Genomic DNA, 57,671 nt, shown 5'->3' on the forward strand with positions numbered 1-57,671 from the left:
CAGCTTTTGTCCGCGCTTACGTGGCGGCATCCGGTAAATGGGATACTGGAACTCACCCTGACGGGTGTAACGTGCCTCAACGACTGGCGTGTAGTACCCGGTGAACTGCACGTTGCCGTAATTGTCTGTGCCTTCCATCTGAAACGCGTCCAGACCAAACTGGCGCAGCTGGCGCGTATCGCCGCCGGCTATCAGCCAGTTTTCTACCGCACTGTAAGTACTGTTGTTACGGAGAAACAGGCCAGAGGAGGCAGACTGAATCTGCCTGACCTGTTCACCAAAGTCCCGGCCGTTAACCGGGCGGCCTTTAGCATTAGGTTGATTGACCAGCGCAAGGGGCTGATCCAGTTTGCCGTCTTTATATTGCTGACCCCGATCGGTTGGCTTACCGCTACAGCCAGCCAGCAGCGCTAAAAATGCGCCAGTAAGTGCGTACTTCGCCCAACGTCCTTTCATCTTCATCTCTTTTTATAACTGTTCGCCACGCGACGATAGCAAAGCCGTCATCAGAATGAAATCCATCCTGTTTCGTCATAACGGATATCGGCGCAATAAATCACCAAATGGAGGAATCCTTCATCAATTAACAGCAAATTTAGCCTTTTAGGGCAAAAAGGGGTTGCAACAATCATCGTGCGGAGTATAGTGCGCATCCACGGACGCGGGGTGGAGCAGCCTGGTAGCTCGTCGGGCTCATAACCCGAAGGTCGTCGGTTCAAATCCGGCCCCCGCAACCAATTCTTCTGTGATTTTGCTCATACAGAAGAGACAATGTGAAAGTCGCTATGCGCAATCGGACGCGGGGTGGAGCAGCCTGGTAGCTCGTCGGGCTCATAACCCGAAGGTCGTCGGTTCAAATCCGGCCCCCGCAACCAATTCTTCTGTGATTTTGCTCATACAGAAGAGACAATGTGAAAGTCGCTATGCGCAATCGGACGCGGGGTGGAGCAGCCTGGTAGCTCGTCGGGCTCATAACCCGAAGGTCGTCGGTTCAAATCCGGCCCCCGCAACCACTTTAAACACCTGAAAGGGTGTTTTTTTGTTTCTGAAATTCGCTCAACCGCCAGTGTAGTCACCTCTCCTTCTCTTCCTCTTTTTAAGCTGTTCTCGCGTTTGCCACTCAGACAGAACCCTGTTCAGGCCGCAGCTATTGCTCTTGCCGCTATATTTCTGTTTTGATGATTCATTCGGACATCACAAGGTCTGCTATGAATAACCACAATATTGCTGCACTGACCACTCAGTTTCCGCAGGTCGCGGATTTAATTGCGCTCAATGAAACCACCTGGTTTAATCCCGCCACGACCACCGTCGCAGAAGCCTTACCCCATGTTGGCCTGACGGCTCAGGATGTTGAAGAGGCGCATGCACGCCTGAAGCGGTTTGCACCTTTTCTGGCACAGGCCTTTCCTGAAACGGCCGCCACGGGAGGAATTATTGAGTCGGAGCTCGTAGCCATACCGGCGATGCAGGCGCGGCTACAAAGGGAATACGGACAACACATTGCGGGTACGCTGCTGTTGAAGAAAGACAGCCACCTGCCAATTTCTGGCTCAATCAAAGCGCGTGGTGGGATTTATGAAGTGCTGACCCATGCCGAGAAACTGGCACTGGATGCAGGTTTACTGACCCGGGAAGAGGATTACAGCAGGCTACTCTCGCCTTCGTTCAGGCAATTTTTTAACCGGTACAGTATTGCCGTGGGCTCAACCGGCAATCTTGGCCTGTCGATTGGCATCATCAGCGCCCGCCTCGGCTTTAAAGTTACCGTGCATATGTCGGCGGACGCCCGCGAATGGAAGAAAGCCAAACTACGCAGTCACGGCGTCACGGTAATTGAGTATCAACAGGATTATGGCGTAGCGGTAGAGCAAGGACGTAAAGCGGCAGAGTCCGACCCGGACTGTTTCTTTATCGACGATGAAAACTCCCGCACCCTGTTTTTAGGTTATGCCGTTGCCGGGCAGCGCCTGAAGGCTCAGTTTGAACAGCAGGGCCGCGTGGTTGACCGCCATCATCCGTTATTTGTGTATTTACCCTGCGGCGTGGGCGGTGGCCCCGGCGGCGTCGCCTTTGGTCTGAAGCTGGCTTTTGGTGAACACGTTCACTGCCTGTTCGCCGAACCCACCCACTCTCCCTGCATGTTGCTGGGCATCTGCACGGGTTTGCACGAGGGTATTTCGGTACAGGACATCGGCATCGACAATATCACGGCAGCCGATGGACTGGCGGTCGGACGCGCTTCCGGCTTCGTTGGCCGATCCATGCAGCGCCTGCTGGACGGGCTCTATACGCTTGACGATCAAAGCCTGTACGACATGCTGAGCTGGCTGGCGCAGGAAGAAGACCTGCGGCTGGAGCCCTCGGCCCTTGCCGGTATGGCTGGCCCCCAGCGCGTCTGCAGTGCCACAGCTTACCTGCAAATGCACGGTTTTACCGCGGCGCAGTTAGGTCAGGCGACACATCTGGTCTGGGCAACGGGCGGCGGAATGGTGCCGGAAGACGAAATGGCCCGTTATCTGGCAAAGGGGCGCTGAGCACCCGGCGGCCTCTGAACAGCAGGCCAACCTGCGCGGCCTGATCCTGAAGCCGCGTGGGATCGCTTTCCGGTCCTGGTGTCTCAGCAGGCCAGGAAAATGCGCCAGCGGCCGTTTTCCTGAGGGTTACTCAGCGATGAGCCAGTGCGACACCGCTTTTAAAATAGGCTTTGATTCCTTCCAGGATCGCCTCTGCCACCTGATGCTGATAGCGCGTGGTGCGCAACTTACGCTCTTCTTCAACATTACTGATAAAGGCCGTCTCCACCAGAATAGAGGGAATATCTGGTGCCTTAAGCACGGCAAAACCGGCCTGATCCACGGTGCGTTTGTGCAGGTGATTGATGCGCCCCATGCGGTGCAGCACTTCTTTACCAAACTTCAGGCTGTCATGGATCGTCTGGCGCTGCACCATATCAAACATGGTGTGATCCAGATAGCGATCTCCACTCATGCTGACGCCGCCAATCTGATCGGCTTCGTTCTGGGTTTGCGCCAGGAAACGCGCCGCCGCAGAGGTCGCGCCGCTGGTCGACAGCGCAAACACGGAAGAACCGCGCGCGGCCCGGCTGGTAAATGCATCGGCATGAATTGAGACAAACAGGTCGGCACGTTGCTTGCGTGCTTTAGCAACCCGCACCCGCAGAGGAATAAACACATCCTCGTTGCGGGTCATGTAAGCCTTCATGTTGTGCTCTTTTTCGATCAAGGTTTTCAGCCGACGGCCAATCTTCAGCACGATATCCTTTTCACGTGTTTTATGTTTACCGTGGGCACCGGGATCTTCACCGCCATGCCCGGGATCGATCATGATGATGATCGGGCGATCGCGCCCCGCTTTACCGGGCAGAGGCGCCTGAACGGCCTCATTTTTTTCCAGATCGCCCTGATTGTAATCTTTAAGTAATGCCAGAAGCGGATCATCTTCAACGCTATCCTGGCTGGGATAGAGATCGACCACCAGTCGGTGTTTGATCGTGGACACCGGGTCAAGGCTAAAGATTTTAGGGGACACGTTGCGCTTCAGTTCCAGTACGACGCGCACGGTATTGGCATCAAACTGCCCCACTCTGGCGCTTTTAATAAAAGGATCGTCAACACGCACGTGCTGATTCACGCCCTTAAGGACTGAGTTGAGATGCAAGCCATCGATATCAATGACCAGGCGGTCAGGGTTCGTCAGGGCAAACTGCTTGTACTTAAGCGCGACGTTAGACTCCAGCGTCATACGCGAGTAAGTGGAAGAGGGCCAGATGCGGACCGCTAAAATATGGCTGGTCGCGGCCATACTCACACCGCTGACGCTGAGCAGTAACAGCGCCCCTGTACCTTTTAATAATCGTCTACGTGAAACCAGGGGATTACCTTCCGACATGCCACTCCAGGTGTTATATAGTGTTTAAAAAAACGGCAGCCAAATAAAATGGCGGCGAAAACTTTATCCAATCCTGCAGGCAATGTCACCCCGGAAACCCCAAATAATGCAGGCTGTTAGCGGCTTTGGCACCAAAAAAAACGTAAATTATCGTCAGGATTAGCGCTTGCAAAACGATGGCTAAAGGCATAAAAATACACAAAATACGAATAAACATTCACTGAGGGTTAGCCGTGAAGGAACGTAGTACCGAACTGGTTCAGGGTTTTCGCCACACCGTTCCCTATATCAATGCGCATCGGGATAAGACATTCGTCATCATGCTCGGCGGTGAAGCCATTGAGCATGAGAATTTCTCCAGTATTGTCAATGATATCGGCTTGCTGCATAGCCTCGGTATCCGTCTGGTCGTGGTGTATGGCGCGCGCCCACAGATTGATGCCAGCCTGGCGGCACATCAGCTGGAACCGGCTTACCACAAATATACCCGTGTGACCGATGCTCAGTCGCTGGAACTCGTCAAACAGGCCGCAGGCCGGCTGCAGCTGGATATCACGGCCCGGCTCTCAATGAGCCTGAACAACACACCTTTGCAGGGCGCGCACATTAACGTGGTGAGCGGTAACTTCATTATTGCTCAACCGCTCGGCGTGGATGACGGGGTGGATTACTGCCACAGTGGACGCATTCGTCGTATTGATGAAGAGGCCATTCATCGTCAGTTGGATAACGATGCCATTGTGCTGCTTGGCCCGGTGGCGGTGTCGGTGACGGGTGAAAGCTTTAACCTGACGTCTGAAGAGGTTGCCACCCAGCTCGCCATTAAGCTCAAGGCCGAAAAGATGATTGGCTTCTGTTCTGAACAAGGCGTGATCGATCGTGAAGGCAATATTGTCTCGGAGCTCTTTCCTAACGATGCGCAGGCACGTATCGATGAAATGGAAAGCGACGGTGATTTTCTTTCAGGTACCGTGCGTTTTTTACGGGGCGCGGTAAAAGCCTGTCGCAGTGGCGTGCGCCGCAGCCATCTCATCAGCTATCAGGAAGACGGTGCGCTGCTGCAGGAGTTGTTCTCGCGCGACGGCATCGGGACGCAGATTGTGATGGAGTCGGCCGAGCAGATCCGCCGTGCCACCATCAACGACATCGGCGGTATTCTGGAGCTGATTCGCCCGCTGGAGCAGCAAGGCATTCTGGTACGTCGCTCACGTGAGCAACTGGAAATGGAGATCGATAAATTCACCATCATCCAGCGCGATAACCTGACCATCGCCTGTGCCGCGCTTTATCCGTTTATGGATGAAAAGATTGGGGAAATGGCCTGCGTCGCAGTGCATCCGGACTATCGCAGTTCATCGCGTGGCGAGTTGCTGTTGCAGCGCGTCGCGCTACAGGCTCGGCAAATGGGGCTGGAAAAACTGTTCGTGCTGACTACGCGCAGTATTCACTGGTTTCAGGAGCGCGGTTTTACGCCGGTGGATATTGAGTCGCTGCCAGAAAGTAAGAAAGAGATGTACAACTATCAGCGCCGCTCAAAGGTGCTGATGGCGGATTTAACCTGACAGTTACCGGGCGGCAGCCATGCCGCCCTTGCTGTTACGCCTGCCCGGCCGCCCCTAACCTTTCCACCAGCCCGCTTCGCCGCTGCGTTTGCAGCTGTACGGCGCGGTCAAATATTGCACGATCGCTGTAAAGCGTCAGTTGACTGCGCGCACGCGTAATTGCGGTATAAACCAGCTCGCGGGTCAGCACCGGCAGAAACTGGGTCGGCATGACCAGCGCGGTATGGTCAAACTCCGATCCCTGCGACTTGTGTACCGTCATAACCCAGGCGGTTTCATGAGACGGCAAACGGCTGGGCTGAATCGCTTTCACGCTGCCGTCTGGCAACGGAAAAAAGACTCTGAGCTGGCCTTCCTCATCGCGTAGAGTAATACCGATATCGCCGTTAAACAGCCCCAGTGCGCTGTCATTACGGGTGATCATTACCGGCCTTCCCGCATACCAGCGGCTGCCCAACGCAGGACGTCTGATGCGCTGCAGCTGCATCAGGCGTTGCTCAATGCGCTGATTCAGCCCGTGCACGCCAAAGGGCCCTTCACGCAGGGCACACAACAGCTGATAACGGCTGAATGCGTTAATAACCTGCTCTGGCGTAGCCTGATGCTGAACGGCATGCAGATAATCGCTATAACCCCGCGCTACCTCGTCCAGCATAGCCTGATAAGCGTCGCCGTCGTTCAGCGGCTGAAAAGAAACATCCTGGTGTCCGGCGGCAAAAATCGCGCTCATCTGGCGCGCATCGCCCTGGTTCACCGCCCGTGCCAGCTGACCTATTCCGGACTTTTCATCAAAACGATAGCTCTGTCGCAGCAGGCAAATGCTGTCGCGAACGGCTGGCGCGGCCTCAACATCGTCGCCTGTGAGCGTGCAGCCGGTCAGGGCCGTCAGCTGTGCAGCCCGTGACGGGCTAAATCCTGTTTCGCTGCAGCGGCAAATATCCCCCAGCACGGCGCCCGCCTCCACCGAAGCCAGCTGATCGCGATCGCCCAGAAAGACCACGCGCGCATGCTGTGGCAAGGCAGAGATCAGTTTTGCCATCATGCTCAGGTCGACCATTGAGGCCTCATCGACCACCAGTACATCCAGATGCAACAGGTTGCCCGCGTGATAGCGCAGACGCTGCGTGTCCGGTTGTGCACCCAGCAGGCGGTGCAGCGTCGTCGCTTCCGCAGGGAACCGGGTGCGCTCTTCCTCGCTCACGGCCAGTCCCTGTAGAGCTTTACCCAGCGACTCCGTTAAACGGGCCGCGGCTTTGCCCGTGGGCGCCGCCAGCTGTATGCGCAGCGGCACCGTATTCAATCGGATTAGCGCAGCCAGCAGCTTTGCCACCGTGGTGGTTTTACCGGTTCCCGGACCACCTGAAATCACGGCGGTTTTTCGCGTCAGCGCCACGGCTGCGGCAATCTTTTGCCAGTCGTCAGGACGGCTGCCAAACAGGCTGGTCAGTACCTCGCTGGCCCGGTGCGCATCAAATGTTCCTTCGTCGGGCTGCAACGAAAAAAAGCGCGCAACCTGCCCTTCGCTCTGCCACAAGCGATGCAGATACAAACGCTCATGGCTCAGCACCAGCGGGGTGACGGCACTGCCATCACTGATTGCTGACCAGCCCGCCAGTGCAGCATGCACATCGTCCGGCGCGCCTGCGGCCTGCCACAGTGCCTGGGCCAGGGCCGGCTGACGCCCCGCAAAGAGTCCGGCCTCGCTCAGATTAGCCAGCGGCAGACAGACGTGACCTTCTCCGGCATCGGCACTGACGCAGGCCGCTGCCAGCAGCAGAAAAGGCTGGGCGTCGTCCGCAATCAAGCGGGCAAACTGTATATCCAGAGGTCGCAGTAAACGCTTTTCGACTGCCTGGAGCAGTAAGGCGTTTATATCACTCATAACATTTCCTCTGTATTGCCAAACAGCCTGTCCATTTCATCAATAAACGCCGGGTCGGGTCGGGTGGCGAAAATGCCGTTGTCGTCCGGGCTGCCATCGACGCCACGCAGAAACAGGTAAAAGACGCCGCCGAAATGCTGTTGGTAGTCATAGCCTGCCAGACGGTGCTGGAGATAACGGTGCAGCGCCAGGGTATACAGCTGGTATTGCAGATCGTAGCGGTGGTCGATCATCGCCTGCTCCATCGCCTCGGGCGTGTATGCGGCACGACTTTCCCCCAGCCAGTTCGATTTATAATCCAGCAGATAGTATTTTCCCTGCCAGCGGAACACCAAATCAATGAACCCTTTCAACATGCCTTTCACCTGGCGGAAATCCAGTGCCGGACCGCGCTGCGACAGCGGATCGTACCGGCGTACCAGCGCATCCAGATCGGTCGCGGTCAGCAGGTTATTGATCGGGAGATAAAATTCCATTTCAATCAGCCGGTCGCGGCTGTTAATACTGGACAGCGTTACGCCTTCCTTGTTAAGCGGCGTTGTCAGGACGCGCGCAATCCACTGCTGAATGACCGGGAGCCAACTGAGTGAATATCCGTTTTGCTGGAGCTGATCTTCCAGCCACAGCGCCTCTGGCGGTTCGGTGAAATCGATTGATTCAAACAATCCGTGGAGGAACGTCCCGGGTGCCGCACCGCGCGGAAAATGGTGCGGCGTCAACAGGGTATCCTCTTCGTCTGCCGTTTCGCCTGCGGCGTCGATATCAAATTTAGGCAAGGCGTCTAGCAGCGTTGAGCTACCGTGCTGCTGCAAACCCGAATAACTGGTGACGCGCCAGCTGTCGGCCAGCGCTCGCGTCATTTCCCGACTGCTCAGCGCATCGTTGCTGCCCTGGCCTTCATGCCAGATCGCCCCGGGCTGGAGCGCGCTGCTGATAACCTCAATTCCCGCGCCCTCAAGCGCCTGCAGATGCTTACTGAGCTGCGCGGCATCGGCGATTTCGCCGCGCTGCACCAGGAAACCGAGCGCGCTTTTGTGCAAGTCGCTTTCACCCGCTTTTTTACGCGCGCCCTTAATCAGCGGTGCAATGCCTACGCTGCAGTGGTGAACCGAACGGGTCAGTGCCACGTAGAGCAGGCGTAAATCCTCTGCCAGGCGCTCCTCTTCTGCCAGCGTCAGGCTGTACTCATCCCCCTGCACGTCCAGCATCGCAGCAAAGCTTTCACGATCGTGATACAGCGCACTGGCGGCCTCGCGGAATCCGGCGGCAAAGGGCAGCCAGACCAGGGGATACTGCAATCCTTTCGATTTATGAATGGTGACGATTTGCACCAGATGACGATCGCTTTCAAGACGCAGTTGCTGACTGGCGGCCTGGCTATCGGGGCGGGCAATTTGCTGTGCCAGAAAACGCACCAGCGCATGGGTGCTGTCGAGCTGAACCGCCGCTTCCTGCAGGAGTTCACCCAGGTGCATCAGATCGGTTAAGCGCCGTTCACCATTGTCTGATGCCAGCATATTTTCGGCCAGTTGCCGCGTGGTCATCACGTCGCGCAGCATGGGTAAAACGCCGCGCTGATGCCAGATTTGCTGCCAGCTGACAAACTGCTCCACCAGTGCATCCCAGTGGCGTTCGTTCTGCGCCAGCGCGTCCAGTTCGGCGGCATCAATAGCAAAGATGGACGTCGCCAGCGCGCTGCGCAGCAATCGCTCCTGTTCAGGTGACTGAACCGCCTGCAGGAGCCATAACAGTTCACGCGCTTCCGGCGTGGTGTAAACGCTGTCGCGGCTGGAAAGATAAACGGAGGGAATCGACAGGCTGTTTAGCGCATCGCGGATCAGGCTGGCCTCGTTACGGCTGCGCACCAGCACGGTAATGTCCGATGCCTTAACCGGCTGCAGGGCATCGCCTTTGCCAATCAGCGCCTGCCCCTGCTGTCCGGCTACCAGCCAGCGGCTGATATCCGCAGCACACTGCTGCGCCATAAATTGTTGGTAATCACTCACTCCCACACCTTCACCCGGCTGAAGCCAGAAGCGCAGCGCGGGCTGCGGTTGCTGCTGATAAATCAGCTTCAGGGCCTGATTAGGCGCAGCCGGACTGACCGGGAGAAAAGGAATGGAAGAGAACAGAAACGGCGAATCAACCTGTGAAAACAGCCGGTTAACGCTGTCCACCATGTCAGGCGAGGAGCGCCAGTTAGTATCTAATGTGTAGTGAGCACTAACTTCACTACGGGCGCGCAGATAGGTAAAGATATCCGCACCACGGAAGGCATAAATCGCCTGTTTGGGGTCACCAATGAGTAGCAGGGCCAGCTCTGGCTGATGGAGATATAGCGTACGAAAGATACGATACTGCTGCGGATCGGTATCCTGGAATTCATCAATCAGCGCGACCGGGAAGCGCCCGCGAATCGTTTCCGCCAGCAGTGCCCCGCCCGGCTGTTGAAGCGCCTCATCCAGACGGCTCAACAGGTCATCAAAGCCCAATAGTGCGCGCTGACGCTTTTCGCGCTGGACCGCCTCGCGGACCTCGGTCAGGGCCTGCCAGATAATGACGTCTCGCAACGTCAGCGGTTCGGCCAGAAAGCGATCTACCGCATCAAACAATGCATGCTGCGGTGCCTCGCCCTTTTTGGTCTTCTCGTGCAGCACCTGCTGTCCAAAGCGCTCCAGCTCTTTGGGCAGTTGATAATCAAGCGTTTCGCTCTGTGCCCACTGGGTGACTTTAGCCACCCAGTTAGGTAAGTGCTTACTGCTATAACTGCGCTTATCAACACCAGACGCGCTAATGAGCCCTTCCACATCGGCGCTGGCAGCCTGCCACTGCTGCTTAAGGGCGTTAATTCGCTCAAGATTGGCCGCATGGCGGGAGGCCAGCGTTTCCTCTGGGCGAGGTGGGCGCCTGAGCGTCGGTGACTCCCCCTGCAGCCAGGGCCGCAGCGTGGTCAGTAAGCTGTCCGGCCCGCTCCACTCCGCCGCAATGACTCTGGCCACATCCAGCGACAGGGGATAACACTGGCGACGCCAGAAATCGGCCGTGGCCTGTCGGAGCAGCGTTTGTTCGTTTTCAATCAGCTCCTGCTCGAACAGCATGCCCGATTCAAAAGCGTTCAGGTTAAGCATGCGCTGACAAAAGCCGTGGATGGTAAAAATTGCCGCCTCATCCATTTGTCGCTCGGCCGCCAGCAGTTGTGACGCGGCCTGGGGCAGGTCTGGGATCTGCTCCATCAGCTGTTGGTGCATGGGGTTATGGCTTTTACCACGCACGCAGGCCAGACGTAGCTGATGGATATTGTCACGGATACGACCGCGCAGTTCAGCCGTAGCGGCTTCGGTAAAGGTCACCACCAGAATCTCTTCGACGGACAGCGGCCTGCGCCAGGCGTTCTCGCCGCCCAGCCCTAATAGCAGACGTAAATAGAGCAGGCCGATCGTAAAGGTTTTACCGGTCCCCGCTGACGCCTCAATTAACCGCTCGCCGCTCAGCGGCAGCGTTAACGGGTTAAGCGACTCGGGTCTTGACTGCATCATTGGGTTTCACTCTTTACCGGCAGCGACTGCTGCAGTTTGGCGATTTCCTGCCAGGTTCTCCAGCCAGGCAGCGGGGCAAATTCGATTTTACGCTCGCCGCTTCCGGCGATCTGCGACGTCATGGCCATGCCTTTTTTCTGCATCACGGCCTGATGAAAGAAATCGGCCAGGCCGGCAGGCGTAAGCAGTTGGACCTGCTCCATCAGCTTTTGCCGGGTATCGAAGTCGTTGTTTTGGCGATCAAAATCGCGGCTGAAACGATCGGCTTCTTCGTTCAGCGTTTGTGGACGCTGTCTGAGATCGTTGAGCATCGCCTGCTGATACTGCGTAAAATCGGCCTGGCTCATCGTACGCAGACGCTGCTCAGCCTGGGGATAAAATGCCTGATAGCGCTGCATTAGATAGGCGGGCTGCTTGCTGTTACTCTGCAACAGAAAACCAATTCCCCACTGACGTCCCACCGGCATCCGGAAGGCAAAGACGGCATAGCCCAGTTGCTCTTCCGTCCGTAGCTGATTGTAAAACCATGGCTGCACGATCTGGCTGAGCATCGCGCTGTTGGCCATGCTCTGGTATTCGTCATAGCCTAAAGGAATATAGAGCGCGGCCAGCGCAGAGTCGGTACTGCTGCCGTGCTGCTCCAGATTCGCCTTTAACGGCTTTTCAACGCTGAGGTAGTTGCTGTGCCAGTAGTGAGTCCCTTTGCACTGCATCTGCTGTTTCAGATCGCGCCCCAACTGCGTGACGCTGTCGGCGCTCAGGTTGCCAACCGCCATCATCTCCGGCGTGGCATTTTTTAATAACGCATCGCGGTAAGCCACCACCTCATCCAGCGTAATGCCGCTCACCAGTTTGCGGCGTGTTTCTCGCTGAGTATAAGGCAGCTGCGACAGGAGCTGCATTGGCTGAATAGCCTGCTCAAAGGCTTTGCCTTTTTCGGCCGCGTCCAGTCGCTCCAGGTACCAGGATTTAGCCTGCTCCAGCTGCGACTCACTGGGCTGGAAGGTGCGATAACGATCCACCAGCTGTTTAAGCAAGGCGGGCAGACGTTGCGTAAAGCCACTGGCGTTAAAGACCAGACCATCGTTCTCACTGGTCGAAAAGCTGATACCGCCAATGGAGGCCTGCGAGCTCAACTCATCCAGCGCCAGGCTGGCCAGATAGTCATTCAGACCAAACAGCACCTGCTGGCGCGCATCGCTGATGGCCTGCTGGTTTCGCAACGCCACGGTAATGCTGGCTTTGGGCTCATTCGCATAGAACTGGCTTGGCATCCAGTAAATGCGCATCCCGAAATCGTTATCCAACTTTACCGGATGGCGATAGGTCTTCTCTGCGGCAGAAACCAGCGTAAAATCATCGGGAATATAGGGATTCAGCACCGGCATCGCGAGCTGAATCTCGCGCCCACGCTGCTGCCACTGCGTAAACGTCTGAGCGGTAATTTTATCTACCTGATAAGGCGCATTGACGAAATAGGCCAGCCTGTTGTGCGGCTCCTGCGGGCTGATATACCAGATGCGCGCCTTCTGCGGCGTCATCTCTTCCAGACGGGCCTGAATTGCCCCGGCATCGTAGCGGTCGGCAAGATAAGGGGCATCCAGCGTGTGCTCTACCGGTACCCGTAGCATCGTATCGGCCAGCCACTCGATATAATCCATGTTGCGGGTAATGGAGGGATAACGGAAATCCAGCGCCAGAACATGTGAAACTTCGTCGAAGTAGCGACGATCGATGCCTTTTTCGCGCAGCATGGCAATGTAGCTAAAGACGGCCGCCACGACGTCGTCGCGCTGGGCGAGGCCTTTATCGGTGAGTGAGACGCTGATCGTAAAGATGCCGCTGTTGCGCTCGGTAACCGGATCGGCTCCGGCGCTGACGCCATCGGCCAGCCCCTGTTTTTGCAGCCAGTCAGCCAGCGTATTGGGGCTACGGTTGCCAATTAAATAGCCGATGAGCGTGTCCGTTTTACTACGGAAGCGATCGCTGTTATTCGGAATGCGGAACTCAATTTTGAGCTGTTTACGGGGTTGTGCAGGCACATAATGAATAAGAATACCCTGCTGCGCCTCGGTGACAACAGGCTCATTAATCATCGGAACGCTGGCATTGTGGTTAGCCACCCGACCAAAGGTGTCTGCCGCAATGGCGGCCATCTGCGCCAGGGACTGGTTGCTGTAGATAACGGCCTTCATCAGGTTGGCAGAATAGTGGCTGTGGTAAAAGTCCAGCAGCGCCTGATGCAGGTTACTGCCGGGTTTATCTCGCAGGGTTTCAAGATTGCCCCCATAGAAGTGCGCAGCCGGATGGGCCGGATTGATCGTCTCGGCCCCCACTTGGCCCATGCGCAAAGCGTCGCGGGCGCGCGCCATTGTCAGCTCAGCATTGACCGCATGACGTTCCCGATCGGCATTGACCGGATCCAGTAACGGTGCCGCAATGGCGTCGGCCAGGCGATCGACGGCAGGCGCAAGGGCATCGTTTTCCACTTCAAGGTAAAAAGCGGTGCGGTAGGACGCCGTGCTGGCATTGTGGCTGCCACCATGCTTTTTGAGGAAGTCCGCCAGGCTGTCAGGTTCCGGATAACGCGTTGAGCCCATCAGCACCATGTGCTCAAGATAATGTGCCAGGCCAGCCTGTTGCGCAGGATCGTCCAGTGAACCAATCGGCAGGGTTAAAGCCGCCAGCGATTTAGGAGCATCCTTGTCTGACACCAGCAGCACGGTCATGCCATTATCCAGCGTAATAGCCTGATACTGACGCGGATCCTGTTCGCTTTTACCGATGGTACTGTTAACGGGCTGCCAGCCCTGGCCCGTTTCGGCCTGAACCGTAAACGCCACCAGGCTGAACAGAATGGCCAGGATCAAGCGTGCATGTGTGCGCATGTAAACCTCTTACGTTACCCAAAAGCCGCCTTGCCAGCGCATTGGCGGCTGAAAATACAACAAACGTTCGTTGGTGTTCTCATCACCTGCAAAGGTGTGACTTACCGATCGTCCTGATGGGCCTGCAGCACCGGTGAGTACCAGCACGCCGCCGCCTCGGTTATGCGCTGTAGCTGGGATTCGTCCAGTACTCTGCACAGCCGCTGCAAATAGGGATCGCTTCCCTCGCCCTCCTGCTGATACCCCCCCACCCAGGCCGCCAGCAAATTGTTGCGGGCTTTGAGCTGCGTGGCCTCATCACTGAGGAACTGATGGCTTTTCTTATCAAAACAGGTGCTGATCCAGGCGCCCCCGCTTTTAGTCAGGAGCATCAAGGGTTCGCGCATTCCTTGCAGATAACCTTGCATGTAGCGCGCTAACTGGGCCGTGGCGTCATCCGGCGCAACGGCGTGGAAGCACCAGTAGCTCTGCTGGCGGCCAAACATGCGGCTTCTGCCGTTACCGCCCAGTGCACAATAAACTAAATGTTCGAGCCACAGTAATAAACCATCATTGATATTCAGCACGCCTGGCCGCCAGCGCAGTAGCCCGTCACTCTGCACCTGAGTCAGCCAGCCGGACAGGCTGACGCCGTCCAGATCCAGATTGATTTCCCAGCTTTCCCCTTCGCTACGTTGAGAGGTGACGTCTGCCGCCACCTCCTGCATCTCTTCACGCTGAGCCTGCCAGAACAGTTCACCAAACGCGCCATAAGGTAAGTTTCCGGCAGCGCGGTGATGGGCATAAAGACGATCGGTGTCCTCGCCTGTTACCAGTGCATTCAGCAGTTGGGCATTAATCTGGTAACGCTCCAGGCTATCCAGCGCAAAGGGTTCGCTGTCGGGGAGTTCATTTTCTTCAAGCCAGAAACTCACGCCCAAGCGTTGCTGAAACCAGGCCCGCACGGGATGACGCCAGAATCGCAGGAACTGTTCAAGGGCTAATGTCTCTACGGGCGGCGTGAGCAGGGGCTGAACGAAATCGGGCTGGGGCTGACCCGTACCCCGCGCGGCGGGAAGCCATTCGCGGGCAAAACTGTGGGCTGCCGACGCGGGCTGAAAGTTCTCGGGCGCGAACGGCATCCGGCTGTGTAAGTGTTCCAGATGCGACCTGACCCGGCGCGCGCTCTCGTCCAGATCCTGGTCTTCATCGCCTGGCAGATAAAAACTTTGCCCAATATATTCCAGTAATTCTGTGACCAGCACGGACGGATAACGTTCGGTATTGTCCTGTATCGCGCGTCCGATATAGCTGATATAGAGCTGTTGCTGCGCGGAGATCAGGGCCTCCAGAAACAGGTAACGGTCGTCATCACGGCGGCTACGGTCCCCTTTACGCGACTGCTGTTGCATCAGGTCAAATCCCAGCGGCGCCAGGGTACGCGGATAAACGCCATCGTTCATCCCCAGTAAACACACGACGCTAAACGGGATGGAACGCATTGGCATCAGGGTACAAAAGTTGATTTGTCCGGCGAGAAAACGCTGACTGATACGCTGCTGGTCCAGTCGGCCGCGCAGATCGTCGCGCAGCAACACCACCGGAATGGGCTCATCGAAGCGTGCGTCCATGCCGTATTCAATCAACGCCTTCCACTGCTCTTCCACCAGCAGCAGTGCAGCTTCAGTTTCGGGATCGGCCGTAAAGAATGCATTGAGCAGCTCGCGGCACAAAGGCAGCCACGCTTCCAGCGGGCGCGGTTCGGACAGCACCTGACGCCAGTGGTTGAGCCGCGACAGCAGCTCAGCCAGATGACCTGCCAGTTCGGCCACCAGTCCACTTGACTCATCGTAGGGCAGGATGCCCTGCCAGTCGCCATGCTGGCTTTCCATCGCATAGCCAAGCAGCATGCGTTGCAGCCCAAAGCGCCAGGTATGCTGACCGGTAACCGGCAGGGCCAGTGCCTCAACGCTGGCATCATCCAGCCCCCAGCGTACGCCCGATTCGCTCACCCAGCGCCGCAGTAAACGCAGCCCGCTTTCGTCAATCGAGAAGTGGTTCGCTAAGGCGGGCACGTCCAGCAGCGCCAGCACATCTTCGGAGACGAAACGGCTGTCGGGCAGCGCCAGTAAATGCAGAAAAGCCACAATCGCTGGATGCGCCTGACTGGCACGGCGGTCAGAGATGGCAAACGGCAGATAACGTTCGGCCGGAGCATTAGCAAACACGGCCTGAATAAAGGGCGCATAGGCGTCAATGTCGGCGACCATGACAATGATATCGCGTGCTTTTAGCCCGGGATCCGCCTCCATCCGCGCCAGTAAATGATCCTGCAACACTTCCACTTCGCGTTGGGCACTGTGACAAACCTGTATGGCGATGGATCGATCCGCTGGATCCAGACAACGCTTTTGCCCACTGTAGGCCAGTTCGTCGGCCGTCAGACCGATCACGGCCTTGTCCTGCAGATTGAGAAGATCGTGCTGCATGCTGTGCAGCAGGTTGTCTTCCTCTACATCGACAAAGGCGTCAATTTCGCTGTTAAGATCCATCTGGCTGAGCAGGTAAAGGTTATCGCGCCCCAGCTTGCCCCAGGAGGCCAGGAGCGGGTTCGTGAGCTGCTGCTCGCCTTCGTCACTGAACAGCGCAGGCGCACGCGCCACATCGCTAAACAATCCACGATACTCCTCCCGATCGTGGCGGCGACGCTGACGGCTTTGTAACTTCGCCAGAAAAGCATAATCCTGAATGTCGCCCCAGTAGTCGCGGCAGGGATTCGTGAACAGCAGATAGATATCGATATGTCGCCCCAGCGCCTGTAACGCCTGAAGATAGACCGGCGGAAGCGCTGATATGCCGCAAATAAAAACCCGTTCGGGCAGGTTGGCTGGTGGGGTCTGCGTCTGCTCCAGCGTATGGATAAAGCGCGCATAGAGGTTGGCACGGTGCCATTTAGGCTGGCCCAGTTCCTCGGTGTAATTCACTAAGTCACGCCATAGCGCCGCCTGCCAAATCTGGGCATCGCCCAGGCCGTCGATGTGCTGACCCCGCTCCCAACTGTTCAGCCAGTCGGCGCGATAAACCAGATACTGGTCAAACAGGTCAGCGACGCGGGCACTGAGCTGAAACAGTTTGCGCTTGTCACCATCATCGCTCAGGTAATGGCGCAGTGAGGCAAACTCATCCTGTAGCAGCAGCGAGGGTAAACGGTGCATCAGCTTCCAGCTCATGCTGGCTTTGCTAAAAGCGCTTTCGACCGGAATGTCCGGCAGTACGCGAACAAACATTTCCCAGATAAAACTGGCCGGTAGCGGAAATTCAATATTCGCCGCAATGCCAAAGGTGTGCGCCAGCTCCATCTGTAACCATTGCGCCATGCCCGGACTTTGTACCAGCACCATTTCTGAGGCAAAAGGATCGTCAAGCGGATCCAGTTTAATCACTCTGGCTGCCAGGCTTTTGAGCAGATCAAGCTGATTAGAGTGATAAACGTGAAACATGAAAACTCCTGTGGAAAATCAAAACGGCATAGCGACCTCAGAGGATACTCACTCTACCGCGTATCGCATTTCAAGCCTACCAAAAGGCGGGTAAGCATAATGCCCTAACCGCTTAACAGGTTAAACGCATCAGGCTGGCGTGACGTTGATGCGGCCCGCTCACCTCGGCTTTTTCCAGCGCACAGCCTCCCGGACCTTGTGTTTTCTCGAAACGGGATTGCCAGCCTGGCACCTCGTGGCCAAGCAGTCGCTGCTCTGCAACGCGCCAGGCTTCTCGTTGCTGCCACTGCTGACTGAAACCCAGCGTCAACACGCGGTGATACTGAAGCAGAGCGCTGGTGCTCACAGCCATCAGTAGCAGGGCAAACAGGGCTTCCGGCAGGCTGAACCCACGCGCGTCAGAAACATTGCTCTGACGCGGCCAGCGGGCAGTAGTCAATCCAGCCCTGCGGCAAAGGATGAATGGTGCTGCCCTGCACCCGTACCCAGCGCCACAGGGCCATCTCGCCAGTGCGGTCTTCACCTTTAAGTAATCCTTTGTCATCTGCGGTTCTTTGCAGACAGCTCTGCCAGCCATACCGGTTCTCCTGTTGGCAGAATAACGGCGGCTGCTCGGGCCACTGTAAGGTCAGCCCCCACTGCAGCGCCGACTGCGCCTGCCAGAATCCCTGAATGAAACGCTGCTCATCGGCAACCCCGCGCATCCCCTGCGTCAGCATGTCGCGGCTGGCGTGCAGCGTTATGCCGCCTGTCAGCATGATGATTAACACCATCCCCAGCGCGCTGTTGCCCTGCGCCTTCACAAATTCATGCCCTTCACCCAGCGCACCACTGTTTCCTCCTGCTGACCCGTTCGCCCCTGCAGCATTATCCTGACCCGCTGGCCTTCCCGCTGCAGTTCAAGGGCTTCCACAGAGAGAAACGCGGGGTCGGACAAGCGCTCCCAGCCACTGCCATTGCAGTTATCCACACCGCGCTGCATCTCCAGCTGCTTTTGCCGCAGCCGGTAGCCGTAATAGTCGCTTTCACCATGACTGATATCTTCCCAGCGACCGTTGCTGTTCTCATCAAAGCGGATAAGCAGGCAGCTCCCGGTTATTGTTAATCCTTCACGGCCACATTCTCCCTGGCAATAGCCTGCCCGTCGCACGGCTTTTTCCAGTGTAGACAACATCTGCTGCAGCTCCGTTTGCAATTGCACCCGCTGTTGCAGACGGAGATTTTCCCCCAACAGCAGCGGCATAAAGCGCCCTGCGCCCACCATCAGTACCGCACTGATGGCCATCGCAATCAGCATTTCCAGCAGGCTAAATCCGGCCACTTTCATTCGCAGCCTGCTTCCTCTGAGGAGCACAGGCGAATCCGCGCCCGTGACGAGATGATCAGCCGGATTCGTCCCGCTGGATTGACCAGCTCAATGCTGCCCGCTCTGGCCACGTTGCGCCGTCCGTAAAAGCCTGGCTCACCGCGTAGCGGCTGCAAGGTCACGCCCGTGTGCGGCGCAATAAAATGCAGGCGTCGGGCGGGATCACAGCCGTTTACCGGCGCATCGCCAACACCTAAGCACCAGGGCTGCATGGTTCGCGCCCATAACACAAAGTCGCGGTTTTGCCAGTTGGCCTGCGCCCGTACGCTGAGCAAAAAAAATTGCAGCTGGCGAGCGCTGTCACGCAGTTGCTGACGCTGCTGCCAGCGCTGCCAGCCCTGCGTGGCAAACGCGCTGAGAATGCCGACAATCACCATGACAAACAGTAGCTCTGCCAGCGTAAACCCTTTTGATGTTGGTCTTTTCATGGCAACAGCGTGCGATCTGGCGGGCGGGATGGCAATGTGTAAAAGCGGGAACGGGAAGCGGCGCTGCAGACTATTTCAGCTGCATGCCGTGTTTGAAGCATCGTTTGAGATCATCGCCGCAAAGCGCCGGGCGGAAAGATAAAAAAAGCCCCGGTATGCAAAGTCATACCGGGGCTTAGTATCAGGAAACCGTCAGACGGCAACCGGGGCTTTAATCGCCGGATGCGGATCGTAACCTTCAATCTCGAAATCGTCGAAGCGATAATCGAACAACGAAGCAGGTTTGCGCTTGATGACAAGCGTCGGCAGCGGTCGCGGCTCACGTGTCAGCTGCAGACGGGCCTGCTCCAGATGGTTGCTGTAAAGGTGCGTATCGCCCCCGGTCCAGACAAAATCACCCACGTCCAGATCGCACTGCTGTGCCACCATATGCACCAGCAACGCATAGCTGGCGATATTAAACGGCAGCCCCAGGAAGATATCGCAAGAGCGCTGATAAAGCTGACAGGAGAGTTTACCGTCCGCAACATAGAACTGGAAAAACGCATGGCACGGCGCCAGCGCCATTTCATCCAGCTCGCCGACGTTCCAGGCTGACACAATAATGCGGCGGGAATCCGGATCGCGTTTCAGTTGTTCAATCACCTTGGTGATTTGATCAATTTCCTGACCGCTTGCCGTGCCCCAACTGCGCCACTGCTTGCCGTAGACTGGCCCAAGATTACCCTGCTCGTCCGCCCACTCATCCCAGATTGAGACGTTGTTTTCTTTCAGGTAACCGATATTGGTATCGCCTTGCAGAAACCACAGCAGTTCATGAATGATGGAGCGCAGGTGGCACTTTTTTGTGGTGACCAGCGGAAAACCATCCTGCAGATTAAAACGCATCTGGTGACCAAAAATTGAAAGCGTGCCTGTACCGGTACGGTCAGATTTTGGTGTGCCTTCGTTCAGCACGTAGCGCATTAAGTCCAGATACTGTTTCATTTTTCCTCGTGAAGTTGTTGCTGCGGGCGACGGCGGTACGCCCAAATCATCATAATCACACCGGCAATAATCATTGGGATCGACAGGAGTTGCCCCATGCTCAGTCCACCGGTGAGCAAACCAAGCTGTGCGTCTGGCTGACGGAAGAATTCAACAATAATGCGGAATGTGCCGTAGCCAATCAGGAACAGGCCAGAGACGCTGCCCATCGGGCGAGGTTTACGAATAAACAGGTTCAGGATAATGAACAGCACGATGCCTTCAAGAAACAGCTCGTACAGCTGTGAAGGATGACGCGGCAGCACGCCATAGGTGTTCAGTAAGGCCTGATATTGTGGGTTGTTGGCCGCCAGCGCGATATCTTCGCTGCGCGAGCCGGGGAACAGCATGGCGAAACGGAAATTGGGATCGACACGGCCCCAGAGTTCACCATTGATAAAATTACCCAGGCGACCAGCGCCCAGGCCAAACGGAATAAGCGGCGCAATAAAATCAGAGACCTGAAAGAAATTACGTTTGGTGCGACGCGCAAATATCAGCATCACCAGGATCACGCCAATCAGCCCGCCGTGGAATGACATACCGCCATCCCAGACTTTGAACAGGTAAAGCGGATTATCGAGAAACAGCGGCAGGTTATAAAACAGCACATAACCAATACGACCACCCAGGAAAACGCCCAGGAAGCCCGCGTAAAGCAGGTTCTCTACTTCCTCTTTTTTCCAGCCGCTGCCTGGCTTGTTGGCCCGACGCACCGCCAGCCACATGGCGAAAACAAAACCCACCAGATACATCAATCCGTACCAGTGAAGCGAAAGCGGTCCGATCGAGAAGATTACCGGATCGAACTGCGGAAATGCGATATAGCCGTTATTCATCATTCACCGTTTATTTTCAGCCCTGAAAAGGGGACGTGATGCACATAAATTAGGGCTGGGCATCATAGCACAGCCAGTTTTCTGAGTAGCCGCAGAAATGTAACCTGGGTTAACGACCGCCGCGAATCAGGCCGCCCAGGCCGCGCTCTTCCATAAACGCCGAGACCAGCTGACGCACATCTGACGCTGAATAGGCTTTGAGCGCCTGGGTGCTGAGTTTCTGGACTTCTTCGTAATCCAGATGACGCAGCAGATATTTCACGCGTGAGACATTCTTCCCGTTCATGCTGAGATGGTGATATCCCATCCCTATCAATAGCGCCACACACATCGGATCGCCCGCCATTTCACCACATAAGCATAATTCCAGATTCGCCAAATGGGCTTCAATGGAAATTGCCTGTAGCGCACGCAGCATAGCCGGATGCAGCGAATCATACAGGTTCGCCACGCGAGTATTATTACGATCCACCGCCAGTAAATACTGCGTCAGGTCATTGGTTCCGACAGACACGAAATCGACGCGCGACGCAAGGTGCGGGATCATAAACAGCATAGAAGGCACTTCAATCATAATCCCGATGCGCGGCGTCGGAATGGTATAGCCGAGCATCTCTTCCACTTCTGTCCCGGCACGCTGAATGAGCCGCTTGGCTTCGTCGATCTCATCGATATGGCTGATCATCGGCAACAAAATGCTCAAATTGCCTGACGCGGCGTTAGCACGCAGCATGGCGCGCACCTGCACCATAAAAATCTCGGGTTGGTCGAGCGTGAGACGGATGCCCCGCCAGCCCAGGCAAGGATTCTCTTCACTGATTGGCATGTAAGGCAGTTGCTTATCTGCCCCGATATCCAGCGTGCGCAGCGTTACCGGCTTTTCGTGGAACAGCTGCAGCATGCCCTGATACTGAGCAACCTGCTCTTCTTCCGATGGAAAACCGCTTTGCAGCATAAAGGGAATTTCAGTGCGGTAAAGGCCAATGCCGTCAACCCAGCTGCCCAGCGTTTGCTCATGCTCCGGGCTCAGCCCCGCGTTCAGCATAACCTGTATACGTTGACCGCTACGCAGCTCGCCCGGCCTGTCCACGCCGCCTTCAGCCATTTTGCTGAGGGCATTTTCTTCACTGATTAGCCGCTGGTACTCCTGCACCAGAACCGGTTCAGGATCGATCAGCAGTTCACCGCGATAGCCATCGACAATCAGCAAACGTTTGTTTAACTGACTGGGTTGAATGTCCGCGCCCATGACGGTCGGAATGCCCATCGCCCGGGTCAAAATGGCCGCATGGGAGTTCGCTGCGCCGTCGCGTACCACAATCCCTGCCAGCCGCTCGTGCGGAATTTCCGCCAGCGTTGTGGCGGTGAGTTCGTCTGCCACCAGCACGAAACGCTCAGGCCAGGCGTTCACGCCCACCAGAGAATCATCGAGATGGAACAGCAAACGTTGACCCAACACCCGTAGATCGCCGGCGCGCTCTTTCAGATAGCTGTCCGTCAGGCTGGCAAACTGGGCGGCAAACTTTTCAATGACGGTTTTGACCGCCCACTCGGCAACGGATCCCCGCTCGATCTCCGCGAAAAGATCCTTTTTCAGGCGTGCGTCCGTTAACAGGTGCGAGTAGAGATCGAAGATCGCCGCGCTCTCTTTTTGCGCGCTGGCGGTAAAGCGTTTACTGAAGCGACGGAATTCACTGGCGGCTTCGGTCATGGCCAGTGACAAACGCTCGCGTTCACGCTGCGGATCCAGCGTTGAGGCGGCAGAAACCTGATCGAGTAAGGGCTGGGTTTCGTCTACCCAGCCCGGCGCGACGGCAACGCCTGGGGCGGCAGCAATGGCCCGAATACGTGCCAGACGATACTGACCAAACAACTGACTCAGTTGCGATTGTGACAGTAAGGCAGCCAGCTGCGTGGCCAGGGTAACGAGAAACGACTCTTCACTTTCGTCGAACTGCCGATGTTCACGCTGCTGAACCACCAGCACGCCCATAAGCTGGCGGCGGCTGATAATAGGCACGCCAAGGAAAGAGCGATAGCGCTCTTCCTTTACTGAAGGAATGTACTTAAAGCTGGGATGGCTCTGCGCATCGGCAAGGTTAATCGGCTCAGCGAGTCGCCCCACCAGACCGACAATACCTTCATCAAACGCCAGCTTGACCGTTAGCCCACGCGGTTTTTTCAAACCGCGTGTCGCCATCAGGTAATAACAGCGACGTTCGTGATCGGCGAGGTAGACGGAACAGACTTCCGTTTCCATCGCCAGGCAGATCTCATTAACCAGAATGTCGAGTGCTTCATTCAGACGTGGCGCACTCGCCACCTTTTCAACAATTTCTCGCAACTGAGTGAGCATAAAGGGCGTGGCCTATCCTCTTTTACGTCGATGGGCAGGATGATTTCGCTGCACCGCACTCTCCTGCATGGACATCACTACGCCAGCGAATTCTTTCATCACCCGACGATAAACATCGCGCTTAAAAGAGACAACCTGACGGACCGGATACCAAAAGCTTACCCACCGCCAGCCGTCGAATTCCGGCGTGCTGCTGTGCTGCACATTAATGTCTGCGTCATTACACATCAACTGCAGAAGAAACCACTTTTGTTTCTGACCAATACAAACCGGTTTTGTGTCCCAACGCACCAAACGTTTTGGCAACTTGTAGCGCAACCAGTTACGGGTAGATGCAAGTATTCGAACATCTTTGCGGTGTAACCCGACTTCTTCGAACAGTTCGCGATACATCGCCTGTTCCGCGGTTTCACCGGGATTGATGCCTCCCTGAGGAAATTGCCAGGAGTGCTGTCCAAAGCGCCTGGCCCATAACACTTGCCCCTGCCTGTTACAAATTACGATACCAACATTCGGGCGGTAGCCATCATCATCGATCACCGGACTACCTCAAAAGCTAAAATTGAATGGTCTGATTGTTTCACACTCCTTACAGGCGGTAAACCACTGGATTTGCGGGCGCTTAGGGGCGTAATGTCGGGATAACTCACAGACTCATGCGAAGTTATAAACAAAAGTCCGTAAAAAGAGAGATCTTATTCACGTTTTCTGTGGATAGCTTTGTGCAGAACACGGGAGTTAACTGAATAACGTACCAGGATGAATCTGAAGGCACCAAAAACCAGACCACGATTTATTCTTGAAATATAAGCCTATTTTTTTACTCTGCTGCCTTTTACCCTGCCGGAAAGGGGGCGGATAATTCCTTCGTGCTGACAATTGGCTAAAGATCCACCACAATGCTTTTTATCCACAGCGATCGGCTCAAGCTTGCATCAAACGGCTTAATTTTTGTTGAAAAACAGCAAAGTCAAGGCTGTAAATGGAACCAGTAGGCAACCTGAGACGGGGTTATCCCATTTTTCTGTGGATAACTGGGCTTGAGATCCTGTTCATTGTTGATAGCAAGTTGGGATAACCTGCGACATGAGTTGGAGCCTGCCAATTTCGCTGTAAAAAAAAGTACTATGTTTCATGTTATTATGTGAGTTATACCGCGTTCTTTCCTGTGGAAAACCTGAGGCTGCCGCAGGCTGCTTAATTATTAATCATTATGAGTTATTCACATGACATTCCTTCCCGGGCCACCTGAAGACGAGTCAACACTGTTATCGCGCGCCCAGTCACTGGCAGGTTTAACGCTGCAAACCCTGGCCGACCAGGCAGGCATTCCGATACCGGCCAACCTGAAACGGGATAAAGGCTGGGTCGGGATGCTGCTGGAATGGCATCTGGGCGCCAGTGCGGGCAGTAAAGCAGAACAGGATTTCGCACACCTGGGAATTGAACTGAAAACGATCCCTGTCGATCGCTATGGCAAGCCGCTGGAAACAACATTTGTTTGCGTTGCGCCCCTCACCGGAAACAGCGGCGTCACCTGGCAAAACAGCCATGTCCGCCATAAGCTGGCGCGCGTCCTGTGGATGCCGGTAGAGGGCGAGCGTGACATCCCATTAGGCGAACGTCGGGTTGGCGCGCCGCTGCTGTGGAGCCCCGACGCGCAGGAAGATGAGATGCTGCGCCAGGACTGGGAGGAGTTGATGGATATGATCGTACTGGGTCAGGTAGAACGCATCACCGCCCGTCACGGTGCCTGGCTGCAGATTCGCCCCAAAGCAGCAAACAGCAAAGCCTTAACGGAAGGGATCGGCGATCGCGGACAGCCCATCATGACGCTGCCACGCGGGTTTTATCTCAAGAAAAGTTTTACAGGCCCGCTTCTGGCACGCCATTTTCTGGTCTGACAGCCTTATTCTCGCGTCCCTGACGGTATTTAAATGTGAGTTAGACAAATTTGGTGCGTATAATCTTTGTTTAATTTTCGTTTAGGATATGAGTGCAGGTATGTTCGAGTGGATTACCGATCCCAACGCCTGGCTGGCGCTGGGCACCCTGACCATTCTGGAAGTGGTTCTGGGCATTGATAACATTATCTTTCTGTCGTTAGTGGTGGCAAAACTCCCCAAACATCAGCAAGCCCGCGCACGCCGCATCGGTTTGATGGGCGCAATGCTGATGCGTCTGGGATTACTGGCCTCTATTGCCTGGGTCGCAAGACTGACCAACCCATTGTTTACCCTCATGGATCATGCTTTTTCAGCACGCGATCTCATTCTGTTGTTTGGTGGATTATTCTTGCTGTGGAAGTCCAGCATGGAGATTCATGAAACGATAGAAGGCGAAGAAGCCGAGCACAAAACCAACGTTCACTCGTTCATGGGTGCCATTGTTCAAATCATGTTGCTCGACATCATTTTTAGTCTCGACTCCGTTATTACGGCCGTGGGCCTCTCCGACCATTTGTTTATTATGATGGCGGCAGTGGTGATTGCGGTATTAATGATGATGGTCGCTGCCCGCAGTATTGGCGAGTTCGTTGATCGTCATCCATCGGTCAAAATGCTGGCTCTCTCGTTCCTGATTTTGGTGGGTTTTACCCTGATCCTGGAAAGTTTCGCGGTGCATGTACCAAAAGGTTACATTTATTTTGCCATGTTCTTCTCGATGGCCGTTGAGTGCCTTAACCTGATGCGCAGTAAGAAAAAAACGCACTAATGTTGTCAAGGGCGGCTCCGCGCCGCCCGGTTATTTTCAGATTGATACGATTAACCCAATCGGTAAAAGGATTTATTACTACACTTTTTGCAGTGGACGATTCGTGAGGATGAGCATAATGAAAGGGCTGAGTAAAATTGTATTATTGGCCGTTGCTGCGGTGACATTGGGTGGATGCAGTTCCAATTATGTTATGGCAACAAAAGATGGCCGGATGATTATGACCGAAGGCAAACCGAGCATTGATAAAGAAACGGGGCTGGTGCAATACACCGATCAGTCAGGCCATACGGTGCAGATCAACAGTGACGACGTTTCTACCATTATTGAACGCTAGATGCGAAAAGTATCGGCCTGTCGCCCCTCCCCCGCGTCGGCAGGCTATTTCTCTCTGTTATCCCCCTTTCTTAGCCGCTACGCCTCGCGCTATAGTCCCTGAAGTCATATTACTTATCCCTACAGAAAAGGAAGCCGGCAATGCACTATCACCGTATCCCCCATAGCTCGCTGGAAGTGAGCCAGCTTGGATTGGGCACCATGACGTTTGGTGAGCAAAACAGCGAAGCCGACGCCCACGCTCAACTGGATTTAGCCCTCAGTTCGGGCATCAACCTGATTGATACTGCCGAGATGTATCCTGTTCCCCCGCGTCCCGAAACTCAGGGGCTGACCGAAAAATATATTGGCAGCTGGTTAAAAAAGACCGGTAGCCGGGATAAAATCGTTCTTGCCAGTAAAGTTGCCGGCCCAACGCGCGGCAACGATGCGTCGATTCGCCCTAATATGGCGCTGGATCGCAAAAATATCCGCGAGGCGCTGGATGCCAGCCTGAAACGTTTAAACACCGACTACATCGATCTGTATCAGCTTCACTGGCCGCAGCGTCAAACCAACTTTTTTGGCAAGCTGGGCTATCAGTACAGTGAGAACAGCGTCCCTGTCACGCTGTTAGAAACGCTGGAGGCTCTGGCTGAGCAGGTGCGGGCAGGTAAGATCCGCTATATCGGCGTGTCGAATGAAACGCCGTGGGGCGTCATGCGTTATCTGCAGCTGGCAGAAAAGCATGAACTGCCGCGTATCGTCTCTATTCAAAACCCCTACAGCCTGCTAAATCGCAGTTTTGAAGTGGGCCTGGCGGAAATCAGCCAGCATGAAGGCGTGGAGCTGCTGGCCTATTCCTGCCTGGCGTTTGGCACGTTGAGCGGTAAATACCTGAATGGCGCGCAGCCCGCGGGTGCACGTAATACCCTGTTTAGCCGCTTTACCCGCTACAGCGGTGAGCAGTCTCAACTGGCGGTGGCGGAATATGTGGCGCTGGCCCAAAAACATCAGCTTGATCCTTCACAAATGGCACTGGCGTTTGTTCGTCAGCAACCTTTTGTGTCCAGCACCCTGCTGGGCGCAACCACGCTGGATCAGTTAAAGATCAATATCGACAGCGCCAACGTGACGCTCAGCAATGAGGTTCTGGAAGAACTCGAAGCGATCCATCGCCGTTACACCTATCCAGCCCCCTGACGGGGACGACCAGCCGTGCGGTGGCACGGCTGGCCTGTCCGTCATCGTCTTTCAACAGGCGCAGTAGCCTCATTCCAGCGCCAGCAGATCTTCAATGCGCTGCGCGCGGCGGATTTCTCTCGGCTCGCCGTTTTCAAACAGGATCTCAGGAATCAGTGGGCGGCTGTTGTAGTTTGAGGACATCGATGCGCCGTAAGCGCCGGTGTCGTGAAACACCAGATAATCCCCGACTTTCGCGGCCGGAATAGCGCGGGTTTCCACCTTGCCACCTTCAAGCTGTGTGAAAACATCGCCCGACTCGCACAGAGGGCCTGCAACCACGCTGTCGATCGTTGCCTGTTCATCGATCGCCCGGTTATCGCCCGCCATCACAGAGATATGATGGTAGCTGCCGTACATGGAGGGGCGCATCAGATCACTGAAGCCTGCATCCACCAGCACAAAGTGGCGGCTGCCCATCTCTTTTACTGCCCGAACCTGAGAGACCAGCACGCCTGACTCCGCGACCAGGAAACGGCCGGGTTCGATTTCCAGCTTCACGGCATGGCCCAGATGGTCCGCCACGCGCTGGCGTGCCGTGTCCCACAGGCCAAAATAGTGATCGGTATCGATCGCCTCTTCCCCGTAGTGATAGGGAATGGATAAACCGCCTCCGGCAGAGATAGCCTCAAGATCCTGGCCAAATTCCACGACCAAATCCACCATGGCATCGCAGACCTGCTGCAGGTGCGCATAGTCCACGCCTGAACCGATATGCATATGAATGCCGATCAGGCGCAGTCCATATTGTTCGATAGCCGCCTGAGCAGCGGGCAAATCGCTGGGCCAGATACCGTGCTTACTGTTTTCGCCACCGGTATTGGTTTTTTGGCTGTGCCCGTGACCAAAGCCCGGGTTAATGCGTAGCCAGACGGCATGTCCTGGCGAAACGGCACCCAGTTGATGCAGCATATCGACGGATCCGGCGTTAACCGGCACCTTAAGCTCTGCAATCCTGGCAAGCGTAGGGTTATCCAGGACATCGGCAGTGAATACGATTTCGTCACTGTCAGGCTGAAAGCCGGCCACCAGCGCACGCTCAATTTCGCCCAGGGAAACCGAATCAACCTTAACGCCCGCAGAATGCATCAGGCGCAGAATGTGGGTGTTAGAACAGGCTTTTTGCGCAAAGCGCACCACATCAAATGCGTGGAGTTGAGCAATACGCTGTTGGATAACCTGCGCATCATAAGCCCAGAACGGGCCGCTGTACTGACGTGCCAGCGGCAGTAAATTATCGACGTTCAGGGCGGTTTCGGTGGTATTAAGTGGACGAGGCATGGGTTTCTCCTGTGGCAATAAAACCATTAAGCCAGAATCGTGCCATGCCGAAAAATATCTGTTTTAATAGCATCTATGCAAAAATGATATGGAATGATGCATGGCAAAAATCAACTGGCGGCATATCGAGATTTTTCATGCTGTTATGACCAGCGGAAACCTTACGCAGGCTGCGACCCTGCTGCAGACGTCCCAGCCTACCGTCAGCCGCGAGCTGGCGCGACTGGAACGGCAGCTGAGTCTGACGCTGTTTGAGCGCGTGCGCGGCCGCTTACAGCCTACCGTACAGGGCTTACGGCTGTTCGAAGAGGTGCAACGCTCATGGTATGGGCTGGACCGCATCATTGATGCCGCAGAGGGATTACGCCAGTTTCGCCAGGGTGAGCTCTCTATCGCCTGCCTGCCGGTTTTTTCCCAGTCACTGCTGCCGCCCGTCTGCCAGACCTTTTTGCAGCGCTACCCTGATGTCAGTCTGAACATTATTCCGCAGGAATCCCCGTTACTGGAAGAGTGGTTGTCGGCTCAGCGTTACGATCTGGGCATTACGGAAACGCAGCACGCCCCCGCCGGGACCGATCGCCAGGCGCTGCTGACCTGCGATGAAGTGTGCGTGTTACCGCAGCACCATCGCCTGGCGCAGCGCGCCTTGCTGACGCCGCAGGACTTCGCCGGTGAGAACTATGTCAGCCTGTCGCGCACGGATAGCTACCGCCAGCTGCTCGACGCACTGTTTCATGAGCAAGGTGTGACACGCAGGATGGTGATGGAAACCCATAGCGCGGCGTCCGTGTGCGCGATGGTGCAGGCCGGAGTGGGGATCTCAGTGGTTAATCCGCTGACGGCGCTGGATTACGCCGACAGCGGTGTGGTGATGCGCCCTTTTAGCGTCGCTGTGCCTTTTACCGTTAGCCTCGTCAGGCCGCAGCATCGGCCGGCATCCGCGCTGGTAGAGGCGTTTGTGAACCACCTGCAGCAACAGGTGGCCCGTTTTCCTGAGCAGATTGCGGACAGACTCGCTTAGGCATGCACGCGGGCCGCAGCACCGCCGGATTTGCGGAAGGTGATCAAGCAAACCATCAGTCCAACCGCCGCCAGCGCGGCGGCGGCAACAGGAACCGCGGTCAGTCCATAGCCGCGCGCAATCACCGCGCCGCCCACCCAAGCGCCAAGCGCATTGCCAACGTTAAAGGCAGAAATATTAAGGGTGGAAACCAGATTAGGTGCCGCTTTACCGTGACGCACCACATTGATCTGCAGGCCGGGAACCGTGGCAAAGGTTGCCATTGCCCACAGGAACAAGGTGATCTCCGCCAGCCAGAGCGCGTGGCTGGTCCAGCTAAACAGCAGTGAGAACAGCGTAATCAGCGAAAAACTGCCTATCAGGCTCAGGGAGACTTTGCGGTCGGCCATTTTGCCCCCCAGAATATTGCCCACGGTCAGGCCCGCGCCAATCAGAAACAACGTCCAGCTCACGCCACGATCGCTGATGCCGGTAACCTGCAGCAGCAGCGGTGCTATGTAGCTAAACAGGGCAAACATGGCGGCAGCAAAACAGACTGTCATCAGTAATGACAGCCACAGTTTGCCGTTGGCCAGCGCGCTGATTTCGCTCGCCAGATCGACCGGCTTCTCATTCTTATTTCCCGGCAGGCTGGTGATTAAGGCAATGAAGGCCAGTACGCCGATAGCCGAAACGCCCCAGAATGTCGCACGCCAGCCAAACAGCTGACCAAACCAGGTTCCCAACGGCACGCCTAATACATTGGCCAGCGTCAGACCGGTAAACATCAACGCCACGGCAGAAGCCTGACGATCGGCGGAAACCAGACTGGCCGCGACCACCGATCCAATCCCAAAGAAAGCTCCGTGACAGAGGGCGGTAATCACCCGTGCCAGCATCAGCAGGTTATAGCTGTAGGCCAGAGCACACAGCAGATTGCCGATAATAAAAATTACCATCAACAGAATCAGCGTTTTTTTACGGGGCAACTTCGCCGTTAACAGCGCCATGATCGGTGCACCGATTGCTACGCCTAATGCATAGCCGCTAATTAACCAACCTGCGGACGGAATGGACACGCGCAAATCGTTTGCGACATCCGGCAACAGGCCCATGATCACAAACTCAGTGGTTCCGATAGCGAACGCACTCAGCGCCAGTGCAAGCAATGCAACAGGCATAACACTCTCCCAAAAATGATAATTACAACGAGACGGATGACGCATGCATCCTGATAAACGAGCTATAATTTATGATCTATATCACACTACGTATTACAGCATAGCTACCTGTCATCTGATACTCACATAACAACAACAATCTATTGCGTGTATGGCAATAATTGACACACACATCAACCAGGCTTATTAAACATACAGTTAGCGAGGATGCCGCCGCGTAACGCACCGGACGATGATAAAGGTTGCCAGCGAAGTAGCCGTTTTTTTGCTAATACCGATTTTAGTTATCAATAAAGTATTAGCGTTGCCGATATAGCTCTTATGAATCGCCAGATGAAATGCAGTCCAACTGACGCGGAGAGAGAAAATGCAACGGCTTATCGTTTTGATGGTAATCAGTCTTACAGGCTGCTCAGTCGGCCATTATGAATACAGTAGAGAAGCAGAGAAGCGCGTGGATATGACCGTAACAGGCATTCCCACCGTGCTGGGGCTGGGCACGCTGGGCACGACTATTCCCCTTACCCCTGACTACAGCCTCACGGCCGCCCACGTCGCAAAATATTCGCTTTACCGCGTGAAAGCCTGGCATCCTGAGTGCGATCTCGCGGTCGTCTACCACAAGAACAGCGAAGCCAACCTGCCACCGTCCTTCCGTAACAGCCATATTGGCGACAAAGTGAATCTTTACGGCTACAGCTTCATCTCTGCAATGCCCGTGAGCTCTACCGGGAAAAACCTGGTGAACACCACGCTGGCAAATGACTGGAACAAAGCGAACTGCGTTGTCGTGGCCGCCAATGCGGGCGTGGTTAAGGGCATGTCAGGGGGCGCGGTTTATAATGCATCTGACGACACGCTGGCAGGCGTGATTGTGGGTTACAGCCAGCGCATCAACGACAACAAGAGCGGAAAAACGCTGTATAAAGATGTGGCGCTCTATGTGCCCTACTCACGCTTCCAGACCTGGCTGGATAATGCTGTGAAATCTTAAGGCTTTTCGTCCGGCAGTCCGGGATGTGTGCCCATCTGCTGTTGCGGTGGGTTAAGCCACTTGTCTTCGCGCGTGGCTTCGTAGTCGCGGTTTAGCGGATAGGTAATGCGGTTCTCCGCTTTGCTGACCTCGCCGATCACCAGAAAGCGCGCGTCGGCGTCGCTGTTATTGATAAAGGTGTGACAAATGCCGGTACCGGCCGGAAACGCCACGGCCTCTCCCGGTGACAGCGGATACAATTCGCCATTGATCCACGCGTGTGGATAACCTTCCAGCACGAAGATAAACTCCTCTTCCGCACTTTCCGCATGGGGATAAGACATGCGGCGTCCGGGCGGCAACCTTTCATGATGAATGCCCAGCCGGGTTAATCCAGACAGTTTCGCCAGTGGTGTACCAATGGACATCAGCTCATCGCTATCGGAATAATGTTCGTTGTCTTCGCCTTCCAGCGCTTGCCAGTGAAGAATGCAGTCAGGACGTGGCTTCATGATGATCGCTCCAGGTTGAGATTGTCAGCCTGGCAGACGAGGGGGGATTACTCAAGTCGATGCACGTTGTGAGGTGTGGCGGGCAGCAGAAATGAAAAAGGCCGGAATCACCCGGCCTTTAACCAGCATCTGATAATTACTTTGAGCCTGGGCGCAACGCCGGGAACAGAATTACGTCGCGGATGGTGTGGCTGTTGGTAAACAGCATGACCATGCGGTCAATACCAATGCCTAAGCCTGCCGTTGGCGGTAAACCATGTTCCAGGGCGGTGACATAATCCTCGTCATAGAACATCGCTTCATCATCGCCCGCATCTTTCGCATTCACCTGCTGCAGGAAACGCTCAGCCTGATCCTGCGCATCGTTAAGCTCAGAGAAACCGTTGCCGATTTCACGTCCGCCAATAAAGAACTCAAAGCGATCGGTGATCTCAGGATTTTCGTCGTTGCGACGGGCCAGCGGCGACACTTCAGCCGGATACTCGGTAATGAAGGTTGGCTGAATCAGATGTGCTTCAGCGGTTTCTTCAAAAATTTCGGTCACTACGCGCCCTAAGCCCCAGCTTTTCTCGACTTTGATGCCAATGGTCTGAGCAATCGCCACCGCTTTGTCGAAATCGTCAAGATCGGCCAGATCGGTTTCCGGACGGTACTTCTTGATCGCTTCACGCATGGTGAGTTTTTCAAACGGCTTACCAAAATCGAATTCCTGCTCACCGTAAGGCACAACCGTGCTGCCCAGGATATCCTGCGCCAGCGTACGGAACAGGCTTTCGGTCAGTTCAATCAGGTCTTTGTAATCCGCATAAGCCATATAGAGTTCCATCATGGTGAACTCTGGGTTGTGACGAGGCGAAATCCCCTCGTTGCGGAAGTTACGGTTGATCTCGAACACGCGATCGAAACCGCCCACCACCAGGCGTTTCAGATACAGCTCTGGCGCAATACGCAGATACATATCGATATCCAGCGCGTTGTGATGCGTGATAAACGGACGCGCTGAAGCGCCGCCCGGGATCACCTGCATCATTGGCGTTTCCACTTCCATAAAATCGCGTCCAACCATGAACTGACGAATGCCGGCCATGATCTGCGAACGGATTTTGAAGGTGTTGCGTGATTCATCGTTGGCGATCAGATCAAGATAGCGCTGACGATAGCGCGTTTCCTGATCGGCCAGACCGTGAAATTTGTCTGGCAGCGGGCGCAGGGCTTTCGTTAACAAGCGCAGCTCTGAGCAGTGAATCGACAATTCGCCGGTTTTGGTTTTGAACAGCTTACCGCGTGCGCCGAGGATATCGCCCAGGTCCCACTTTTTGAATTGCTCGTTGTAGATACCTTCAGCCAGATCGTCACGTGCCACGTACAGCTGAATGCGGCCGCCCACGTCCTGCAGGGTAATGAAAGACGCCTTGCCCATGATACGGCGCGTCATCATACGGCCAGCCACGCTGACCTCAATGCCTAAGTCTTCCAGCTCTTCGTTACTCTTCTCGTCATAGCTGGCATGCAGCCGATCGGAGGTGGTATCACGACGAAAATCGTTAGGAAACGCCACGCCGTTTTCACGCAGCACGCTCAGCTTCTCGCGACGCGTTTTCAGTTCGTTATTTAACTCAAGTGCGACGTCAGCGCTCTGCGGTTGTTGTTCAGACATGTCGGTTCCTTATAGCCCTGCTTTTAAACTTGCTTCAATGAAACGGTCCAGATCGCCATCCAGCACCGCCTGCGTGTTGCGCGTTTCCACGCCGGTACGCAGATCTTTAATACGTGAGTCGTCCAGAACATAAGAACGGATCTGGCTGCCCCAGCCAATGTCAGACTTGTTGTCTTCCAGCATCTGCTTCTCGGCATTTTTTTTCTGCATTTCAAGCTCGTACAGCTTCGCCTTCATCTGCTTCATCGCCTGATCTTTGTTTTTGTGCTGAGAGCGATCGTTTTGACACTGGGTGACCGTACCGGTTGGAACGTGGGTAATACGCACCGCCGATTCCGTACGGTTAACGTGCTGACCACCTGCACCAGAGGCGCGGTACACGTCAATACGCAGGTCAGCCGGGTTGATGTCGATATCAATATCGTCATCCACTTCCGGATAGATAAAGGCTGAACTGAAGGAGGTATGGCGGCGACCACCGGAGTCAAATGGACTCTTACGTACCAGACGATGTACGCCGGTTTCGGTGCGGAGCCAGCCAAACGCGTAATCGCCAGACACGCGAATCGTCACCGACTTAATGCCCGCGACTTCACCTTCTGACTCTTCAATAATTTCTGTTTTGAACCCTTTGGCTTCTGCCCAACGCAGATACATGCGCATCAGCATGCTGGCCCAGTCCTGCGCTTCTGTTCCACCCGAACCGGCCTGCAGATCGATGTAACAGTCGGCGCTGTCGTACTCGCCAGAGAACATACGGCGGAACTCTAGCTCGCCGAGCTTGCCTTCCAGCGCGTCCAGCTCGGCGACCGCTTCGTTGAAGGTTTCTTCGTCATCGGCTTCTACCGCCAGATCAAGCAGCCCCTGCACATCTTCCAGCCCCTGGCTCATCTGATCGAACGTATCCACGATGGCTTCCAGGGAGGAGCGTTCTTTGCCCAGTGCCTGAGCGCGTTCAGGCTCGTTCCAGACGTCGGGCTGTTCCAGCTCGGCGTTTACTTCCTCAAGGCGTTCTTTCTTAGCATCGTAGTCAAAGATACCCCCGAAGAACGTCGCTGCGTTCGCTGAGGTCCTGAATACGGTATTTGACCGGGTTGATTTCAAACATGTGTTTAGCGTCTTTTTTACGTTCGATGGAATAAGAAATTTAACCTGCGAGTTTACCCGAAACCGACGGCGGTTTGTAGCGTTGAGAAAATGCGCAGAGGTTAATCTTTCGTTGAGCCAGCTGGACTGGCTCTGCCGACGCGGGCGTGGCAAGGTTAAACTGGCAACGGCGGGAATGTGAGGCCCCGCCGTCACCGCTGGCTAACTGAGCGGCCAGAGATGTTCAATGATCAGTTGGACAGAGCGATTGCCGCGATACTCATTGATATCAAGCCGATAGGCCAGTTCGACCTGGCGCACGCTGCTGTCAGGCCACAACGTGGTATCCACGTTGAACGCGATACCGTCGATCAGCGGTCCGCCCTCCAGAGGTTCAACCATGACCTTCAGGTGACGTTCACCAACGAGGCGCTGCTGCAGTAGCCTGAACCGGCCGTCGAAAGCGGGCTCAGGGAAAGACTGGCCCCATGGGCCGGCATCACGCAGCACTTCCGCCGTCTGAAGAGAAAATTCAGCGGGCTGCAGGGCACCATCCGACCAGATGACGCCCTGCAACGCTTCGCCGGCCAGCCATTCGCCCACCAGGTCCGCAAAACGCTGACGAAACTCGTCGTAGCGGGCCTCTTCCAGCGACAGTCCGGCGGCCATCGCGTGACCACCAAACTTCTGCATCAGGCCGGGATGCAACGTATCAAGACGCTCAAGCGCATCGCGCAGATGCAGACCGGCAATCGATCGTCCCGATCCCTTCAGCATGCCATCACCGGCCGGTGCGAAGGCAATAACCGGGCGATGAAAACGCTCTTTCAGGCGGGAAGCCAGAATCCCGACCACGCCCTGATGCCACTCAGGATGATAAAAGGCCAGCCCCAGCGGCAAATCGGTTTGCTCGTTCTCCAGCTTTTGGCATAACGCCAGTGCCTCGCTCTGCATCCCCTGCTCAATCTCTTTGCGCATCTGGTTAAGCGCATCCAGTTCGCTGGCTAACATGCGCGACTGGCTGAGATCGTCGGTCAGTAACAGCGCCACGCCGACAGACATATCGTCCAGCCGACCGGCAGCGTTAAGCCGGGGCCCCAAGGCAAAACCCAGGTCGCTGGCGGCCAGCTGTCGGGCATCGCGGTTGGCGATTTCCAGCAGGGCCTTGATGCCCGGACGGCACTTTCCGGCCCGAATACGGCTCAGGCCCTGCCACACTAAAATGCGGTTGTTGGCATCCAGCGGCACCACATCTGCCACCGTGCCCAACGCCACCAGATCGAGCAGGTCGGCCAGATTGGGTTCCGACCGCGTGACGCCAAACCAGCCCTGAGTGCGCAAGTGGGCACGCAGGGCCATCATCAGATAGAAAGCGACGCCCACGCCCGCCAGCGAACGAGAGGGGAAATGACAGTCAGGCAGGTTGGGATTAACGATAGCATCGGCGTCAGGCAGCGTTTCGCCCGGTAAGTGGTGGTCGGTCACCAACACCGCAATGCCGTGCTGATGCGCAAGCGCCACACCCGCATGGGACGAAATACCGTTATCGACGGTCAGAATCATCTCTGCACCGCGCGCGCGGGCCTGCTCAACCACTTCCGGACTCAGGCCGTAGCCATCTTCGAAACGATTGGGCACCAGGTACTGCACGTTGCTGCATCCCATGCTGCGCAGCGCCAGCACCGTCAGGGCGGTACTGGTGGCACCGTCAGCGTCGAAATCCCCGACGACCATAATGCAGCGGCCATCCAGCAGCGCCTGATGAAGCAGGTTAACGGCCTTGTCTATGCCGCTCAGTGCACTGAAAGGGAGCAGGTTTTTCGCGCCCCTTTCGAGCTCGGCGGCGTTGGTGACGCCACGTTGCAGATAAAGCCGACGCAGGAGCGGCGGTAAATCTGCCGGTAGCCCCGGCAAATCGGCTACCGCTTCACGGCGACGTAACTCAACTTCGTGCTTTACCACGCCTTAACCACCACGCTTTTGATTATCCAGTACCTGCTTGAGCTCCTGTGGACTTTGATAGCCGGGGATCATCATGCCACTATCGGTCAGAATCGCCGGCGTGCCCTGGATACCAAACAGTACGCCAAGCTGGTACTGCTTGCCGATATCGATCGTGCAGGAGGCTGGCGCATCCATCTTCGGCACATCGCCTTTCATCGCCTCATCAAAGGCTTTATTGCGATCGGCGCTGCACCACACGGCCTTCATGGCGCTGGCAACTTTGCCGTTCATGCCTTCACGTGGGAAAGCCAGATAGCGAACGGTGATGCCCAGCGCGTTGTAGTCAGCCATTTGTTCGTGCAGTTTGTGGCAGTAGCCACAGGTGATATCCGTAAACACTGTCACCACGTGCTGCTCTTTGGGCGCTTTATACACGATCATTTCCGGAACCAGCGCCTCAACTTTTTTATCCAGTAGCGCGTTCGTCACGTTGACCGGCTGAGCACCGCTGACATCGTAAAGCGGTCCCTGGATCATGTGTTTACCATCATCGGTAACGTACAGCACGCCGCTTTCGGTGAGCACGGTTTTAAAACCCGGCAGCGGTGCAGGTTGGATCTCAGCCTGGTGCAAACCCAGTTTCTTCAGGGAAAGCTGAATGGCGCTGTCATCAGCGTGGGTCAAACCGGAAAAAGCGCTGGCCAGTAGCGCCAGCATGGCAACATGTTTGTTCATTGTTTTCCTTACTCTCCGCCAGCTATGCGCGCGGATGATGCTGTTGATGTAACAGTCGCAGACGTTCCGTGGCGACATGCGTATAAATCTGCGTCGTTGAGAGGTCGCTGTGCCCCAGTAACATCTGTACGACACGTAGGTCAGCCCCATGGTTCAGCAAATGCGTGGCGAAAGCATGGCGTAACACGTGGGGAGAAAGCTTTTCGCTATCAATGCCCGCCAGCATGGCGTAATGCTTGATACGATGCCAGAAGGTTTGCCGCGTCATCTGCTGGGCACGGTTACTGGGGAAAAACACGTCCAGCGTCTGCCCATTGAGCAACCACGGCCGCCCGTGCTCCATATAGTATTCCAGCCAGTGAACCGCCTCTTCACCTAATGGCACCAGCCGCTCTTTATTGCCTTTACCGATCACGCGCACCACGCCCTGGCGCAGGCTGACGTCATTCAGGGTCAGTCCCACCAGTTCCGAAACCCGTAAGCCGGTGGCATATAACAATTCCAGCATGGCTTTATCGCGCAGTTCAAGCGGCACGTTGACATCGGGTGCCTGCAGCAGGCGATCCACCTGCGCCTCACTCAGATCTTTTGGCAACCGCTGGGGCAGCTTGGGCGCGGCCAGCATCGCGCTGGGATCGTCAGTGCGCATCTTTTCGCGGTACAAATACTGAAACAGACGGCGCATGGCGCTGAGCAGGCGTGCAGAGCTGGAGGCTTTATAGCCGCCTTCCAGTCTCTCCGCGAGAAACTGTTGCAGATCGGGCGCGCTCAGGGTTGTCAGCGTTAAGCCGTGATGCGCCAGCCAGCCGGTGAGAGTTTGCAGATCCTGCCGATAGGAGGACAGGGTATTTTGCGCCAGATTGCGCTCGATCCACAGCGCATCAAGAAACTGTTCTGTCAGTTCACTATCTTGCACGTTTTCCCCACCGTTCAGTATGAAATCGTGCTCATTATGCCTGATTCAACCCTGCTTCTGATACAATTACGCCAAAGTCAGGATTAACAGAGCACTATCTGCATGAAAATAGGTCTTTTTTACGGTTCCAGTACCTGTTACACCGAAATCGTAGCGGAGAAAATTCGGGATTTTATTGGCGACGAGCTGGTGACGTTGCACAACGTGAAAGATGACGATCCGCGTCTGATGGAAGACTATGATCTGTTGATTTTGGGGATTCCCACCTGGGACTTTGGCGAGCTGCAGGAGGACTGGGAGGCTATCTGGCCCCAGTTGCCGACGCTCAATTTGCGCAACAAGATCGTGGCGCTGTACGGCATGGGCGACCAGATTGGCTACGGTGAGTGGTTTCTGGATGCTTTAGGCATGCTGCATGAACTGCTCCAGCCGATGGGGGTGCAGTTTGTGGGCTACTGGCCGCTGGACGGCTATGACTTTACCAGCCCCAAACCGCTGAGTGCCGACGGCAAGCAATTTGTCGGACTGGCGCTGGATGACGTCAATCAGTTTGAAGCCACGGATGAGCGCGTTGAGCAGTGGTGCGAGCAGATTCTGACAGAAACCGCCGAGCGTCTTTAAGCCGCGCGCTAAAACGCAATCCTGAAATCCTGGAAGAGGACGCGCCGTCGATACGCCTGTATTTGGAAAGCCTGACCTGGAAAAGCGTGTTCTGAAATCGGCACGCTTTCTCGTGACGCGCTGTTCCGGGCACGCTATTTAGCGCCTTGCGGTTTCGCTGAAACAGCATGACCGCAAGGCGCGCCACGCCTCTGGCTGCATGTTGTCCTGCATCAGCCAGAGCCGTAAGGTCTTGCCCTTGCGGTTTCGTGCGACCAGCAACACCGCGCCTGGCAACCAGTACAACGGCTGCTGCGTTTGCCAGTCTTCTCCCTGCCAGTGCCACTCACGATTGCTGTCGCGCCGTAACTGTCCATGCCGTTGACGCAAGCGGCGATCCTGTTTCCATCCTTCCCACAGCACCACCACGACCAGCCCGGGCTTTATCATCCACTCTGCCGCAGGCAGTTCCATAATGCCAACGCCTGCTATCGTTACTGACAGCATCAGTGCGAGGATCAGGCGTGCGCGCAAAGAGGGATGAAGTTTACATTGCCACCGGACCGCGTTCACGATTACGCTGCTGAATCAGCTTCACCATGCGTTTCAGCTCGGGATCGGCAGGCTCACCGTGGTTCATCATCCAGTTGAAAAGATCGGGATCGTCACTTTTCAGCAGTGCGATAAACACCTGCTTATCGGTATCATTTAACGTGTCATATTCGTACTTAAAGAACGGCATAATAGCGACATCCAGTTCCAGCATGCCACGACGGCAGGCCCATTGAACGCGCGATTTATTATGAATATCCATGCATTCGTTTCCACATTTCACATCGTGGCAGCTAGTGTACCCTGGATTACTGCTGGCTGCAGGTTCACAAACCGACCCTGTGCAACGCGCCGCAGACTCAGGCTTTTTTTACACATCGGCACGCGTTTTGTGCGCCCTCTTTAGTAAACAGGTTGCATTGCCAGTGTGCTCTTTTACCATTGAAGACATTGTTTCGGATGAACCTTCAGACTCAGGATTTATCGATGCCAACATTTACGCTTCCCCCACGCCAACCTGCGGCCTCATCACGTCTGCCGCTCACGTTAATGTCTCTGGATGCCTGGGCACTGGTTGCCGTGGTCGGCCCTGACAGCACGTCCTATTTACAAGGCCAGTTGACCCTGGATGTGGCGGCACTGGATGCCTCTCATCACCTTCCTGCCGCCCACTGTGACGCCAAGGGCAAGATGTGGAGCAACCTGCGCCTGTTTCATCGCGCTGAGGGTTATGCCTATTTGGTGCGTCGTGAGTTGCGAGACACTCAGCTGCCGGAGTTAAAAAAATACGCCGTATTTTCTAAAGTTACCCTGACCGCGGATGACGATGTCGCACTGCTGGGCGTGGCGGGTTTCCAGGCCCGAGCGGCGCTGGCCAATGTTTTTGACACGCTGCCTGACAGCACCACCCCGGTGGTACAGCAGGGCGACACCACGCTGCTGTGGTTTGCCCATCCAGCAGAACGCTTTCTGCTGGTCACGTCGCCCGCCCAGGCCGATGCCCTGAAGCAGACGCTGGCAGACGATGCGCAGTTCAATGACAGCACCCAGTGGCTGGCCCTGGACATCGAAGCCGGAATTCCGGTTATTGACGCAGCCACCAGCGCGCAGTTTATTCCCCAGGCCGCAAACATGCAGGCGCTGGACGCGATTAGCTTTAAAAAGGGCTGCTATACCGGCCAGGAGATGGTGGCCAGAGCCAAATACCGGGGCGCGAATAAACGGGCGCTCTACTGGCTGTCAGGACAAGCCAGCCACCTGCCCGCCGCCAACGATTCCCTGGAGCTGCAGATGGGCGAGCGCTGGCGTCGCACGGGCACCGTTCTTGCTGCGGTGCAACTGGACGACGGCGTCATCTGGGTGCAGGTGGTCATGAACAACGATCTGGAGCCGGATAGCGTATTACGGGTTGAACGCGATGAAGGCGGTAAGCTGATGATTCAGCCCTTGCCTTACTCGCTGGAAGAAAGCTGAGTTCAGGGGCGGGACCGCGTCCCGCCCTGTGACGTTACATAACGTAGAAGTAGATGGCGCAGAAATGGCAAACACAACCGCCTAAAACAAACGCGTGCCAGATAGCATGGTTAAACGGCACCCGACGCGCGACGTAAAAAATCACGCCCAGGGAATAGATAATGCCCCCCGACGCCAGCAGCCAGATGCCTCCCGCCGACAGTTTCATCGCCAGCTGATAGACCACAATCAGCGACAGCCATCCCATGCAGAGATAAGTCGCCAGCGACAGTACCTTAAAGCGTTCGGCAATCGTCAGCTTAAAAATAATGCCCAACAGTGCCAGGCCCCATATTACCGCCATCAGCCCATAGGCGAGAGGCGACTGCAGACCAACCATCAGAAACGGCGTGTAGGTGCCAGCAATTAACAGGTAGATTGCGCAGTGATCCACTTTTTTCAGTACGCGCTTCGCACGTGGGTGGCTGACGGCGTGGTAAAGCGTTGAGGCCAGAAACAGCAGAATCATACTGCCGCCATAGAGGCTGGAGCTGACAATGGCGGTCAGCCCTGCATTCATGACCGATGCCTTATCGAGCAGCAGCATTAACCCTACAATGCCGAACAGACAACCCAGTCCATGACTAATACTGTTGGCAATTTCCTCTGCCAATGGATAACCCTGCGTCGGCAAACTTTTGTGACTCATAACATTCCTGCCTGAAAGTGATAGCAACTGCAGATTTATCGTCCAACAGATTACCCAGAAAAACTTTCAGTGTACAAGTGTAAGCTTAAAATAATTATTGCGGTCACCTCCCCTTCGAATTCTGTTAAAATGCGGGCCAGTTAATTGCCGGGTGAGCTTTTCCATGTTCTCGCATCACGATCTTGCTACCCTGAACGATCTTGAAATGCAGGTTTATCAGTACATTATCAAACAGCGTGACAGCGTCAGTTACATGACCATTCGCGAGCTGGCTGAACAGGCTGCGGTATCGACCACGACGGTATTACGCTTCTGTCGCAAGATGCAGTGTGAAGGATGGTCAGAATTCCGTATCCGACTGCGTCTGGCCAGGGAACAAACCGCGCCTGCGCTACCTGCCTCCGGCATCGCAGATATGCTGAGTTTTTTTAAAAGCATCAATAATGATGAGTTTGAGCAGGTCATCCATCGGGCTGTGGGGATGATTAATCAGGCTGAGCGGGTGTTTTTTATTGGTGTCGGCACATCGGGCAGCCTGGGGAAATACGGGGCACGTTTTTTTTCAAACGTAGGCAAATTCAGCCACGCGATCGACGATCCCTATTATCCGGTCAGTCCGAGTTTATATGAAAATGCCCTGGCCATTATTCTTTCTGTCTCCGGCGAAACGGAAGAGGTGCTGCGCATTGCCAGTCAGTTCAACCTGAATCAGTGTAAAATCATCGCCATTACGAATAGTGAAACCTGCTCGCTGGCAAAAATGAGCGACTTTACGGTGTCCTATCATGTACCGGTGATACGTATGCCCGACCAGAGCGATATTACGACCCAGGTGCCTGTCATGTATATTATCGAGTCACTGGGTCGGCAACTGGGTAAATAAAACAAAGCGTTTTTTAGCTGTAACAAATCCCTTTTTCGCGGCGGTGTTATAGCGTGACATTATTAAGTGCTTTGCTACACTCACCCCAATTTAATCCTCAGGGGAGAGTGCATAATGAGCTTACCAAAAACGTTTCTGTGGGGCGGCGCGGTCGCGGCTCATCAGGTGGAGGGCGGCTGGGATCAGGGCGGTAAGGGCATCAGTATTGCTGATGTACTGACCGGCGGCGCTCATGGCGTGGACCGCGTTATCACCGACGGCGTCCAGCCAGGAAAATTCTATCCAAATCATCAGGCTGTTGAATTTTATTCTCATTACAAACAGGATATCGCGCTGTTTGCTGAGATGGGATTTAAATGCTTCCGTACCTCAATTGCCTGGACCCGTATTTTCCCTAACGGCGATGAACCGCAACCCAATGAAGCCGGCCTGCAATTCTATGACGATCTGTTTGATGAATTGCTTAAATACGGTATTGAGCCGGTTATTACCCTCTCCCATTTTGAAATGCCCTATCACCTGGTAAAAGAATACGGTGGCTGGCACAATCGTAAGGTTGTCGATTTCTTTGTGCGCTTTAGTGAAGTTGTGATGAAGCGTTATAAGAATAAAGTGAAATACTGGATGACCTTTAACGAAATTAACAACCAGCGTAACTGGCAATATCCGCTGTTTGGTTACTGCTGCTCAGGCGTTATTTTCACGGAACATGAAAAACCTGAACAGGCGATGTATCAGGTCATGCATCATCAGTTTGTTGCCAGCGCCAAAGTCGTGAAGCTGGGCCACGAGATCAACCCGGAGTTTAAGATTGGCTGCATGATCGCCATGGTGCCGGTTTACCCCTTCTCCTGCCATCCGGATGACGTCATGCTCGCTCAGGAAGCGATGCATCAACGCTATGTCTTTAGCGACGTGCAGATGCGCGGTTACTACCCGGCTTACGCCCTGAAAGAGTGGGCGCGCAAAGGCTATCATATCGACATGGAGCCTGAAGACGCTGAAACCCTGCGCAATGGCTGTGCCGACTATGTGGGCTTCAGTTATTACATGAGTACAGCCGTTCAGACCCGCGCCAGTGGCGTTGATGATCCTATTACCGGCTTCGAAGGCACGGTGAAAAATCCGCACGTTAAAGCCTCAGACTGGGGCTGGCAGATCGATCCTGTTGGTCTGCGGTATGTTCTTAATGATGTGTATGAACGCTATCAGAAACCCCTGTTTATTGTTGAAAACGGTTTTGGCGCCATCGACAAACCGAATGCGCAGGGCGTGATAGAGGATGATTACCGCATTGATTATCTGGCCGCGCATATTGAAGAGATGAAAAAAGCCGTCATTCATGACGGTGTGGATCTCATGGGGTACACGCCCTGGGGCTGTATCGACTGCGTGTCTTTCACTACCGGTCAGTACAACAAGCGTTACGGTTTTATTCACGTGAATAAAAACGATGACGGCAGCGGAGACTTCTCGCGCTCCAGGAAAAAGAGTTTTGCCTGGTATCAACAGGTCATCGCCAGCAATGGTGAAAAGCTGTAAGTCGTTTGCCGCAGCGCCCTGCTGCGGCATCATTCTAGCGCCCGCCGGCAGCATCGATAATGCTGCCCGTAATGTAAGAAGCGGCATCGCTGGCTAACCAGACAACGGCTTCTGCGATTTCTTCGGCATAGCCGCCACGCCCCATTGGTATGCCGCTGGCCAGCCTGTCTACCCTGCCGGGTTCTCCGCCGTCAGCATGCATCTCGGTGTAAATCATCCCCGGACGTACGCCATTGACCCGAATTCCCTGCTGGGCCACTTCCAGCGACAGGCCTTTGGTCATCGTGTCCATTGCGCCTTTCGATGCCGCATAGTCGACATATTCGCTTGGCGACCCCGTGCGGGCAGCTACAGACGAGACATTGACGATGCTGCCGCCCTGACCGCCATGATGGGTGCCCATGCGCCGGACGGCTTCACGACAGCAAAGAAATGCGCCAAGCACATTCGTGGCAAAAACCTGCTGAATACGTGAGGCATCCAGTTGCTCAAGGCGACATTGTTGGAACAGAATGCCGGCGTTATTCACCAGCAGCGTGAGCGGCAGATCTTCCTGATCCAGCCGTTGAAACAGCGACATCACCTGTGTTTCATCGCTGATATCGGCCTGAACGCTAAAGGCCTCACCGCCGTTACGTACAATCTCATCTACAACCTGATGGGCTTCACTGGCACGTGAACGGAAATTGACCGCCACCCGGTAGCCTCGGGATGCCAGTAAGAGTGACGTCGCGCGACCAATGCCGCGACTGCCGCCGGTAACGAGTGCGAGCTGCATACAAACCTCCATAAAAAAAGGGCCGAAAATCGGCCCTCATAATTAAACGCGTTAAGCTGACTTACGCATAATCGCTCATCGGGACACACGAACAGAACAGGTTACGATCGCCAAAGACATCGTCCAGGCGCTTCACCGTTGGCCAGTATTTATTGTGGCTGCCTGCAGGGAACACGGCCAGTTCACGGCTGTAGGAATGAGACCATTCTCCGATGACTTCCATTTGTGTATGAGGCGCGTTAACCAGCGGGTTATCCTCAAGTGACCACTCACCCGTTTCCACCCGGCCGATTTCCATGCGAATCGCCAGCATGGCATCAATAAAGCGGTCCAGTTCAATTTTGCCTTCTGATTCTGTCGGTTCGACCATGAGTGTTCCGGCGACCGGAAACGACATGGTGGGCGCATGGAAACCGTAGTCGATGAGGCGTTTCGCGATATCCAGTTCACTGATACCGGTTTGCTCTTTTAACGGACGAATATCAAGAATACATTCGTGCGCTACGCGGCCGTCGCGCCCTGCATACAGGATGGGATAGGCCGATTTTAGCCGGCTGGCAATATAGTTAGCGTTAAGGATCGCGACCGAACTGGCCTGCTTCAGCCCTTCTGCCCCCATCATACGGATATACATCCAGCTGATAGGCAAAATAGACGCGCTGCCAAATGGCGCAGCGGAAACTGCGCCCTGCTGCGTCAGCATGCCGTCAATTTGTACAACGCTGTGGCCCGGCACAAACGGCGCCAGATGGGCTTTAACGCCGATCGGTCCCATTCCCGGCCCACCTCCACCGTGCGGGATGCAGAAGGTTTTATGCAGGTTAAGGTGCGAAACGTCTGCGCCGATGTAGCCCGGCGTGGTAATGCCTACCTGCGCGTTCATGTTGGCGCCATCAAGATAAACCTGGCCACCGAACTGATGCACAATCTGGCACACCTCGCGAATAGTTTCCTCGTAAACGCCGTGGGTGGACGGATAGGTCACCATAATGCATGACAGCTTATCGCCAGCCTGAGCCGCTTTTTCACGCAGGTCGCCCAGATCGATGTTGCCCTGCTTGTCACAGGCGACCACCACGACATCCATGCCCGCCATCTGAGCCGAAGCCGGATTAGTACCGTGCGCCGAGCTGGGGATCAGGCAGAGATGCCGTTCACCCTCACCGCGGCTTTCGTGATAACGACGAATCGCTAACAGACCGGCATATTCACCCTGCGCACCCGAGTTAGGCTGCATGCAGAGTGCATCGTAACCAGTCAGTTGAACCAGCCACTGTGAAAGCTGCCCAATCATTTGCAGGTAGCCGCCAGCCTGTTCAGCCGGGCAGAACGGGTGCAGTTCGGCAAATTCAGGCCAGGTGATCGGGATCATCTCGGCGGCGGCATTGAGTTTCATGGTGCAGGAACCCAACGGAATCATGGCCTGATTCAGCGCCAGATCTTTTTTCTCCAGGCTGTGCATATAGCGCATCATCTCAGTTTCGCTGTGATGACGGTTAAACACCGGATGCGTCAGAATCTCGCTTTCACGCTGCTGCGCGGCCGGAATGGACGGGTTGTCAGCCGTGACCAGGCTGTCGAGTCGATCGATATCCTGGCCGTGCTCATCCCCCAGCAAAATAGCGAACAGTGTAACGATGTCTTCACGGCGCGTGGTTTCATCCAGCGTGATACCGACGGCATTGAGAATGTCGCTACGCAGGTTCACACCGAAGCTCAGCGCACGGTTGAGTACGCCCGCTTTATCCGCAACCTCTACCGTTAGTGTGTCAAACCAATGGCTATGACGCAGTTTAAGCCCGCCACGCTGCAGTCCGGCAGCCAGAATATCGGTAAAGCGGTGGATACGCGACGCAATACGTTTCAGCCCGACCGGCCCGTGGAACACGGCATACAGCCCGGCGATATTGGCCAGCAGCACCTGAGAAGTACAGATATTGGAGTTCGCTTTTTCGCGACGGATATGCTGCTCACGGGTTTGCATCGCCATGCGCAAGGCGGTGTTGCCTGCGGCATCGCGGGAAACGCCGATAATGCGGCCAGGCATTGAACGCTTATGTTCGTCGCGGCTGGCGAAGAAGGCAGCATGCGGGCCACCATAACCCATTGGCACACCAAAGCGTTGGGCCGAACCGAACACGATATCCGCGCCTTGTTTGCCCGGAGATGTCAGCAGCACCAGCGCCATAAAGTCGGCAGCGACGCTGACAACCACCTTGCGCGCTTTCAGCTCGCTAATCAGGTGGGTGTAGTCGTGTACTTCTCCCGTGGTGCCCACCTGCTGTAGCAGCACACCAAACAGGTTGTCGTGGTCCAGTGCTTTGGCCGGGCTGTCGATAATCAGTTCAAAGCCAAAGGTTTCGGCACGGGTACGCACGACGTCCAGCGTTTGCGGATGAATATCGTCAGCGATAAAGAACCGGGTCGCGTTTTTCAGTTTGCTGATGCGTTTTGACATCGCCATCGCTTCGGCGGCGGCGGTCGCTTCATCCAGCAGAGAAGCGGAGGCAATGTCCATGCCGGTCAAATCGATCGTAACCTGCTGGAAGTTAAGCAGGGCTTCAAGCCGTCCCTGCGACACTTCTGGCTGATACGGCGTATACGCCGTGTACCAGCCGGGGTTCTCCAGCATATTTCGCAAAATCACCGGCGGCGTAATCACCGCGCTGTATCCCATGCCGATCCAGGATTTATAAAGCAGGTTTTGCCCGGCAATGGCCTTCAACTCAGCCAGCGCCTGTTGTTCAGTTGCGGCATCGCCCACCGCTGGCGGGCCTGGCAACTGAATGTCGGCGGGAACGATAGAACCAATCAACGACGCCAGAGAGCTGGCACCGATCGCCTCCAGCATGACGGCCTGTTGTTCTGGCGACGGACCAATATGGCGCTCAATGAAGGCACCGTTGTATTCAAGCTGGCTGAGAGTCTGAGTCATGAGCTGTAAATCCTGAATCGGGCTGGGGAACAGAGAATGCAAGTCAGATATCTGCGGCCTCAGTTTGAGGCCGCACGACGATTACTCGTCAATGGAGGCTTTATAAGCATCCGCATCCAGCAGCGAGTCGATTTCTGACTCATCGCTGGCCTTAATCTGGAATAACCAGCCGCCGTCATAAGGCTCGCTGTTAACCTGTTCAGGGGAATCGTTAAGGGCGTCGTTGACGGCAACGATTTCACCGCTGATGGGCGCGTAAATGTCTGAAGCGGCTTTGACCGATTCCGCAACCGCGCACTCTTCTCCGGCAGAGAAAGTGGCACCGACCTCAGGCAGGTCAACAAACACCATATCGCCCAGCAACTCCTGCGCATGTTCGGTGATACCAACGGTATAGGTACCGTCCGCGTTTTTGCGCAGCCATTCGTGACTGTCGCGGTACTTCAACTCCACTGGCACATTGCTCATCGCCCTTTCTCCTGTAATTATGTTTTACTGCGCAACCGGTTTTCCGGCGCGAACGAAAATTGGTTTAGTGACTTTCACAGGCATTTCACGGTTACGGATCTCAACAATCGCGTTTTCCCCAATCCCTGCCGGCACGCGGGCCAGTGCAATGCTGTAACCCAACGTCGGTGAGAAGGAACCGCTGGTGATCACCCCCTGCTGCAACTGACCCTGCTGATCGGTAAAACGCACCGGCAACCCGTTACGCAGAACACCTTTTTCCGTGAGGATCAGCCCAACCAGTTTTTCAGTGCCCTTTTCTCGCTGGCTTTCCAGCGCTTCACGTCCGATAAACTGGCGGTCGCCAGGTTCCCAGCTAATGGTCCAGCCCATATTGGCCGCCAGCGGCGATACGCTCTCGTCCATTTCCTGACCGTAAAGATTCATACCCGCTTCCAGACGCAAGGTGTCGCGCGCGCCCAGCCCGGCGGGTTTGACGCCCGCACTTAACAAACGCTGCCAGAATCCGACGGCATCGGCGGCAGGCAGCGCAATTTCATAGCCCGCTTCGCCGGTATAACCGGTTGTGGCAATGAACAGTTCACCGGCCTGCACGCCGAAGAACGGCTTCATGCCCTGTACAGCCTGACGCTGTGCGTCACTGAATAAGGTTTGGGCTTTTTGCTGCGCCTGCGGGCCCTGTACAGCAATGAGAGCGAGATCGTCGCGTTCTGTTAACGCGACGCCGTAACCCTGTGCATGCTCGCCGATCCAGGCCAGATCTTTTTCACGCGTCGCGGAGTTGACCACCAGACGAAAAAACGTCTCGTCCATAAAATAAACAATTAAATCGTCAATTACGCCAGCGGAAGCATTCAGCATGCCGGTATAAAGGGCTTTGCCCGGCTGAGTCAGTTTGGCGACGTCGTTTGCCAGCAGGAAGCGCAAAAACTCGCGCGTGCGCTCACCTTTTAAATCCACAATGGTCATGTGCGAAACATCGAACATGCCCGCGTCGCTGCGCACGGCATGATGCTCATCCATCTGAGAGCCATAGTGCAACGGCATCATCCAACCGTGGAAATCCACCATCCGCGCGCCATTTGCCTGGTGCTGTTCAAACAAAGGTGTGTGCTGAGTCATAACTATCCTGTGCAGAAACGAGTGAGTTTGAAACCACGCGCCATGTAGCCGACGCAAACGTTCTCTTTGCCTTGACGTTACCACCGAATCAGGCGATTAACCATAAGCAAAGCGAGGTCGAAAGACGTGGCACAGCCTAACCAGGTCCGGGATTAATCAGGATAAAAAACTATAATTTTGTGATTAACCACGCAATAAATACGCCATAGTGATTTATTCACAGCAAATTTATGCGCACAGTCCAGCAGGATGTTAAAAAAATAGCGGGTCGAAAACAGTCATGGATAAAAAAAAGTAATGCGAAACTTCACGCAAAATTAGAATAAATCAAACGATGCGCAGTCAGAGTGCAGCCCTGCATTTTTACGGTGCAGCGGAGGGTGAGCATAAAAAAGCCAGCAATTATGCTGGCTTTTTGCGGGTGAGCGGCGTTACCGCAGCCATGCTGGCATATCGTTCAGGCCCATGGCCTGACGCAGCATTACCGGCTTCACGCCCGGCAGGTTATCAGCCAGTTTCAGGCCCAGATCGCGAAACAGCTTTTTGGCTGGATGATTGCCTGCAAACAGTTCACGAAAACCCTGCATTCCGGCAAGCATCATGGCAGCGCTGTGTTTGCGACTGCGCTCGTAGCGGCGCAGATAAAGGTGCTCGCCGATATCTTTGCCCTGCTGGTGCAGGCGGCGGATTTCGCCAATCAGCTCAGCAGCATCCATGAAACCCAGGTTGACGCCCTGTCCTGCCAGCGGATGAATGGTATGTGCCGCATCGCCCACCAGCGCCAGCCGGTGAGCGGCAAAGTTACGTGCATAGCGTGCCGTAAGCGGGAAACACTTGCGCTCGCCTTCCAGCTGGCACAGCCCCAGGCGCATATCGAACGCGACCGACAGTTGTTGATTAAACAGCGCCTCCGGCATGGTTTCGAGACGGCTGGCTTCCTGAGGAGAAAGAGACCAGACGATAGAACAAAGATGGGGATCCTGCATCGGCAGGAAAGCCAGAATGCCATCGCCGTGAAAAACCTGGCGCGCTACGCCGTCGTGTGGCAGCGCCGTGCGAATATTCCCGACCAGCGCATGATGATCGTAATCCCAGAACGTCAGGGGAATATCGGCTTTGTTACGCAACCAGGAGTTGGCCCCGTCCGCCGCCACCATTAGCCGTGCACTCATCATGCTGCCATCCTGCAGCGTAATAAAGGCTTCATTATCGCCAAAGGCCACCTGCTGCAGTTGGGAAGCAGGCAGCAGCGTAACATCACTGCACTGGCTGGCGCGCTGCCATAAGGCGCTGTGGATCACAGGGTTTTCGATGATGTGCCCAAGATGCGTCAGGCCCTGCTGCTCACCGTCAAATGCGATCGTACCGAAGCTGTCGCGATCCCAGACCTCCATTGCCTGATAAGGGCTGGCACGGAGCGACAGAATCGTTGACCAGACGTCCAGCTTCTGCAAAAGACGTTCACTGGCCGCGTTAATTGCGGATACGCGTACGGATGGCGATGCGCCTGCATCAAATTGCGGCCCGGCAGACTGCTCCAGCACGGCAATGCGTAATCCGCTCCCTTGCAGACCGCAGGCTACTGCCAGACCCACCATACCGCCACCGGCGACCACTACATCGTAAGTTTGCATCAGTGCCTCTCAGTTAACGCTTAACCCAGCCGAGCGTACGCTCGGCCAGAAGATTTCTCAGCCATGGCAGGTGATCCATTGCCAGCAGGCCAAGGTTGCGCCCGACGACCAGCGGCGCATGGCGGTTGGCAAACATACGCACCAGGCCGTCAGTGATGCCCACGGTAATAGCACGATCCTGCTGGCGACGTTGGCGGTAATGTTGCAGGACCGCATAGCTGCCAGGGTCCTGCTGCTGTCGGTGCGCGGTTGCCAGGGTTTCTGCAAGCGACATCACGTCACGCAGGCCAAGATTGAACCCCTGACCGGCAATAGGATGCAGCGTCTGTGCCGCGTTACCAACCGTAACGACGCGATGGGAAACCACCGAATCGGCCTGCTGCAGCGCTAACGGATAAACGTCACGCTTACCGGTATGGATAAATTTGCCCAGTCGCCAGCCAAACGCGCGCTGAAGCTGGCTGAGAAACGCCTCGTCACTCCAGCTTTCGACCTGCGGGCGCTGATCCAGCGGATGGCACCACACCAGCGAGAGGCGATTATCTGACATTGGCAACAGCGCCAACGGGCCAAACTCGGTAAAGCGTTCAAAAGCCCGGCCCTGATGGGGAAGTTCACTGGTGACGTTGGCAATAAGCGCTAACTGCTGATAGGGCTCGGTGTGCCACTGCATGCCGCAGGCGGCCGCAACGGCTGAACGTGTGCCATCAGCGGCTACCAGCACGTCGCCTTCCAGCTGTTCATCATTATCAAGCGTGACCCGCACGCTTTCCTGGGTGCGGGCCACCTGAGTGACGCGCGCGGGACAGCGCAGTGTGACGCCGGGTGCCTGTTTTAACTGTGTGAACAGGCTTTGCCCTACGTCGAATAATTCAACCACCTGCCCCAGCGCGGGAATCGCATAATCGCTGGCGGCGAGTGACACGAAACCGGCATGGCCGCGATCGGATACGTGAATAGTGGTAATCGGTGTGGCACGGGGGGAAATCCGCTGCCAGAGATTGATATCAGCAAGCTGCTGGCAGGTTCCGGCAGACAGCGCAATCGCCCGGCCGTCATAGCCCGGATGCGCACGGCTGCCAGGCTCGCTGCTTTCAATCAGCGTCACGGGCAGTTTACCCTGTGTCAGGTGCGCGATGGCCAGCGCCAGGGTGGCGCCGGTCATTCCTCCACCGGCGATAAGAATGGTCATAACGCGCGTGCCGCCGCCATCAGCGATTCGATTGCATCAGGATCTTTCACGACGCTGTCGGTGAGGTTCTCAATACCGGTTTCGGTAATCACAATGTCATCCTCGATGCGGATGCCGATACCACGGTATTCCACAGGGACGTCAGCATCGGGCGCGATATACAACCCCGGTTCGACGGTGATAACCATGCCCGGCTCCAGAATACGATCGCGGCTTGGTGTGCCGTAGTGCCCCACATCGTGGACATCCAGACCCAACCAGTGGCCCAGACCATGCATAAAGAATTTACGATGGGCATCTTCAGCGATCAGCGTATCTACCTCGCCCTGCATTATCCCCAACTCAACCAGTCCAGTGACCATAATGCGCACGACGTCATCATTAACCTCGCGGATGCTAACGCCAGGGCGGAATCGGGACAGTGCCGTTTCCAGTGATTTGAGTACGATGTTGTACACCGCCCGCTGCGGCTGAGTGAATTTACCGTTAACCGGGAACGTCCGGGTAATGTCACCCGCATAGCCCTGCCATTCACATCCGGCATCGATAAGCACCAGATCACCGTCCTGCATCTCACACTCGTTTTCGGTGTAGTGCAGAATGCAGCCGTTTTCGCCGGAACCCACAATCGTGTTGTAAGACGGGAATCGCGCACCGTGGCGGTTAAATTCGTGATGAATTTCGCCTTCCAGATGATATTCGTACAGGCCCGGACGACAGGCCTGCATTGCGCGCGTATGCGCCAGCGCACTGATCTCACCCGCACGCCGCAGAATGGCGATTTCTTCCGGACTTTTGAACAGGCGCATCTCATGCACCCAGGGACGCCAGTCTGTCAGGCTGGCAGGCGCGCTGAGATTCTGGCGAAAACCCTGCCGCAGTTTATCCAGCGCACCGAACACCAGTTTATCGGCTTCAGCATATTGGCCCTGCGCGTGGTACACCTCATCCAGGCCGTTCAGCAGCAGGTGGAGTTGTTCACCAATATCGTTCCAGGGCAGGGCACGATCCACGCCGAGCTTAGCGGGCGCCGCATCCTGTCCCAGACGACGGCCAAACCAGATTTCTGCAGTCAGGTCGCGAACACGATTAAACAGCACACTGTGATTGTGGTTCTCATCACTTTTGATCAGCACCAGTAACGCCTGAGGCTCATTGAACCCCGTGAAGTACCAGAAGTCGCTGTTCTGACGAAACGGATATTCGCTATCATTACTGCGCGTTACTTCAGGCGCGGCAAAAATTAACGCTGCGCTGCCCGGAACCATTTTCGCCAGCAGCGCCTGACGGCGCTGCTGAAAATTTTCCAGTGAAATCATGTCTGCACTCCCTGTTAAACTCAGATAGCTGGCTTAGTGTAGCGTTGGCTTTTGTACTTCTGGCGCAGTCGGTTGCGGACGAGTGAAAGTGTCGTGGCAAAGTAGTGCTGCAACACGAACGTACTCAATCACCTCTTCCAGCGACTGCTCTAATTCTTCCTGATCTTCGTCTTCGTCGTAGCCCAACTGAGCAATCGTGCGCAGATCGTCAATGGCCTCGCCCGTTTCACCGGTGACCTTATCCAGTTTAGGCTGGGTTACGCCCAGACCAAGTAAAAAATGGTTTACCCAGCCCGCCAGTGCATCAGCGCGATCAAACACCGTAATGTCATCATCGGCGGGCAGCATCAGTTGAAAAAGGAAGCCATCGTCCTCTAGCGCAGTCGCAATGCTTTCATGCAAAGACTGCAGTGGCAGGGACAGCGTCTGCGAAAAAGCCATGCCTTCGTTCGCAAGATCGTGGACCAGCGCTTTCCAGCTGTTATCCGCGTTACCGCCACATAAGATGCCGCTGAGTAAGCCGTGCATTTCCGCAGGCGTCATGCCCACGCCATGCTGTGAGAGCGCCGCCGCCAGCGCGTTGTAATCGGGGGTTGCGTTCTGTGAAGACATCATTTTTCATCGTCGTTGGCTGTAAGAGTTCGTGGTATGCTACCACTAGCTGCCTCAAGGTTTCCAGAAAAGGGGTTGTATCTTATTTCTCAGGTCTATATAGTTGCCCGCCTCCCAGGCCATTGAAGGCTAAGGGGAATGGCGAGCCAGGTAATCAGTCAGGAAGGTGGCATGTCTGCACAACCGGTAGATTTACAAATTTTTGGTCGTTCTTTGAGAGTGAATTGTCCGCCTGAACAGCAAGATGCGCTGAACGCGGCAGCAGAAGATCTCAATCAACGGTTGCAAGATTTAAAAGTTCGCACTAGAGTCACAAATACAGAGCAACTGGTGTTCATTGCCGCGTTAAACATTTGCCATGAGCTGGCACAAGAGAAAGGTAAGACGCGTGACTATGCTGCTAACATGGAACAACGAATCCGTATGTTACAGCAGACCATTGAACAGGCTTTAGTTGAGCAAGGTCGCATAACCGACCGCCAGGATGCGAAGTTCGAATAACACTTCATGGTCAGTGTGCTACACTAACGGTGAAGTCAATTTTCTCTGAGATGTTTGCAAGTGGGCCAGTCCCCTGAGCCGATATTTCATACCAACAGAATGTGACGCTCCGCAACCTGTGAGCATGCTCGGTCCGTCCGAGAAGCCTGATGGTTGCGACGGCATGTTCACCTTGAACCAAGGGTTCAAGGGTTACAGCCTACGGCGGCATCTCGGAGATCTCCTTTCTGGTCGTACTGCATTACCTCCCACCAGGCATGATATAATGCGTCGCTTAAGCGACTTTGTCTGGGGGACACCATGTCAGCACCCTCTTTAGTACTGCGTCAGGACATCCGTCAGCACGTTCGCCACCTACGTCGCGCTCTGAGCGCTGAGCAGCAACATGCGGCAGCCGAACAACTCGCCCAACATGCGATCAACTTTGCACCACTGGCCGATGCCAACAACGTGGCACTGTTTTTGTCTGTTGATGGCGAAATCAATACACGACCGCTTATCGCCAGGCTGTGGCAGCAAAACAAACGGGTTTACCTGCCGGTTCTGCACCCCTTCGCAGCGGGCCATCTGCTTTTTCTGCGCTATACGCCAGAAACACAGTTAATCCAAAATAAACTGCGCATTCCCGAACCCCCACTGGATATCCGCCATCTGATCACGCTGGATGAACTGGACGTAATGATGGTACCGCTGGTGGCGTTCGATCGCGCCGGACAGCGTTTAGGAATGGGGGGCGGCTTCTACGATCGCACCTTACAGAACTGGAAACAGCATGGGTTTTTACCGGTGGGCATCGCTCATGACTGTCAGCGGGTTGACGCGCTGCCTACAGCGGCGTGGGACATTCCTTTGCCGGCCGTGCTGACGCCATCAAAACTGTGGCTATGGGATGAATAAACCCGGGCATGCTTGTGTGCCCGGGTAGGTGACAGCGTGGGATCAGTAAAGCAGGCGGGCGCGAATCGTTCCCGGAATCGCCTTCATCAGCTGCAGAGCTTTCTCTGCCAGTTCGTGCTCAGCATCAATGTCGATGACCACATAACCCATCATCGGAGAGGTTTGCAGGTACTGAGCGGCAATGTTGATGCCTTGTTCAGCGAAAATCTGGTTGATCGCGGTGAGAACGCCCGGACGGTTTTCGTGAATATGCAGCAGACGACTGGCACTAATGCCGTGCATCGGCAATGACACTTCCGGGAAATTGACGGCGGACAGCGTTGAACCGTTATCCGAATATTTCGCCAGCTTGCCCGCGACTTCAATCCCGATATTCTCCTGCGCTTCTTCCGTCGATCCCCCGATGTGCGGCGTCAGGATAACGTTGTCGAATTCGCTCAGTGGGGAAACAAACGGATCGCTGTTGGTCGCCGGCTCTACAGGGAACACATCAATCGCAGCGCCACCAACCTGCTTGCTGGCCAGCGCTTCGCACAAAGCAGGAATATCTACCACGGTGCCGCGTGAGGCGTTTATCAGCAGGCCGCCAGGCTTCATCTGCGCCAGCTCATTGGCAGAAATCATATTTTGCGTAGAGGCGGTTTCCGGGACATGCAGGCTGACAACGTCACTCATATTTAGCAACTGCGTCAGGCTACGAACCTGTGATGCGTTGCCCAACGGCAGCTTGTTTTCGATGTCATAGAAGTAAACGTGCATGCCCAGACTTTCTGCCAGCACGCCCAGTTGCATACCGATATGGCCATAGCCAATGATACCCAGCTTTTTACCGCGCGCTTCAAAAGAGCCTTTGGCGATTTTATTCCAGATACCACGGTGCGCTTTGGCATTCGCTTCCGGAACACCGCGCAGCATCAGCAGCATCTCGCCAATAACCAGCTCGGCCACAGAGCGCGTATTTGAGAAAGGTGCGTTAAAAACCGGGATACCGCGTTTCGCTGCGGCATTTAAATCAACCTGATTCGTTCCGATACAGAAACAGCCCACCGCTACCAGTTTTTCTGCAGCGGCAAAAATCTCTTCGGTCAGTTGGGAACGGGAACGGATACCGATAAAATGCGCATCGCGAGCGGAAGCTTTTAACGCCTCGGCATCCAGTGCGCCTTTGTGGAATTCAATATTGGTGTAACCTGCAGCACGAAGATTTTCCAGCGCGCTCTGATGGACACCTTCCACCAGCAGGAACTTAATTTTGTCTTTTTCCAGTGATACCTTTGCCATTTCCCAACCCTATTCAGAATTCAACGAGGACTGAACGCAGTCAGCCGTCTGTCAAAATATCAAAAAAATCGCCTGCGGCAATACAAACGATTGCCTGACCGCCAGCATGGCAGGGCTCAGAGGACGTACTTTGCCAGACAAAATCGTGGGTTGGCCGCATCGAGAAGAACGAACCCGCTGCCGATGACGGTTATGTGACATAAGTCACCAAATTTCAGCCTGGTGAGAAAAGTTTTTTTAAATCAAAAAAAGCGGGCGCCCTGTTGTGCGCCCGGTGCTTTATTTTTTGAGGGTTTTGACACCGTCAGGTCCGCCAATCAATGCGACATCTGCGCCACGCGTGGCGAACAGCCCCACGGTGAC

The 57,671-nt window shown here is 55.3% G+C and carries 49 protein-coding genes, 3 tRNA genes and 1 other RNA gene (2 of these 53 running past the window's edge); 18 read left to right on the forward strand and 35 right to left on the reverse strand.

Features of this window, described 5'->3' with window-relative positions; all coding sequences use genetic code 11:
* Positions 1–456, reverse strand: the start of a protein-coding gene (gene mltA, locus NYE92_RS09910; RefSeq protein WP_259018909.1) for a murein transglycosylase A. Its footprint begins 693 nt before the window's first position; 456 of the gene's 1,149 nt are visible here — the first part of the coding sequence; its start codon is at positions 454–456; the stop codon falls past the left edge of the window.
* A gap of 204 nt (positions 457–660) precedes the next feature.
* Between mltA and NYE92_RS09915 the strand changes: the two genes are divergently transcribed.
* The 4 genes from NYE92_RS09915 to dsdA all read left to right on the forward strand — a co-directional run bounded on the left by NYE92_RS09915 (position 661) and on the right by dsdA (position 2,537).
* Positions 661–737, forward strand: a tRNA-Met gene (locus tag NYE92_RS09915).
* A gap of 61 nt (positions 738–798) precedes the next feature.
* Positions 799–875, forward strand: a tRNA-Met gene (locus tag NYE92_RS09920).
* A 61-nt stretch (positions 876–936) separates the two neighbouring features.
* Positions 937–1,013, forward strand: a tRNA-Met gene (locus NYE92_RS09925).
* 195 nt (positions 1,014–1,208) lie between these two features.
* Complete coding sequence (gene dsdA, locus NYE92_RS09930) at positions 1,209–2,537, forward strand: D-serine ammonia-lyase (RefSeq protein ID WP_028715739.1); 1,329 nt, start codon at positions 1,209–1,211, stop codon at positions 2,535–2,537.
* A 130-nt stretch (positions 2,538–2,667) separates the two neighbouring features.
* Here dsdA and amiC read toward each other — a convergent pair whose 3' ends face one another.
* Positions 2,668–3,912, reverse strand: coding sequence for an N-acetylmuramoyl-L-alanine amidase AmiC (amiC, locus tag NYE92_RS09935; RefSeq protein ID WP_013026975.1), 1,245 nt, complete (start codon positions 3,910–3,912; stop codon positions 2,668–2,670).
* A 233-nt stretch (positions 3,913–4,145) separates the two neighbouring features.
* On the opposite strand from amiC, the gene argA reads away from it, so the two are divergent.
* Positions 4,146–5,474 carry an amino-acid N-acetyltransferase gene (gene argA / locus NYE92_RS09940; RefSeq protein ID WP_013026976.1) on the forward strand — a complete coding sequence of 443 codons (1,329 nt, stop codon included), beginning with the start codon at positions 4,146–4,148 and terminating at the stop codon, positions 5,472–5,474.
* Between the two features lie 34 nt (positions 5,475–5,508).
* Here argA and recD read toward each other — a convergent pair whose 3' ends face one another.
* The 12 genes from recD to rppH form a co-directional block, all read right to left on the reverse strand.
* On the reverse strand, positions 5,509–7,356 hold the full coding sequence (gene recD / locus NYE92_RS09945; RefSeq protein ID WP_014605147.1) for an exodeoxyribonuclease V subunit alpha: 1,848 nt from the start codon (positions 7,354–7,356) through the stop codon (positions 5,509–5,511).
* Entirely contained in the window at positions 7,353–10,892 is a 3,540-nt protein-coding gene (recB, locus tag NYE92_RS09950) for an exodeoxyribonuclease V subunit beta (RefSeq protein WP_259018910.1), read from the reverse strand. Before recB ends, recD begins: the two co-directional genes overlap by 4 nt.
* Complete coding sequence (gene ptrA / locus NYE92_RS09955) at positions 10,889–13,780, reverse strand: pitrilysin (RefSeq protein WP_259018911.1); 2,892 nt, start codon at positions 13,778–13,780, stop codon at positions 10,889–10,891. Before ptrA ends, recB begins: the two co-directional genes overlap by 4 nt.
* A 101-nt stretch (positions 13,781–13,881) precedes the next feature.
* On the reverse strand, positions 13,882–17,259 hold the full coding sequence (gene recC, locus NYE92_RS09960) for an exodeoxyribonuclease V subunit gamma (RefSeq protein ID WP_014605144.1): 3,378 nt from the start codon (positions 17,257–17,259) through the stop codon (positions 13,882–13,884).
* 112 nt (positions 17,260–17,371) lie between these two features.
* Positions 17,372–17,698 carry a prepilin-type N-terminal cleavage/methylation domain-containing protein gene (locus tag NYE92_RS09965; RefSeq protein ID WP_230957768.1) on the reverse strand — a complete coding sequence of 109 codons (327 nt, stop codon included), beginning with the start codon at positions 17,696–17,698 and terminating at the stop codon, positions 17,372–17,374.
* Positions 17,658–18,062: a DUF2509 family protein gene (locus NYE92_RS09970; protein ID WP_028715744.1), complete on the reverse strand. Its 405-nt coding sequence runs from the start codon at positions 18,060–18,062 to the stop codon at positions 17,658–17,660. The genes NYE92_RS09965 and NYE92_RS09970 overlap by 41 nt, the downstream gene beginning before the upstream one ends.
* A complete protein-coding gene (locus NYE92_RS09975) occupies positions 18,059–18,586 on the reverse strand; it encodes a prepilin peptidase-dependent protein (protein ID WP_259018914.1) in 528 nt (175 codons plus the stop codon). Before NYE92_RS09975 ends, NYE92_RS09970 begins: the two co-directional genes overlap by 4 nt.
* On the reverse strand, positions 18,583–19,053 hold the full coding sequence (locus NYE92_RS09980) for a prepilin peptidase-dependent protein (protein WP_013026984.1): 471 nt from the start codon (positions 19,051–19,053) through the stop codon (positions 18,583–18,585). Before NYE92_RS09980 ends, NYE92_RS09975 begins: the two co-directional genes overlap by 4 nt.
* 192 nt (positions 19,054–19,245) lie before the next feature.
* Complete coding sequence (gene thyA / locus NYE92_RS09985) at positions 19,246–20,040, reverse strand: thymidylate synthase (RefSeq protein WP_014594480.1); 795 nt, start codon at positions 20,038–20,040, stop codon at positions 19,246–19,248.
* Positions 20,037–20,918, reverse strand: coding sequence for a prolipoprotein diacylglyceryl transferase (gene lgt, locus NYE92_RS09990; protein WP_024471441.1), 882 nt, complete (start codon positions 20,916–20,918; stop codon positions 20,037–20,039). The genes thyA and lgt overlap by 4 nt, the downstream gene beginning before the upstream one ends.
* 109 nt (positions 20,919–21,027) lie before the next feature.
* Positions 21,028–23,274: a phosphoenolpyruvate--protein phosphotransferase gene (gene ptsP / locus NYE92_RS09995; protein WP_013026987.1), complete on the reverse strand. Its 2,247-nt coding sequence runs from the start codon at positions 23,272–23,274 to the stop codon at positions 21,028–21,030.
* A gap of 12 nt (positions 23,275–23,286) precedes the next feature.
* Positions 23,287–23,814, reverse strand: coding sequence for an RNA pyrophosphohydrolase (gene rppH, locus NYE92_RS10000; RefSeq protein WP_013026988.1), 528 nt, complete (start codon positions 23,812–23,814; stop codon positions 23,287–23,289).
* Positions 23,815–24,500: 686 nt separating this feature from the next.
* Between rppH and mutH the strand changes: the two genes are divergently transcribed.
* From mutH to NYE92_RS10020, 4 genes are all read left to right on the forward strand, one after another.
* Positions 24,501–25,178 (forward strand): DNA mismatch repair endonuclease MutH, encoded by a 678-nt coding sequence (mutH, locus tag NYE92_RS10005; RefSeq protein ID WP_013026989.1) that lies wholly within the window; start codon positions 24,501–24,503, stop codon positions 25,176–25,178.
* 100 nt (positions 25,179–25,278) lie between these two features.
* Positions 25,279–25,989 (forward strand): TerC family protein, encoded by a 711-nt coding sequence (locus NYE92_RS10010; protein WP_014605139.1) that lies wholly within the window; start codon positions 25,279–25,281, stop codon positions 25,987–25,989.
* A gap of 118 nt (positions 25,990–26,107) precedes the next feature.
* Positions 26,108–26,326: a YgdI/YgdR family lipoprotein gene (locus NYE92_RS10015; RefSeq protein WP_014594481.1), complete on the forward strand. Its 219-nt coding sequence runs from the start codon at positions 26,108–26,110 to the stop codon at positions 26,324–26,326.
* Positions 26,327–26,466: 140 nt separating this feature from the next.
* Positions 26,467–27,507, forward strand: a complete 1,041-nt coding sequence (locus NYE92_RS10020; protein ID WP_013026992.1) for an NADP(H)-dependent aldo-keto reductase — start codon at positions 26,467–26,469, stop codon at positions 27,505–27,507.
* Between the two features lie 69 nt (positions 27,508–27,576).
* On the opposite strand, the gene lysA is transcribed toward NYE92_RS10020, so the two are convergent.
* Positions 27,577–28,827, reverse strand: coding sequence for a diaminopimelate decarboxylase (gene lysA / locus NYE92_RS10025; protein WP_014605138.1), 1,251 nt, complete (start codon positions 28,825–28,827; stop codon positions 27,577–27,579).
* A gap of 100 nt (positions 28,828–28,927) precedes the next feature.
* Here lysA and NYE92_RS10030 point away from each other — a divergent pair, with 100 nt between their 5' ends.
* Positions 28,928–29,848: a LysR family transcriptional regulator gene (locus tag NYE92_RS10030; RefSeq protein ID WP_013026994.1), complete on the forward strand. Its 921-nt coding sequence runs from the start codon at positions 28,928–28,930 to the stop codon at positions 29,846–29,848.
* On the opposite strand, the gene NYE92_RS10035 is transcribed toward NYE92_RS10030, so the two are convergent.
* Positions 29,845–31,008 (reverse strand): MFS transporter, encoded by a 1,164-nt coding sequence (locus NYE92_RS10035; RefSeq protein ID WP_259018915.1) that lies wholly within the window; start codon positions 31,006–31,008, stop codon positions 29,845–29,847. The genes NYE92_RS10030 and NYE92_RS10035 overlap by 4 nt on opposite strands.
* 367 nt (positions 31,009–31,375) lie before the next feature.
* Here NYE92_RS10035 and NYE92_RS10040 point away from each other — a divergent pair, with 367 nt between their 5' ends.
* Positions 31,376–32,002 carry a hypothetical protein gene (locus NYE92_RS10040; protein WP_013026996.1) on the forward strand — a complete coding sequence of 209 codons (627 nt, stop codon included), beginning with the start codon at positions 31,376–31,378 and terminating at the stop codon, positions 32,000–32,002.
* Here the strand turns inward: NYE92_RS10040 and NYE92_RS10045 are convergent.
* The 6 genes from NYE92_RS10045 to xerD form a co-directional block, all read right to left on the reverse strand.
* Entirely contained in the window at positions 31,999–32,493 is a 495-nt protein-coding gene (locus NYE92_RS10045; RefSeq protein ID WP_014594486.1) for a cupin domain-containing protein, read from the reverse strand. The two genes, NYE92_RS10040 and NYE92_RS10045, sit on opposite strands and share 4 nt — an antisense overlap.
* Before the next feature lie 136 nt (positions 32,494–32,629).
* Positions 32,630–34,150 (reverse strand): lysine--tRNA ligase, encoded by a 1,521-nt coding sequence (lysS, locus tag NYE92_RS10050; RefSeq protein ID WP_013026998.1) that lies wholly within the window; start codon positions 34,148–34,150, stop codon positions 32,630–32,632.
* A 9-nt stretch (positions 34,151–34,159) separates the two neighbouring features.
* Positions 34,160–35,258 (reverse strand): peptide chain release factor 2 gene (gene prfB / locus NYE92_RS10055; RefSeq protein ID WP_104933680.1). Its coding sequence is split into 2 segments (ribosomal slippage): positions 34,160–35,182 and positions 35,184–35,258, totalling 1,098 coding nucleotides; the frame shifts between segments, so codons are not numbered across the junction.
* Between the two features lie 200 nt (positions 35,259–35,458).
* Positions 35,459–37,198, reverse strand: coding sequence for a single-stranded-DNA-specific exonuclease RecJ (gene recJ / locus NYE92_RS10060; RefSeq protein ID WP_013027000.1), 1,740 nt, complete (start codon positions 37,196–37,198; stop codon positions 35,459–35,461).
* A 3-nt stretch (positions 37,199–37,201) separates the two neighbouring features.
* Complete coding sequence (gene dsbC, locus NYE92_RS10065) at positions 37,202–37,915, reverse strand: bifunctional protein-disulfide isomerase/oxidoreductase DsbC (protein WP_015699601.1); 714 nt, start codon at positions 37,913–37,915, stop codon at positions 37,202–37,204.
* Between the two features lie 22 nt (positions 37,916–37,937).
* Positions 37,938–38,831, reverse strand: coding sequence for a site-specific tyrosine recombinase XerD (gene xerD, locus NYE92_RS10070; protein ID WP_013027002.1), 894 nt, complete (start codon positions 38,829–38,831; stop codon positions 37,938–37,940).
* Positions 38,832–38,933: 102 nt separating this feature from the next.
* Between xerD and fldB the strand changes: the two genes are divergently transcribed.
* Positions 38,934–39,452, forward strand: a complete 519-nt coding sequence (fldB, locus tag NYE92_RS10075) for a flavodoxin FldB (protein WP_013027050.1) — start codon at positions 38,934–38,936, stop codon at positions 39,450–39,452.
* 138 nt (positions 39,453–39,590) lie between these two features.
* Here the strand turns inward: fldB and NYE92_RS10080 are convergent, their stop codons facing one another.
* Both NYE92_RS10080 and sdhE read right to left on the reverse strand, forming a co-directional pair.
* On the reverse strand, positions 39,591–40,004 hold the full coding sequence (locus tag NYE92_RS10080; RefSeq protein ID WP_020693773.1) for a protein YgfX: 414 nt from the start codon (positions 40,002–40,004) through the stop codon (positions 39,591–39,593).
* On the reverse strand, positions 39,979–40,245 hold the full coding sequence (gene sdhE, locus NYE92_RS10085; protein ID WP_014605131.1) for an FAD assembly factor SdhE: 267 nt from the start codon (positions 40,243–40,245) through the stop codon (positions 39,979–39,981). Before sdhE ends, NYE92_RS10080 begins: the two co-directional genes overlap by 26 nt.
* Positions 40,246–40,469: 224 nt before the next feature.
* Between sdhE and ygfZ the strand changes: the two genes are divergently transcribed.
* Positions 40,470–41,456, forward strand: coding sequence for a tRNA-modifying protein YgfZ (gene ygfZ / locus NYE92_RS10090; RefSeq protein ID WP_019104753.1), 987 nt, complete (start codon positions 40,470–40,472; stop codon positions 41,454–41,456).
* Between the two features lie 34 nt (positions 41,457–41,490).
* On the opposite strand, the gene trhA is transcribed toward ygfZ, so the two are convergent.
* A complete protein-coding gene (trhA, locus tag NYE92_RS10095) occupies positions 41,491–42,144 on the reverse strand; it encodes a PAQR family membrane homeostasis protein TrhA (protein ID WP_019104754.1) in 654 nt (217 codons plus the stop codon).
* 163 nt (positions 42,145–42,307) lie between these two features.
* Here trhA and NYE92_RS10100 point away from each other — a divergent pair, with 163 nt between their 5' ends.
* Complete coding sequence (locus NYE92_RS10100) at positions 42,308–43,027, forward strand: MurR/RpiR family transcriptional regulator (RefSeq protein ID WP_259018916.1); 720 nt, start codon at positions 42,308–42,310, stop codon at positions 43,025–43,027.
* Between the two features lie 114 nt (positions 43,028–43,141).
* Positions 43,142–44,569, forward strand: coding sequence for a 6-phospho-beta-glucosidase (locus NYE92_RS10105; RefSeq protein WP_072138274.1), 1,428 nt, complete (start codon positions 43,142–43,144; stop codon positions 44,567–44,569).
* 34 nt (positions 44,570–44,603) lie between these two features.
* Here the strand turns inward: NYE92_RS10105 and NYE92_RS10110 are convergent, their stop codons facing one another.
* The 8 genes from NYE92_RS10110 to NYE92_RS10145 all read right to left on the reverse strand — a co-directional run bounded on the left by NYE92_RS10110 (position 44,604) and on the right by NYE92_RS10145 (position 54,629).
* Positions 44,604–45,347, reverse strand: a complete 744-nt coding sequence (locus NYE92_RS10110) for an SDR family oxidoreductase (RefSeq protein WP_019104757.1) — start codon at positions 45,345–45,347, stop codon at positions 44,604–44,606.
* A 61-nt stretch (positions 45,348–45,408) separates the two neighbouring features.
* Positions 45,409–48,282: an aminomethyl-transferring glycine dehydrogenase gene (gene gcvP, locus NYE92_RS10115; protein WP_072139021.1), complete on the reverse strand. Its 2,874-nt coding sequence runs from the start codon at positions 48,280–48,282 to the stop codon at positions 45,409–45,411.
* Between the two features lie 81 nt (positions 48,283–48,363).
* Positions 48,364–48,750 carry a glycine cleavage system protein GcvH gene (gcvH, locus tag NYE92_RS10120; RefSeq protein ID WP_014594498.1) on the reverse strand — a complete coding sequence of 129 codons (387 nt, stop codon included), beginning with the start codon at positions 48,748–48,750 and terminating at the stop codon, positions 48,364–48,366.
* 24 nt (positions 48,751–48,774) lie between these two features.
* Positions 48,775–49,872: a glycine cleavage system aminomethyltransferase GcvT gene (gcvT, locus tag NYE92_RS10125; RefSeq protein ID WP_029569112.1), complete on the reverse strand. Its 1,098-nt coding sequence runs from the start codon at positions 49,870–49,872 to the stop codon at positions 48,775–48,777.
* Between the two features lie 431 nt (positions 49,873–50,303).
* A complete protein-coding gene (gene ubiI / locus NYE92_RS10130) occupies positions 50,304–51,506 on the reverse strand; it encodes an FAD-dependent 2-octaprenylphenol hydroxylase (protein ID WP_014594500.1) in 1,203 nt (400 codons plus the stop codon).
* A 13-nt stretch (positions 51,507–51,519) separates the two neighbouring features.
* Positions 51,520–52,698, reverse strand: coding sequence for a 2-octaprenyl-6-methoxyphenyl hydroxylase (gene ubiH, locus NYE92_RS10135; protein WP_014594501.1), 1,179 nt, complete (start codon positions 52,696–52,698; stop codon positions 51,520–51,522).
* Entirely contained in the window at positions 52,695–54,017 is a 1,323-nt protein-coding gene (pepP, locus tag NYE92_RS10140) for a Xaa-Pro aminopeptidase (protein ID WP_013027063.1), read from the reverse strand. The genes ubiH and pepP overlap by 4 nt, the downstream gene beginning before the upstream one ends.
* A gap of 33 nt (positions 54,018–54,050) precedes the next feature.
* Positions 54,051–54,629 (reverse strand): YecA family protein, encoded by a 579-nt coding sequence (locus NYE92_RS10145; RefSeq protein WP_259019496.1) that lies wholly within the window; start codon positions 54,627–54,629, stop codon positions 54,051–54,053.
* Between the two features lie 171 nt (positions 54,630–54,800).
* Here NYE92_RS10145 and zapA point away from each other — a divergent pair, with 171 nt between their 5' ends.
* The 3 genes from zapA (at position 54,801) to NYE92_RS10160 (ending at position 56,027) form a co-directional block, all read left to right on the forward strand.
* A complete protein-coding gene (gene zapA / locus NYE92_RS10150) occupies positions 54,801–55,130 on the forward strand; it encodes a cell division protein ZapA (protein WP_015699590.1) in 330 nt (109 codons plus the stop codon).
* 39 nt (positions 55,131–55,169) lie between these two features.
* A non-coding RNA gene (gene ssrS, locus NYE92_RS10155) (6S RNA) lies at positions 55,170–55,353 on the forward strand.
* A 77-nt stretch (positions 55,354–55,430) separates the two neighbouring features.
* A complete protein-coding gene (locus NYE92_RS10160) occupies positions 55,431–56,027 on the forward strand; it encodes a 5-formyltetrahydrofolate cyclo-ligase (RefSeq protein ID WP_013027066.1) in 597 nt (198 codons plus the stop codon).
* A gap of 42 nt (positions 56,028–56,069) precedes the next feature.
* Here NYE92_RS10160 and serA read toward each other — a convergent pair whose 3' ends face one another.
* Both serA and rpiA read right to left on the reverse strand, forming a co-directional pair.
* Positions 56,070–57,308, reverse strand: a complete 1,239-nt coding sequence (gene serA / locus NYE92_RS10165) for a phosphoglycerate dehydrogenase (RefSeq protein WP_013027067.1) — start codon at positions 57,306–57,308, stop codon at positions 56,070–56,072.
* A 279-nt stretch (positions 57,309–57,587) separates the two neighbouring features.
* On the reverse strand, positions 57,588–57,671 hold the end of the coding sequence (gene rpiA, locus NYE92_RS10170; protein ID WP_014605122.1) for a ribose-5-phosphate isomerase RpiA. The gene runs 576 nt beyond the window's last position; the window shows 84 of its 660 coding nt (coding positions 577–660); its start codon lies beyond the right edge, outside the window; its stop codon occupies positions 57,588–57,590.

The sequence above is a fragment of the Pantoea sp. B566 genome (assembly GCF_024793925.1).
Taxonomy (GTDB): Bacteria; Pseudomonadota; Gammaproteobacteria; order Enterobacterales; family Enterobacteriaceae; genus Pantoea; species Pantoea ananatis.

Excerpts from the sequence above, each read along its gene's own strand:
- dsdA (WP_028715739.1), top strand. The coding sequence starts at position 1,209 with ATGAATAACCACAATATTGCTGCACTGACCACTCAGTTTCCGCAGGTC.
- amiC (WP_013026975.1), bottom strand. The coding sequence starts at position 3,912 with ATGTCGGAAGGTAATCCCCTGGTTTCACGTAGACGATTATTAAAAGGT.
- recD (WP_014605147.1), bottom strand. The coding sequence starts at position 7,356 with ATGAGTGATATAAACGCCTTACTGCTCCAGGCAGTCGAAAAGCGTTTA.
- recB (WP_259018910.1), bottom strand. The coding sequence starts at position 10,892 with ATGATGCAGTCAAGACCCGAGTCGCTTAACCCGTTAACGCTGCCGCTG.
- ptrA (WP_259018911.1), bottom strand. The coding sequence starts at position 13,780 with ATGCGCACACATGCACGCTTGATCCTGGCCATTCTGTTCAGCCTGGTG.
- recC (WP_014605144.1), bottom strand. The coding sequence starts at position 17,259 with ATGTTTCACGTTTATCACTCTAATCAGCTTGATCTGCTCAAAAGCCTG.
- NYE92_RS09975 (WP_259018914.1), bottom strand. The coding sequence starts at position 18,586 with ATGAAAGTGGCCGGATTTAGCCTGCTGGAAATGCTGATTGCGATGGCC.
- NYE92_RS09980 (WP_013026984.1), bottom strand. The coding sequence starts at position 19,053 with ATGAAAAGACCAACATCAAAAGGGTTTACGCTGGCAGAGCTACTGTTT.
- thyA (WP_014594480.1), bottom strand. The coding sequence starts at position 20,040 with ATGAAACAGTATCTGGACTTAATGCGCTACGTGCTGAACGAAGGCACA.
- lgt (WP_024471441.1), bottom strand. The coding sequence starts at position 20,918 with ATGAATAACGGCTATATCGCATTTCCGCAGTTCGATCCGGTAATCTTC.
- ptsP (WP_013026987.1), bottom strand. The coding sequence starts at position 23,274 with ATGCTCACTCAGTTGCGAGAAATTGTTGAAAAGGTGGCGAGTGCGCCA.
- mutH (WP_013026989.1), top strand. The coding sequence starts at position 24,501 with ATGACATTCCTTCCCGGGCCACCTGAAGACGAGTCAACACTGTTATCG.
- NYE92_RS10010 (WP_014605139.1), top strand. The coding sequence starts at position 25,279 with ATGTTCGAGTGGATTACCGATCCCAACGCCTGGCTGGCGCTGGGCACC.
- NYE92_RS10015 (WP_014594481.1), top strand. The coding sequence starts at position 26,108 with ATGAAAGGGCTGAGTAAAATTGTATTATTGGCCGTTGCTGCGGTGACA.
- NYE92_RS10020 (WP_013026992.1), top strand. The coding sequence starts at position 26,467 with ATGCACTATCACCGTATCCCCCATAGCTCGCTGGAAGTGAGCCAGCTT.
- lysA (WP_014605138.1), bottom strand. The coding sequence starts at position 28,827 with ATGCCTCGTCCACTTAATACCACCGAAACCGCCCTGAACGTCGATAAT.
- NYE92_RS10030 (WP_013026994.1), top strand. The coding sequence starts at position 28,928 with ATGGCAAAAATCAACTGGCGGCATATCGAGATTTTTCATGCTGTTATG.
- NYE92_RS10035 (WP_259018915.1), bottom strand. The coding sequence starts at position 31,008 with ATGCCTGTTGCATTGCTTGCACTGGCGCTGAGTGCGTTCGCTATCGGA.
- NYE92_RS10040 (WP_013026996.1), top strand. The coding sequence starts at position 31,376 with ATGCAACGGCTTATCGTTTTGATGGTAATCAGTCTTACAGGCTGCTCA.
- NYE92_RS10045 (WP_014594486.1), bottom strand. The coding sequence starts at position 32,493 with ATGAAGCCACGTCCTGACTGCATTCTTCACTGGCAAGCGCTGGAAGGC.
- lysS (WP_013026998.1), bottom strand. The coding sequence starts at position 34,150 with ATGTCTGAACAACAACCGCAGAGCGCTGACGTCGCACTTGAGTTAAAT.
- dsbC (WP_015699601.1), bottom strand. The coding sequence starts at position 37,915 with ATGAACAAACATGTTGCCATGCTGGCGCTACTGGCCAGCGCTTTTTCC.
- fldB (WP_013027050.1), top strand. The coding sequence starts at position 38,934 with ATGAAAATAGGTCTTTTTTACGGTTCCAGTACCTGTTACACCGAAATC.
- sdhE (WP_014605131.1), bottom strand. The coding sequence starts at position 40,245 with ATGGATATTCATAATAAATCGCGCGTTCAATGGGCCTGCCGTCGTGGC.
- ygfZ (WP_019104753.1), top strand. The coding sequence starts at position 40,470 with ATGCCAACATTTACGCTTCCCCCACGCCAACCTGCGGCCTCATCACGT.
- trhA (WP_019104754.1), bottom strand. The coding sequence starts at position 42,144 with ATGAGTCACAAAAGTTTGCCGACGCAGGGTTATCCATTGGCAGAGGAA.
- NYE92_RS10100 (WP_259018916.1), top strand. The coding sequence starts at position 42,308 with ATGTTCTCGCATCACGATCTTGCTACCCTGAACGATCTTGAAATGCAG.
- NYE92_RS10105 (WP_072138274.1), top strand. The coding sequence starts at position 43,142 with ATGAGCTTACCAAAAACGTTTCTGTGGGGCGGCGCGGTCGCGGCTCAT.
- NYE92_RS10110 (WP_019104757.1), bottom strand. The coding sequence starts at position 45,347 with ATGCAGCTCGCACTCGTTACCGGCGGCAGTCGCGGCATTGGTCGCGCG.
- gcvP (WP_072139021.1), bottom strand. The coding sequence starts at position 48,282 with ATGACTCAGACTCTCAGCCAGCTTGAATACAACGGTGCCTTCATTGAG.
- gcvH (WP_014594498.1), bottom strand. The coding sequence starts at position 48,750 with ATGAGCAATGTGCCAGTGGAGTTGAAGTACCGCGACAGTCACGAATGG.
- gcvT (WP_029569112.1), bottom strand. The coding sequence starts at position 49,872 with ATGACTCAGCACACACCTTTGTTTGAACAGCACCAGGCAAATGGCGCG.
- ubiI (WP_014594500.1), bottom strand. The coding sequence starts at position 51,506 with ATGCAAACTTACGATGTAGTGGTCGCCGGTGGCGGTATGGTGGGTCTG.
- ubiH (WP_014594501.1), bottom strand. The coding sequence starts at position 52,698 with ATGACCATTCTTATCGCCGGTGGAGGAATGACCGGCGCCACCCTGGCG.
- pepP (WP_013027063.1), bottom strand. The coding sequence starts at position 54,017 with ATGATTTCACTGGAAAATTTTCAGCAGCGCCGTCAGGCGCTGCTGGCG.
- NYE92_RS10145 (WP_259019496.1), bottom strand. The coding sequence starts at position 54,629 with ATGTCTTCACAGAACGCAACCCCCGATTACAACGCGCTGGCGGCGGCG.
- zapA (WP_015699590.1), top strand. The coding sequence starts at position 54,801 with ATGTCTGCACAACCGGTAGATTTACAAATTTTTGGTCGTTCTTTGAGA.
- NYE92_RS10160 (WP_013027066.1), top strand. The coding sequence starts at position 55,431 with ATGTCAGCACCCTCTTTAGTACTGCGTCAGGACATCCGTCAGCACGTT.
- serA (WP_013027067.1), bottom strand. The coding sequence starts at position 57,308 with ATGGCAAAGGTATCACTGGAAAAAGACAAAATTAAGTTCCTGCTGGTG.